Source organism: Mesobacterium pallidum (assembly GCF_019966535.1).
In the GTDB taxonomy this organism is placed as follows: domain Bacteria; phylum Pseudomonadota; class Alphaproteobacteria; order Rhodobacterales; family Rhodobacteraceae; genus Mesobacterium; species Mesobacterium pallidum.
In genome coordinates, this window is record NZ_JAIMID010000005.1 from 166,546 (window position 1) to 222,539 (window position 55,994).

The window sequence follows — 55,994 nt, forward strand, 5'->3', positions numbered from 1 at the left end:
GAGAAGGCGATCGAGAAGAACAGCACCGTGTCGAGCGCCGATCCGACCAGGGTCGAGATCAGCGGCGCGCGCCACCAGCGGCCCGAACGGACGCGGTCGAAGACGGCGACGTCGGTCAGCTGCGCCGCAAGGAAGGCGATCCCCGAGGCGACACCGATGCGCAGCGGTACGGCCGGGCCGTATTCCAGCATGATCTGCGAGCCGATGAGCGAGCAGATGACGCCGGTGACGAAACCGGCGACGACCACGCGGCGGGCAGGGCCCACGCCGTAGACGCGGTTCATCACGTCCGTCACCAGGAAGGCCAAAGGATAGGTAAAGGCGCCCCAGGTGAGGAGCCCGTCCAGGATCAGGAACTGGACCAGGATGTTCGAGGCCACCACGATGGCGGCCATGGCGATAACGCCGGGCAGGATGCGTGTCATGATATATGTGTCCGTTTTTACATGGTCGCGGCGACATGGCCCCCGGTCATCGGGAACGGGCGGCGTGTAACGCCTGCCCCCGAGTCGCGCAAGTCATTCCGTCAGGGCGTAGTCCACGACCTCGGTCCGCTGGAAGAACCGGTAATTGTCGTCCGAGATCATGGTGAGCCGGATGCGGCCCGCGTCGTCGCGCCAGACCGCCAGCCCTTCGAGGTTGTCGTGACGGCCTGTTGGGGTCTGCAGCAGCACCTCGTCGGACCAGGCCTCGCCCGTCATGTGGACGCGGCGGACGCGGCTGCTGAACCCCAGGCCGGAGAAAGCCCGTTCCAGCACGTAAAGCGCGCCATCGGGGCCGACATCTGCGCCTACGGGGACGAAGCCGTCACTGCGCAGCATCAGGTGCGGCACACCCCATGCGCCGTTCTGAAACCGGAAGACCGGGTTGTAGGCGCCGCGCGTGAGGCCCCGTTCCGGCAGGGCATAAAGCGTGCCATCCGGGCCGATGGCCAGCGCCTCGAGCCCGCCGTTGCCGGGCAGGCGCTTGAAGACATCGTGTTGCGGCAGCGGGGTCGAGCCCGTGGCGTCCAGCCGCCGCACATCCCGGGTGTTCTCGGACGAAAAGTAGAGTGTCCCGTCACCGGCAATCGCCAGCCCTTCGGAATCGAGATCCTTGCGGCCGGGGTCGAGGCGGCGCAGCCCCTCGGCCGTGACGCCGATAATCTTGCTGCCCTTGCGGGTGATCGTCCCCGTGATGATGTAGCTGCGGTCGGAAATCGCGGTAAAGCGCGTGCCATCCGCCGACAGTTCCAGCCCCGACCAGCCACCAAAGCGGTCATCCTCCATCGACCAGGTGTGGCGCGACAGGAAACTGGCGGGCCAGGGCACCTCGGCCGAGCTGGTGAGGGTCAGCGCGGCCAGGCTGGCCACGACGGCGGTCAGGCGCAGCCCCATCTTGCCTCTCCGATACGGACCCATGTCAGGACGAGGCGCGGCCGATCAATTGGACTGCAGCACGCCGGCGCATTGGCCGGGCAGGTCGGCCAGCGTCAGCTCGGGGCGCGGCGGGGTCGGCGCGGGCGGGTTCTTCGGCGGCGGCGGCGGGTTCAGGATGTTGTTCACCCAGGCCTGCGCATCGGCGCAGCCGTCCCCGGCGGGCGGCGGGTCCTGCGGCACGCAGCCGGTCGCCCCGCGCGGGCAGTTCAGCCGCACGTGGAAATGGTAGTGATGCCCGTACCAGGGCCGGATCTTGCGCAGGTAAGTCCGGTCGCCCTTTTCATCGTTGCACATCTGCACCTTGGCGCCGGGGAAGACGAAGATCCGCGCCACGCGCGGGTCGCTGGCGGCCGCCTTCAGCACCTCGTGATGTTGCGGCGTCCAGTCCGAATTCACATAGGCGCCCGAAGCCCGGCGCATCGAGATCGAGCTGATCTTTTCACGCTCGTCGCGGCTGAGGTTCAGCCGTTTCGGGGGCAGCATCCAGACGTCGGCATCAAGGCCCATCTGGTGGCTCGCGTGCCCGGTCAGCATCGGCCCGCCGCGCGGCTGGCTGATATCGCCGACATAGATCCCCTCCCACCCCGGCAGGCGCGCGACCTTGGCCGAGAGGTCCTTGAGGTAGTCGATCATCTCGGGATGACCCCAGTTGCGGTTGCGCGACAGGCGCATGGCCTGCCAGGTCGGGCCGGTCTCGGGCAGTTGCACGGCGCCGGCGACGCAGCCCTTGGCATAGCTGCCATAGGGTGCCGGCGCCTGGACAGAGGCATCGGGCATGCCGCCGAACAGCTGCTTGGCCGACTTGCTGGACAGCGCCGCCGGGACCGCGACCGCCGCCGCGCGCGGGGCATTGTGTTCGCTCCGTTCGCGCTGGCCGCAGGACACCAGCGCGGCGGCCATGGCCACGGCCCAAAGGGATCGCTTCACTACCTGTTTCATTGCCCGCTGCCTCCGATGCGTTCGCCTTGCGGTTTCACCAAGGCTAGCAGGACGAGCCCCACGAGGAAAAGGGCAATCAGCGGCGAGACGCCGATGCGCACATTGCCCGAAAGCGTGGTGAACAGCCCCACCAGCGCCGGCGCGATAAAGGCCGTCGCACGGCCCGATAGACCGTAGAGGCCGAAGTACTCGGCCGGGTTCGCGGGGTCGGTGTGGCGCACCATCAGCGACCGGCTGGCGGCCTGCATGGTGCCGCCCATCCCGCCGATGAAGACGCCGCAGACGATGAAGATCACGTCAGGCAACTGGCTGCCCTCAGCCAGCGGCACGCCGAATATCGCCGCGCGCGACAAGTTGACGATGACGATGCAGACCAGGATCAGCGTGACGACCGCCGTCATGACCACGGGCTTGGGGCCAAAGGCCCTGTCCGCCTTGCCGCCCACGTAGGAAAAGGCCGCCGCACCCAGCCCCGAGATCACGCCGAAGACGCCGATCTGCGTGACCTCCCAGTCCAGCACCAGCGTCGCGTAGATCCCGCCAAAGGCATAAAGACCGTTCAGCGCATCGCGATAAAGCATCGAGCCAAGCAGGAAGTTGATCAGGCTGCCTCGCCCCTTGATCCCCCTGAGGGTGGACCCGAGCTTGCGGAACGCGCCCGCAATGGTCGCGCGCCCCTTGTGGCCGGTGTCGCGCACCCACAGGAAGTAGGGCACCATGAAGACGATGTACCACAGCGCGACAAAGGGCCCGACGGCCCGCGTGCCCTCGCGTTGGTCCGCATCAAGCCCGAAGATCGGGTCGAGCCCGGCCAGCGTCTTGCCGCTGCCCTGCTCGGCAAAGAACACCAGCATGATCGCCAGCGCGAAAAGCCCGCCGATATAGCCGAAGGCAAAGCCCGAGCCCGAAATGTCGCCCACCGTCTTCTCGTCGCCAAGGCTGGGCAGTTGCGAGTTGATGAAGATCAGCGCGTATTCCGCCCCGATGAAGCCGACGGCAAAGACCACCAGCATGGTCCACATGTTCGACCCGTCGGGAAAGGTGAACCACAGCAGAGTCGCGCCGGTCACGTAAAGCAGGGAAAAGAACGCCATCCAGGGCCGCACCCGGCCCGTGGTATCGGCCAGGGCGCCCATGATCGGCGCGCCCAGCGCAATGGTGAGGCCGGCGAGCGCCTGCATCCAGCTCCACATGGTCTGGGCGCGGGCGTCGGCGAGGTTCTCTTCCAGTCCCGTGCCCAGGAAGTACTCGGCCGCGACCCCGGCGAAATAGGGGCCGAAGATGAAGGTCATCAGGACGGTGTGATAGGGCTGGCTGGCCCAGTCAAAGAAATACCAGCCCCAGATCCGCTTGCGCGCCGTGATCTCCGCCATGTCCTGCCCCTGTCCGGTTTACGCACAGTTAGGCCGGCGGGCCGGCGGGCCGCAAGGACTTCCTACGGATCAGGCGTCCGGCGCCGCGCCACGGCTCAGGTTTCAACCGGCGGCCAGGGGCGCAGATCCTCGGCCGCGACCCAGGCGGCGATCCAGGCGGGCACCTCGGGGCTGGGGGCGGCATGGCCCATGACCTCGGCCACCGTCTGCGGCGGCACGATCCCGTCCTTGCCGACCACGGCGGCGCGGTAGACGCAATTGTTCGCCGCCTCGCCACTGGCCAGCCACATCGTCTGCTCGAGGTAAAAGAACCGGTGATCCCAGCAGGCCAGCCGCGAAGTCATGCGCAGGCTGGCGAACGGCCGCACCCGCCGCCGGTAGCGCACCATCGCGCCCGCCATGGTCATCGACCAGCCGCCGGTGCGCAGCGCCGCCAGAAAGCCTGTCCGCTGCGCCAGCGGCACCCGGCCAAGATCGTACAGCGTCAGCGTCCGGCCGTTGTTCAGCTCGAGGAACATGTCGATGTCCCAGGGCCAGCAGCGGTGGTACGACACATGCGTGCCCTCCGGGTCCAGCGGCCCCATCCGCCGGGCGCGGGCCATCTCCTTGGTCATGCGCAGCACGGGATACATCACTCGCTCCTTTTGGCCCCGGGGTGACGCGCGGCCCGCCCCGCGTCAATCGCGACCTCGCGACACTTGTTCTTTACCCCGCGTGTGCTTAGGTGTGCCTGCGGTAAGAACAGGAGTTCCCGGACCAATGATGGCGATCTATGGCCCGCTGCGGCTGATCCTCGACGTGGCCTTCTTCATCATGCTGGTGCACATCATCATGAGCTGGCTGATCAACTTCCAGGTGCTGAACCTGCGCCAGCCGCTGGTCGGCCAGATCTGGGAGGGGCTGAACCGCCTGCTCGAGCCGATCTACACCCCGGTCCGCCGCATCCTGCCCGACACGCGTCCGCTCGACCTTGCGCCGCTGGTGGTGTTCATCATCATCATCTCGCTGCGCGACTACATCCTGCCCTCGCTCCTGCTGGGCTGACGCCCTTCCACAAGCGCCCCCGCCCCCCCTTCATTATTCCATAAATACTCCGGGGGGAGTCACCACAGGTGACGGGGGGCAGCGCCCCCCTGCCCGACCTCAGGCCCAAAGATCCGTCGACAGGTACTTGAGCCCGCTGTCACAGACGATCACCCCGACGCGCCCGCCCCGGGCCGGGCCGCGCAGCAGCTCCAGCGCCGCCGCCACGTTGGCGCCCGCGCTGAAGCCGCCGAATATCCCCTCGACCCGCGCCAGATCCCGCGCCACCTGCCGCGCCCGGTCGCCGCTGACCGACAGGTGCCCGGCCACCGGCGCACCGGTCAGTTGCGACAGCTCGGCCATGGCATAGCCGCCGCCCTGGATCGGATGCTCGGGGCGGGTGGCCTCGCGCCCGGCCAGCACCTCGGCCCCCTCGGGCTCCACCAGCCAGCCGCGCACGCCATGGGGCGCGAGGGCTTGCATGGTGCCGCCGAATGTCCCGCCCGACCCGGCGAAATCCACGAAATCGGTCAGCGTGCCGCCGCTGTCGGCCCACAGCTCCGGCCCCGTCCCGGCCGCATGGGCTGCCGCGTTGCCGGGGTGGTTGAACTGGTCGGCGCGGAAGGCGCCACGCGCGGCGGTGATCCGCTGCGCCTCGGCCTCGACCAGCGCCAGGTCCGCGCCCGAGACCTGCCCCGGCACCGCGCCCGGCGCCTGGTCCACCAGCACCACCTTGGCGCCCAGCGCTTCCATCATCCGCGCCCGCTCCACTGAATTGCCCCGGCTCATCACGGCAACGAAGGGATGGCCCAGCTGCCCGCAGACGATGGCAAGGCCGGTGCCCATGTTGCCGCTTGTCAGCTCGACCACCACCTGCCCCTCGGCCAGGGAGCCGTCGGCCTTAGCGGCCTCGATGATGCCCAGCGCCGCGCGGTCCTTCTTGGAAAAGCCGGGATTGAGGTGGTCGAGCTTGGCGAGGATGCGGCCCTCCACCCCTGCGGCAGCACAGAGCCGGTCCAGCCAGACCGAGGGCGTCGCGCCGATCACGCCCAGGATCGACCCATGCGCCCCGCTCATGTCCCGCGGGCCAGCACGATCTTGGCCCCGCCGTCGAGCGCGCGCAGCCCGTGCGGCACGTCGGCAGCCAGGCGCGCCACGTCGCCCCGGTCGGCCTGCGCGGTGATCCCGCCCGAGACGACCTCGACCGTGCCATTGATGACATAGGCCAGCAGCACCGCGCCGCCCGGCCCCGGCTCTCCGGTGTAGCTGCCGCCATTGCCCAGCCGCAGCTCGCGCAGCCCGGCGCCGAAATCGCGGATGCGCAGGCCCTGGGCGTCGAACTCGCTTTGCCCGGCGGCATCCGCGGTGACGATCTCGACCCGCCCCTCACGCGGCGGCGGGGCAAAGAGCGCGCCAAGGTCGAGGTCCAGCGCCCCGGCCAGCGCCACCAGCGTGGTGATCGTCGGGCTCGATTCGCCCCGCTCGATCTGGCTGGCCATGGAGCGCGATACGCCTGAAACCTGCGCCAGCGCCTCGAGCGTGAGGCCGCGTTCGGTCCGCGCCTCGCGGATCAGCCCGGGCAGCCGGGCAAGGATGTCATGGGCACTGTCCGTCATGACGGAACCTTGCCGCGCCGCGGCCATCGCCGTCAAATCGAAAGACGGCGGCAGCGCGGAAGATCGCGCACGCCTTTGACACCCGCAGGGATTATTCGCTGGCCAAGCGGACGGGCTTGGGGTTCACTCTGCCGCGAAACGCGAACGAGGAGTGAAACACATGAGCGACGATATCGTCATCCTGGGCGGTGCACGGACCGCGATCGGCACCTTTGGCGGCAGCCTTGCGGGCACCGCGCCCATCGACCTCGGCACCGCCGCCGCCAAGGCCGCGCTGGAACGTGCCGGGGTCGAAGGCGGCCAGGTCGGCCACGTGGTCTTTGGCCATGTCATCAACACCGAGCCGCGCGACATGTACCTCAGCCGCGTGGCGGCGATGCAGGCGGGGATTCCCGACACGACGCCCGCGATGAACGTCAACCGCCTCTGCGGATCCGGCGCGCAGGCCATCGTCAGCGCGACGCAATCGCTGATGCTGGGGGATGCCGATTTCGCGCTTGCCGGCGGTGCGGAATGCATGAGCCGGTCGCCCTATATCGTGCCCGACCAGCGCTGGGGCCAGAAGATGGGCGACATCAGGACGCTCGACATGATGCTGGGCGCGCTGACCTGCCCCTTCGGCACCGGCCACATGGGCGTGACGGCCGAGAACGTGGCGACCGAGTCGACCATCAGCCGCGAAGACCAGGACGCCTTTGCGCTGGAAAGCCAGAAGCGCGCGGGCGCGGCGATCGAGGCGGGGTATTTCGCCGAGCAGATCGTGCCGGTCGAGGTCAAGGTCAAGCGCGACATGGTGCCCTTCCAGGTCGATGAGCACCCCAAGCCCGCGACCACGGCCGAGGTGCTGGCCGGCCTGCGCCCCGCCTTTCAGAAGGACGGGACAGTCACGGCGGGCAATGCCTCGGGCATCAACGACGGGGCCGCGGCCATCGTGCTGGCCCGCGCTGGCGCGGCCGAGGCGGCAGGCCTTAGCCCAAAGTTCCGCGTCCTGGGTTATGCCCATGCCGGTGTGCGCCCCGAGGTGATGGGCTTTGGCCCGATCCCCGCGGTCGAGGCCTTGTGCAAGCGCACCGGGCTGTCGGTGGGCGATTTCGACGTGATCGAATCGAACGAGGCCTTCGCCGCCCAGGCCATCGCGGTGAACCGCGCGCTGGGTCTGGATACGGCCAGGGTGAACCCGAACGGCGGGGCCATTGCCCTCGGTCACCCGGTCGGCGCCACCGGCGCGATCATCACCGTCAAGGCGATGTACGAGCTGGAGCGGATCGGCGGAAAGAAGGCGCTGATCACCATGTGCATCGGCGGCGGACAGGGCATCGCGCTTGCCATCGAGCGGATCTGAGCGGAAAGGGCGGGAGTGAGGGGCCAGCCCCTCACGCTCCCCGGAGTTTAGTGACAAGATGAAGGGCGGATCCCTCGTGGGGCCGCCCGGCGCGCTTCATTCGGGCGTGGGACAGGTGACCTCGTCCTGGTCGGTGCCATAACGCGCGATGAACATGTCCGCAGTCCCCTGCGCGACGCGCTGGATCTCGGCCTCGGTGAAGTCGGATTGCATGCCGAAGACCATGCGCGGCCAGAGCGAGGCACGGCAGAGCTCGCCGAACTGGTCGGCGGCGAGATCGAAGTCGTCGATGTTCAACGCGCCGGCGGCATGGGCCTCCTGCATGAAGGCGCGGAGCCGTTCGCGGCCCAGCTGGGGCCCGCAGCTGTAGAACTGGCGGCCGAGTTCCGGGAAGCGGTCGGATTCGGCCACGCAGATGCGGAAGATGCGCATCGAGAAGGGCGAGACCATGAAGCGCGTGATCTGCGTCGCCGCCTGCAGCAGCATCTGCCGGATCGAGCTGCTGGGCTTGATCTCTGCCTCGGCGGCATCGGCCATGCGGATGCATTCCTGGCGCGCGACCTCGAGGAACAGGTGCTGCTTGTCGGGGAAGTACTTGTAAAGCGTGGCCTTGGACACCTCGGCCGCGCGGGCGATATCGTCGACGCTGGCGCCTTCGAAGCCGTCGGTCAGGAAGACCTGCCGCGCGCCCTTGAGCACCTGGTCGTATTTGCGCCCCTTGCGGGGGACGGGCGATCCGCCATCCATTCCGGTCTCCGACTCTGTGGAGCCTGAATATAAACCGTTCAGTTCACTTGCGGCAAGCCGCCGCGCCCGCTTGCGGCGGCTTTTCGGCTGCCGTAGTTTGGAATTGTTCTAAATTTTGGAGCTGTCATGCGTTTCCTCACCCAGCGGCGACGATTCCGCGACCTGTCCGAGCAGGAAGTCCTGGCGCTGGCCATCTCGTCCGAGGAGGACGATGCGCGGATCTACCGGTCTTATGCCGAGATGCTGCGGGCGGATTACCCGGATACGGCCAAGATCTTTGATGGCATGGCGGCCGAGGAGGACGGCCATCGCCAGCGGCTGATCGCCATGCACGAGACGCGGTTCGGCGCGGTGATCCCGCTGATCCGGCGCGAGCACGTGGCCGGGTACTATGCGCGGCGGCCGGTCTGGCTGGTCGAGAACCTCGGGATCGAGCGGATCCGCGAGGAGGCCGAGTTGATGGAGCATGACGCGGAACAGTTTTACCTGCGGGCCGCGCAACGGACGAGCGACGCGGCGACGCGCAAGTTGCTGGGGGACTTGGCCGCCGCCGAGGCCGGGCACCAGCACCGGGCAGGCAAGCTGGAGGAGGCGCATCTGGACGACGGTGCGCGAGAGGCCGAGGGGGTGACAGCCCATCGCCAATTCGTGCTGACCTGGGTGCAGCCGGGGCTGGCGGGGTTGATGGATGGCTCGGTCTCGACCCTGGCGCCGATCTTTGCCACCGCCTTTGCGACGCAGGACACCTGGACGACCTTCCTTGTCGGGATGGCGGCGAGCGTGGGGGCCGGGATCTCGATGGGCTTCACCGAGGCGGCGTCGGATGATGGCGAGCTGTCGGGGCGCGGCTCTCCGTGGAAACGGGGGGTCGCCTCGGGCGTGATGACGACGCTCGGCGGGCTGGGGCATGCGCTGCCCTACCTCATCCCGCATTTCTGGACCGCGACGGTGACGGCGATGATCGTCGTGTTCGTCGAGCTGTGGGCGATCGTCTGGATCCAGAACCGCTACATGGACACGCCGTTCCTGCGGGCCACCTTCCAGGTGGTGCTGGGCGGGGCGCTGGTCTTTGCGGCCGGGGCCTTGATCGGCGGGGGGTGATGTCGGGTTTCAGATTGCCGTGGCAATCCGACCCGGGGCGCGCCGGCTAACGCCGGCGCGGAGGGGGCCAGCCCCCGTCGCCTGCGGCGACTCCCCCGAGGTATTTTTGAAACGATGAAGGACGGGGGGACGCCAGGCGGAGAGGACGGAGGGGGCGCTGCCCCCCGGTGCCCGTGGGCACCGTCCCCCGAGGTATTTGGGAAACGATGAAGGGCTGGGTGGACTCGACTCTTGGGTGGCGCGGGACTAGATTTGGAACAAATCATGAACATGTAGCTGCTGCCCATGCCCGCCCGTCGAATCCTGTCGCTCTGGTTCCCCCGCCTTGGCGCGGAGCGGCTGATGCGGCGTGGCTTCGGCGCGGCGGATCAGCCGCTGGGCGTCGTGCAGGCGCAGGGGCAGATGCAGGTGCTGTCCTCGCTGAACGCGGCGGCCGAGGCGGAGGGGCTGTCGGTCGGCCAGCCGCTGCGGGATGCGCAGGCGATCTGCTCGGGTCTGCTGACGCGGCTGCGCAATCCGCAGGCCGAGGCGGCGTTCCTGGGCGTGTTGCGCCGTTGGGCCGGGCAGTTTTCGCCCTGGGTGGCCGAGGAGGCGCCGGCGGCGCTGCTGCTGGACATCTCGGGCTGCGCGCATCTGTTCGGCGGGGAGGCCGGGCTGCTGGAGGCGGCGGAGGCCGGGGCGGCCGACCTCGGGCTCACGCTGCGGGCCGGGATCGCGGACACGGTGGGCGCGGCCTGGGCGCTGGCGCGCTATGCCGGGCGCGCGGCGGCGTCGCATCGCAGCGGCGACGCGGTGGAGCAGGAGGCACGCGCCACCCGGTCGCGCGCGGTGAAGCGGCGGCATTGGGAACGGGGCGGGGCGGCACCGAGCCGGGTGAGCACCGCCTCGGTCGCCGAGAGGATCGCGGGGCACGGCAAGGCGCATGCGGCGCTGGCGCCGCTGCCGGTCGCGGCCTTGCGGCTGGAGCCGGCGTTGGTGGAGGAACTGGCGCGGCTGGGGCTGCGGCTGGTCGGAGACTTGGCGGGCCAGCCGCGCGCCGCGCTGGGACGGCGCTTTGGCAAGGGGCTGGTGTTGCGGCTGGACCAGGCGCTGGGGTCAGCCGCCGAGCCGCTGTCGCCCGCCCCGCCGCCGCGCGCCTTTGCCGTGCGGCTGACCCTGCCCGAACCGATCGGGCTGGCGGAGGACCTTTCGGCCGCGCTCGACCGCCTGCTGCCCCGGCTGTGCGATCACCTGAAATCGGCTGGGCTGGGCGCGCGGCTGGTCCGGCTCGAGGCGCATCGCGCCGATGGCACCAGGCAGGGGATCGAGGCCGGCCTCGCCCGCCCTGCCGCCGATCCGGACCGGCTGCGCCCGCTGGTGGCGATGAAGCTGCCCGAGATCGAGGCCGGCTTCGGCATCGACATGATCCGGCTCGAGGCGATCCGGACAGAGCCGCTGCACGACCGGCAAAGCACCGGCCACCTGGCCGCCGGACAGGCGGTGTCGGAGCGGTTGGCGAAAAGCACGGCGATGGATGACCTGGTGACGCGGGTGGGCGCGCGGATCGGGCTCGAGGCGGTCACCCGGCGCCATCCGGGCGAAAGCCACCTGCCCGAGAAATCCGCGCAGGTGCTGGGCGCCGCCTGGTCAGACCCCGCTGGCCATTGGCCACGGCCGGGGGTACCGCGTCCGCTGGTTCTCTGGCGGCCGGAACCTGTGCAGGCCCCCGAGCGACCGGACATCCCCGACCGCTTTCGCTGGCGCGGGCAGGACAAGGAGGTGACCCGCGCCGAGGGGCCGGAGCGGATCACCCGCGAATGGTGGCTGGACGACCCGGACTGGCGCACCGGCACGCGGGATTACTGGCGGGTCAGCTGCCGGGATGGCGACCGGCTGTGGCTCTATTACGGGCACGGGGCCGAGATGTCGGCGGGGTGGTTCTGTCACGGGAGCTTTTGTTGATGCGGCCAAGGTGGAAGGGGGGCCAGCCCCCCGTCGCCATGGGCGACTCCCCCCAAGGTATTTTCAAAACGATGAAGGAATGGGGTCTGCTTTCACTTTTCCGGAAATACTCATGCCGACGGTGCCACGAGCGCAACGCCCGAGAGGGGCGTCGCCTATCAACTTGCAGGATGAGAGCGCGCGGAAGCGCTCAATTGGGTCAGGGCGGTTGCGCCAGGCGGGGCATGGGGAAGATCGGAAAACGGGCGCAGGCGGGACCGCAGGACGCGTTGTTTCAAGAGAAACGCTTGATTTGTGAAAAGGATGTGCCAACATCTTGGGTATGAACTCCATCACATCCATCGGCGCGGGCAGCGCAGTCGAACAGGTGGCCTTCCAGCGACCCGAGCTGGGCGTCATCCTTGGTCTCTACGGGCGCATGGTCGCCGCGGGGGAATGGCGCGATTACGGCATCTCCTGCCTCAAGGACCGGGCCGTCTTTGCCGTGTTCCGGCGCACGGCGGAAACGCCGCTGTACCGGATCGAGAAGCACCCCAAGCTGCGCAACAAGCAAGGACAATACGTGGTCTTCGGCCCCGAGGGGCAGGTGCTGCGGCGCGGGCATGACCTCAAGACCGTGCTGCGCGTACTCGAGCGCAAGCTGATCCGGCCGGTCGATTGAGGTCTCAGGCCGGCAGTGTGCCGGCCATGATGCAGAGCAATTCGAACATGATGGACACGCCGAGGAAGGCGGTGCCGCCGCTGGCGTCGAAGGGGGGCGAGACCTCGACCAGGTCTGCGCCCGCCACGGTGACGCCTTCAAGGCCGCGCACGACCTGCAGCGCCTGGTAGGCGTTCGGGCCACCCACCTCGGGCGTGCCGGTACCCGGCGCGAAAGTCGGGTCGACGAAATCGATGTCGTAGCTGACATAGGTCGGCGTAGGACCGACGATCTCGCGCGCTTCGGCCATGACATCCTCGGGACCGCGGGCGTGGAACTCCTCGATCGGGATGATGCGGATGCCGACGCTCTCGGCAAAGTCGCGGTCCTCGCGGTCGTACATCGTGCCGCGGATGCCGATCTGGACGATGCGTTTCGGGTCCAGCAGCCCCTCTTCCACCGCGCGGCGGAAGGGGGTGCCATGGGTGTACATCTGTCCGTTGAAATAGGAATGGAAAAGGTCGGTGTGGCTGTCGAAATGCACCATGCCCAGCGGGCCGGGGCGGGCCAGCGCGCGCAGGACCGGCAGCGAGGTCAGGTGGTCTCCGCCCGCCGTGAGGGGCCGGATGCCGGCGCTGACCAGCCCGTCGTAGAAGGTCGTGATCCGGGTCATCGAATCCTGGATATCGGCCGGGTTTGGGCCGACATCGCCGAGGTCGGCGCAGGACAGCGCCTCAAAGGGGCGCAGGCCGGTCACCGGGTGCTCGGCCCGGATCATCGTCGAGGCGTCGCGCAGCTGGCGCGGCCCGTGGCGCGGGCCGGGGCGGTTGGTGGTGCCGCTGTCCCAGGGCACGCCGACGAGGCCGACATCGACCTCGGCCCAGCGGTCGTGGCCGGGCGGGACATGCGGCAGGCGCATGAAGGTAGGGATACCGGCAAAGCGTGGCAGCTCGAAACCCGAGACCGGGTGGAAGAACGGGTCGCTCATGCGGGGACTCCTGTCGGGGAAAGGCGCTTGCGGGCCAGCAACGGGCCGTCGCCCTGCGCGTCGATGCGGGCCAGCGCCTCGTGCAGCGGCTCGAAGGCGACCCGCATGTGGTAGGCATTGGCGTGGAGGATCTGCGTCGGGCTGACGACCAGCGCCACGTGGCCGCGCCAGAACAGCAGGTCTCCGCGCGCGAGGTCGGCACCCTCTGCCAGCGGATCGCCGATGCCGGCGCGTTGCAGGTCGCTGTCACCAGGCACGTTGATCCCGCAGGCGGCAAAGGCGGCCTGCACGAGGCCCGAGCAGTCGATCCCCCAGATCGAATTGCCCCCCCAGAGATAGGGCGTGCCAAGGTAGGTCTCGGCCACGCTGACCGGGTCCGTGTCGGGTTGCGAGACCGGGGCGAGATGGGTGGCGGGGATGTACAGCCCGTCCTCGGTGCGCCAGAGGCGGCCCTGCGGATCGGCCACCGCCACGGTCGCGCCATGGGGCAGCGCCAGGGGGGCCGGTGTCTTGATGTCGTTCTGCCGGAAGGCGAGGGTTTGCGGCTGGATCACGCGGTGGGTCGGCGTTTCGGGATCGCCCAGCGCGTCACGCTCCACGTAGCCCACGTAGCCGCCCCGCGTGGCCTGCCCGAAACACAGCCGCGTGCCGGTTTCCAGCACGCGGAAGGCATCGCCGTAGATCAGCTGCCGGTCAAGCCGCACACCGTCGGGCGCGCAGCGCAGGGCGGCCACGGGGGCGATGACGCGGCGCATTTCTCCCGGCACGTAGTTGCGGCCGGGGATGCGGTCCCGCCATTCCTGCGCGGCGACGCGCGGGTTGGCGGGTGTGATCCGGGGATCGAAGCTCACAGCGACAGAAGGCGCGGCAGCGCGTCCAGCAGCGCGCGGGCGCCCTGACCCGTGCCGCCCTTGGGCCGCGCGGGGGCCGAGGCGGGTTGCCAGCCGTAGATGTCGAAATGCAGGTAGTCCCCGGACGCCTCGACAAAGCGGCGCAGGAACAGCGCGGCGGTGATCGAGCCTGCGAACCCGCCCGAGGGCGCGTTGTCGAGATCGGCGATGCCCGGTTCGATCTTGGCCTCGTAGGGGTCCCAGAAGGGCATGCGCCAGACCGGATCGGCGCAGGCGCCCGCCGCATCGCTCAGCTGCGCGGCCATGAGGTCCGAGGTGGCGTAGAACGGCGCAAGGTCGGGGCCCACCGCCACGCGGGCCGCGCCGGTGAGGGTGGCCATGGAGACCACCAGGTCGGGTTCTTCCTCGTCCGCCAACGCCAGCGCATCGGCCAGTACCAGCCGCCCCTCGGCGTCGGTGTTGTTGATCTCGACCGTCAGACCCTTGCGCGAGGTCAGGATGTCGCCGGGGCGGAAGCTGTCGCCCGAGACATTGTTCTCGACCGCCGGGATCAGCACGCGCAGGCGCAGCTTGAGGCCCGTCGCCATGATCATCCGCGCCAGCCCCAGCACGGTGGCTGCGCCGCCCATGTCCTTTTTCATCAGCCCCATCGAGGCGCCGGGCTTGAGGTTCAGCCCCCCGGTGTCGAAACAGACGCCCTTGCCGACCAGCGTCAGCGATGGGCCCTCGTCGCCCCAGCGCATGTCCATCAGGCGCGGCGCGCGGGTGGCGGCGCGGCCGACCGCGTGGATCATGGGGAAGTTCTGTTGCAGCAGGTCGTCGCCCACCACCGTCTCGATCACGGCGCCGAACTCGGCCGCCAGCGCCTCGGTCGCGGCTTGCAGGCTGTCCGGCCCCATGTCCTGCGCGGGGGTGTTGATGAGATCGCGGGTGAGGCATTCGCCCGCAACGATCGCCTCGATCCGGGCGACGTCGATGCCGGCGGGGGCGACCAGCGCGGCCTTCATCGGGCCCTGCGCCTTGTAGCGGTCGAACCGGTAACTGGCGAGCAGCCAGCCCAGCGCTTCGTTCGCTGCATCCGCGTCGGGCAGACCGCTGGCGATGCGATAGGTGCCAGCGGGTAGCCTGGCGGCGGCGGCGGCCAGGGCGAACCGGTCGCGCTGGCGCGAGGCCTCGGTCCCGTAACCGGCCAGCGCCATGCCGATGCCGCCAGCCTCGCCCGGCAGGGCAAGGGCCTGGCCCAGCCCGCCGTCAAAGCCCATGTCGCGGACCCAGCCGGCAATGGCATCGGGCTGGGCGGTCAGCCAGTCGTCCAGCTGGCCCGGGGTCAGGACGTGGAGGTCGCGCGCATCGGGCGCATCATCGGCGAAACGGGGCGGCATGGGGCGTCCTTTGCGAAGACTGTTCGCAGAACAGAGTAAAGCGCCCGCAGCGGGCCGCAACCCCGGGCGAAACACCGAACCAAAAGGAAAGGACGTTCAGATCATCTGGTCCTGCAGATCCCAGACGGCGGTCAGGGACCGTTCGCCGCTGCGGATCAGGCGGGCCATGGTCGCGGCCAGCGCGACGCCATCGTTGCGCCGGGCGCAATCGGCCACGTATTCGGCGACCAGCGCAATGCCGGTCAACCCGATCTGTTCGCAGATCGTGGTCATGCCGTGGGTCGCCTCGACCAACTCGTCCAGGTTGCCCGAACGGAACAGCCGGTCGGCATGGGTCAGGCGCACGGCCAGTTCCTCGATCGCCTGGCAGATCAATTGCTCGGCCCGGGCGGCGCCCAGCTGTGAATATAAAATGGCCAATCGGTCGCGGTCGACAGACGCGGCCTCTTCGACTGACAGGAAGGCTACCTGCTCCACCGTGCTCACCCCATTGTTTTGCCCCCACAGGCTTGGCCAAAATGGCGGCGATCCCTTCTCAAATCGTAAAGATCAGGGCCCGATTTCCCTCGAAATTGTGGCGAATCGCCTATAGATGAACCTGCCCGACAGGAGAAGGACCTCGCATGCAACACGCCCGTCCCTTGCCCAAGTACCTTGTCCAGCGTTTCGCCGGATGGAAGGCAACTACATACGAAGAGAACAAGTCGTGGTATCGCCGTCTAGCGTCGGAGGGGCAGCACCCCCGCGCCATGGTGATTTCCTGCTGCGACAGCCGGGTGCATGTCACCTCGATCTTCGGGGCGGACAATGGCGAGTTCTTCATCCACCGCAACATCGCCAACCTCGTGCCCTCCTACGAGCCCGACGGCCAGCAGCACGGCACCTCGGCCGCAGTGGAATACGCGGTCACCGCGCTCAAGGTCGCCCATGTCATCGTCATGGGCCATTCCAGCTGCGGCGGCGTGAAGGGCTGTTTCGACATGTGCAGCGGCAAGGCGCCCGAGCTCGAGGAAAAGTCGAGCTTTGTCGGCCGCTGGATGGACATCCTGCGCCCCGGCTACGAGGCCGTCGCCGGCATCGAGGATGAAGAAACGCGGCTGAAGGCGCTTGAAAAGCAGGCGGTCATCGTGTCGCTGCGCAACCTGATGACCTTCCCCTTCGTCGCCGAGGCCGTCGAGGCCGGGAACCTCAGCCTGCACGGGCTGTGGAACGACATCGGCGACGGCGGCCTCGACTATTACGACGGAGAGACCAAGAGCTTCGTCTCGCTCTGACCCCGCCGGGTTTCAGGCGGCAACGACCCGGGCGACGTGGTCGGTGCCGTCTTCCTGGATGATGCTGGGAGAGCCGAGCCGTTCGACCAGGTCCCGCAGCGGCGCGCCCAGGAAGCTGCCCGTGCAGATCGCGTTGCGGGTCTGCTGGTTCACGACCAGAAGGCGGCCGTATTTCAGGTGCAGCCCGTAGTCGCGCGACGACAGCGCCGCAACCAGGTCGCGCCAGCTTTGCGCCCCGTCGAAGAGCGGCTTGAGGCTGAGCCTCAGCAGCGTGGCGGTTTCGCAATCCATGGCGTGGGTTTCGCCATCGCCGTGCCACTGGACAGCGGGGATCGCCTCGGGGTTCGTCTGCGGGAAAAGAGCCTGTTCCATGGTACCACCAACGTGCTTGAGCCTGGGATGGTTTCATGCTGCGCCCGGATCGGGGCGGAAATGGGGAAACGATCCCGGTGGATTGTGGCAACAATCGCGCGATCCGGGACAATTTGAACGACACCGGCGCAGGGGCAGCCCCGCGCCGGGTCGGATCGGGCCTCAGCCCTTCTTCAGGACTTCGCGGCCCAGCAGTTCGGCGATCTGCACCGCGTTCAGGGCGGCGCCCTTGCGCAGGTTGTCGCTGACGCACCACAGGTTCAGACCGTTGTCGATGGTCGAATCCTGGCGGATACGGCTGATGAAGGTGGCGAAATCGCCGACGCATTCGATCGGCGTGACGTAGCCGCCGTCCTCGCGCTTGTCGATCACCATGATGCCGGGCGACTCGCGCAGGATGTCGCGCGCCTCGTCCTCGTCCAGGAAATCCTCGGTCTCGATGTTCACCGCCTCGGAATGGCCGACAAAAACCGGGACGCGCACGCAGGTCGCGGTGACCTTGATCTTGGGATCGAGGATCTTCTTGGTCTCGGCGACCATCTTCCATTCTTCCTTGGTCGAGCCGTCATCGAGGAAGACGTCGATATGCGGAATCACGTTGAAGGCGATCTGCTTGGTGAACTTCTTGGGCGCGACGTCCGAGGTCGGGTTGTAGACCGCCTTTGTCTGGTCCCAGAGCTCGTCCATGCCCTCTTTGCCCGCGCCCGACACCGACTGGTAGGTCGACACGACGACGCGCTTGATCCGCGCGCGGTCATGCAGCGGCTTGAGCGCGACAACCATCTGCGCGGTCGAGCAGTTGGGGTTGGCGATGATGTTCTTCTTGGAATAGCCGTGGATCGCCTGCGGGTTGCACTCGGGCACGATCAGCGGCACGTCTGGGTCGTAGCGGTAGAGCGAGGAGTTGTCGATCACCACGCAGCCGGCGGCGGCCGCCTTGGGGGCGTAATCCTTGGTCGCGGCAGAGCCCACGGCGAACAGCGCCATGTCCCAGCCGGCAAAGTCGAAAGTGGCGAGGTCCTGGGTCTTGAGGGTCTTGTCACCGAACGAAACCTCGGTTCCCAGCGATTTTCGCGACGCCAGTGCGGCGATCTCGTCGACGGGGAACTGGCGCTCGGCCAGGATGTTCAGCATTTCGCGGCCCACGTTGCCCGTGGCGCCGACGACGACGACCTTGTAGCCCATTGTCTCGGGTCTCCTTATCCCTTTGGCAGGTCTAGTTTCAGGGTCCGACCCTGCCTGGCCGGACGCGCGGGGCTATACAGGAAGGCCCGATGTGTTGAAAGGCGAAAGATCGCGCGGGGGCGGCGCGGTCAGTCCGTCCTGTCGCGCGAAAAGAGGTAAAGCGCCAGGCCAAGGGCCAGTGCCACGGTCATCAGCCCGAACACCGGCTGGTAGCCGGCCTGCGGCCCGGACGCCGCGGCGTAGCTGTCGTAGATTCGGCCCGTCGCGACTTGGAAGAGGCCCACGCCGCCGATCCCGAAGAGGTTCATCAACGTGATCCCGCGCCCCGCCAGGTGCGGCGGGAAGAACGCCCGCCCATGGGCGACAATCATCGGGAAGGACGCGCAGAAGAAGCCAACGGCGGCAAAGGCGGCTATCGCCGCGCCCAGCGGCATCGCGGGCCAAAGCGCCAGCGTCGCGCAGGCGATCAGCCCCCCGGCGTTGCCGGCAAAGACCACCCATTTGCGCGTGCCGAGCCAGCGGTCGAGCGGGCCGTACAGGAACGTGCCCGCGATCATCGCCACGCCCATGACGAGGCTCGCGTTGCCGATCAGCACCGTATCGGCGCCGTGCATGTCGCCGAGGTAGGGCCCGATCCACAGGCCGCGCAGCCCGGCCGCCGGGGCGTAGCCCACGAACATCAGCGGAAAGACCAGCCACAGCGCGGGGATCTTCAGCAGGTCCAGCAGCGAGCCGCGCGTCGCGCTTTCGACGGGCGGCGGGTCGGTGACGACCAGCCACAGTCCGGCCGACAGCAGCACCGTCCCGCCGCTGAGCGCGCCCATCGTGGCGCGCCAGCCCCAGGCCTCGACCATCCAGGCCAGCGGGGCCGACCCCAGCAGGTTGCCCACCGAGCCGATCCCCAGCACCAGCGCCGCCAGCGTGGCAAAGGTCGCCGGCGGGTAGAGCCGCGCGAAGGTGTAGTAGGACGCCATCAGGACCGGCGAACAGCCGATCCCGATCAGGGTCATCGCGACGCTGATGTGCCAGGGCGCCGAGGCCAGCGCAAAGACCAGCGCCCCGCCGCCCGCGCCGAAGGCAAAGATCGACGCGGCCGTGCGGCGCGGCCCGATCCGGTCAAGCAGCGCGCCGACCGGGATCTGCATCGCGGCAAAGACCAGGAACCACAGCCCCGTGGCGGTGGCGAGGTCGGACGGACCCGCCCCGAGGTCGCGCGCCAGCGCGGGGCTGAGCACGGCCAGGAAGGCACGGTAAAACTGGCTTAACACATAGGCCAGCGTCAGCAGGATCAGCCCTGCACGCATGTTCCGCCCCTCCTCCCAAAGGCGCGCGGGATGGCGGGATTACTGCGTGCGCAGGTTCCGCGCCGATTCCTTGATCGCGTCGTATTGCCCCGAGGGACGGAAGCGCCAGAGGTAGTCGGGCATGACCGCCTCCATCGCGACGGGGGTGATGCCGAGATCGGCAAGGCCCTTGGCCCCGTCGGACACGACGTTGTCCTGGCGCAGGGTCACGACCTGGTCGCGGGTGATCATCCTGGGCACGATGCCAAGGCTCAGGCTGCTGGCCGTCTCGAACACGCCGCCAAGGATGTTGCCCACCCAGAACGGCAGGTTCAGCACCAGCCGGCGACGGCGGATCACGCCCAGCATGGTCTGCATCAGCTCGCGGAACGTGTTCACATCCGGCCCGCCCAGTTCGTAGATGCCGGGCTCGGCCTTGCCGGTCAGCGCCTTCTCGGCCGCCTCGGCGACGTTGTCGACATAGACCGGCTGGAACTTCGACTCGCCGCCGACCACGGGCAGGATCGGGCCCATGCGAGTCATCCCGGCGAAACGGTTGAAGAAATCGTCCTCGGGCCCGAAGATCACGCTGGGGCGCAGGATCGTGGCGGTCGGGAAGGCGTCGAGGATCGAGGCCTCGCCTTCGCCCTTGGACCGTTGGTAGGCGCTGTCGCTGTCGACATCGGCGCCAATGGCCGAGATGTGCACCATCTTGCCGACACCCAGCGCCGCGGCGATGCGCGCGATTCGGCCCGCGCCGGTCGCCTGCACGGCATCGAAGTTGTTCTTGCCCTTCAGATCGAATGTGCCCACGCAGTTCATGACGGCGTCGGCGCCTTCCATCACGGCGCGCACGCTGTCATCGTCACGGATGTTGCAGAACACGGGCTCGACCTGGCCCACGACACCGTAGGGCTTGACGAAGAGCGCCTCGTTCGGGCGCCGGACCGCGACGCGGACGCGCCATCCCTGTTTCGCCATACGGCGTGCGATGTAGCGGCCGACGAAACCGGACCCACCGTAGATCGTGACAAGCTTGGACATTGGCATCTCCGGGCATGTTTCGAGACCTCATTACGCCGCGAAGCATCGCGAAACAAGGCGATACGGCGCATTCGTGGAAGGGGCCCGAAAAAGATGAAAAAAGTGCGTTGACAGTATCGGTGGCGCGGCTTAAACGCCCCTCCACGACACCGGCCCAGGTGGCGGAATGGTAGACGCGCTGGCTTCAGGTGCCAGTGGCCGCAAGGCCGTGGAGGTTCGAGTCCTCTCCTGGGCACCATAAAAAGCCTCTAAGGTTTCGACCTTGGAGGCTTTTTTGTGTCCACGACTTCCCTTACCCACCGTTCTGTCCCCCGTGTGATGGATGACATCGCCCCACACTTGCACCCAAGGACACGATGCGGATCATCAGTCGGCTCTTTCGCTTTACATGACCCACAATCGGGACAGTAAGCCCCGATGAAAGATTGGCTGGCCGTCGTCTTGTTTCGAACCAAGGCGACGGCTTGGTTCTATTGGCCGCCGGGGCCTCGGGTTGTGGACAGCCTCTTTCAAGAGCGCCTTTTTGGCCCTCTCAATCATGTCAGCGCCTCGACCGACGTAGCCGTCCAGCTCCTCCCTAGCCACTCGTTCATCGGCCTTCTTCTGAATGTTGCAGGCAACCGAGTGATGCCGCTCATGCTCAAGAAAACTCTCGATGATCTGTATCATGGCAAAGCGTCCACCAATCTTCGCGCTCCGCCAGAGGACCTTTCACATGCCTCAAATTTTTTCTTTCAAAATACACATTTAACCACCTCGCATCGCTGTTTGCGACGCGTGTCCGTGGGAATGCGTTGGCACCTCTTCGCAGGCGCGTCGGATCATGTCGCTCAGACACCATGCGCACTTCGGTACCGCACAAGTAGGTTCACGCCCGCCAGGCTTCCTGATGCTTGCACGTCCCAGACCATAGATCGCTTCACGCGACGGCAGCTCCCTACGGCGACGGGGGCGTGACGCTATCTCTCCGAGTGGTTCGAGAGCAGTTTCCGGGCGATCGCCTTCGCTTCGTGCAGGTGGTCAGTCACCGCGGCAAGGGCGGCGTCGGGATCGTGATTGACCAGGGCCGTGCAGATAGACTGCATGTGCTCCGGGCCTGGCATGTCGCGCTGATCGCTGGTCAGCGTCAGGACCCGCAGCCGCGAGATCCGGCCGTTCAGCCGCTGCACGATCTCCCAGGCGATGTTGTGACGCGCCCCTTCGAAGATCAGCGCGTAGAATTGCGTCGCCGCCTTGAACAGCGCCCCCGGCGTTTGGTCCTGCCCTGCTCGTTTGAGATCCACCAAGGCCGTGTTCAGCCGCTGCGCCAGCTCGGGCGTCATGTTGCGCGCACAGGCCATCGCGGCGGCGGTCTCGAGCTTGAGGCGAATGTCGTAGATCTGCTGGGCGTCGTCCCAGTTCATCTCGGCCACGATCGGCCCGCGATTGGGCACATGCGACACCAGCCCCTCGGCGTCGAGGTACCGCAGCGTTTCCCGCACGACGGTGCGCGAGACGCCGAGCTGTTCGCAAAGCACCCGCTCTACAAGCCGATCCCCCGGCTTGAACACACCGTCAATGATCGCGTCCCGGATCTTTTCCAGGACGACATCCCGCAGCGTGATCGGCTGCTGCTCGATTTTGCTTAGCCCAATATTTGACATGCGAGTCTGGATATCAGGCCCCGCGCGGCTCAACAAGATTGTTTGTACGATTGTATTACGGTATTCCATCCTACAGTGAGACGATTCGACATTGATGGGAACCTTGAATGCCTGCCGAAATCCGTAAGACCCTGCTGCATGTCGAAACGACATGGATCGAAGGGGGCAAAGCCGCGCCGACCCCGCTCAAGATGATCGCGGCCATCGCCGTCATCCGTAACCCATGGGCCGGCATGGGCTTTGTCGACGACCTGCGCCCCGCCATCCTTGATGTTGCGCCCGAACTGGGCGCGCTGCTCACCGAAATGGTGCTCGAGGCGGCCGGCGGCGGCGACAAGGTGGAAGGCTACGGCAAGGCCGCCATCGTCGGCGTCAACGGCGAGATCGAACATGCCTCGGGGCTGATCCACACCCTGCGCTTCGGCAACCATTACCGCGAGGCAGTGGGGGCCAAGTCCTACCTGGCCTTCACCAACACGCGCGGGCCGGCCAACGCATCGCTGCAGATCCCGCTGATGGACAAGAACGACGGCGGGCGGCGCAGCCATTACCTGACCATCCAGCTTTCGGTCGCGGACGCGCCCGGCCCGGACGAGATCGTCGTGGCCCTTGGCGCCTCTATCGGCGGGCGTCCGCATCATCGCATCGGCGACCGCTATCAGGATCTGAAGGAACTGGGACATGACGTCGAAAACCCTGCTTCTGTCTGAGGACGGCCGGCGCCTGTCCTACCGCGAGGCGGGTCATGGCGCGCCGCTGGTCCTGATCCACGGCGTCGGCATGCAATCGGCGGCCTGGGCGCCGCAGTTGCGGGCGCTGTCGGACAGCTACCGGGTGCTGGCGCTGGACATGCCGGGGCACGGGGGCAGCAGCCCTTTGCCAGCCGAGGCGGACCTGCCGGCTTTCGTCGCCTGGCTTGACGAGGCGTTGTCGGCCCTGGCGCTCGGCCCGGTCAGCCTGGCCGGCCACTCGATGGGGGCGCTTGTCTCGGGCGGCTACGCGGTCACCCACCCCGACCGGGTGGCCCGGGTGGCGCTTTTGAACGGCGTCTTCCGGCGTGCGCCGGCGGCCCGTGCCGCCGTCGAGGCGCGCGCGACCGAGATCCGCTGCGGTACAATCGACATCGCCGCCCCGCTGGCACGCTGGTTCGGTGACGACCGCGATCACGAGGCGGCGCGCCGCGCGGTGGCGGGCTGGCTCGGCGAGGTTTCGCATACGGGCTATGCCACGGCCTACGGGGCCTTCTCGCGCGGGGACGACGTCTATGCCGACCGCTTGGGCGCGTTCCGTGGCCCGTTGCTGGCCCTGACCGGCGACCTGGACCCCAATTCCACCCCCGAGATGGCGCGGGCCATGGCCGGCGCTGCGCCGCACGGCCGCGCCGTGATCATCGAGGGCCATCGCCACATGGTGAACCTGACCGACCCGGACCGGGTCAACCGCGAGCTGCGCGCCTGGCTCGAGCTGCCGCTCGATGCCGAGTCGGTGCCCTGAACCGCATGGCCCCAGGCCGACGTGACGCAAACCCAGTGCCCGCCGCGCCGCCCACGGCGGCGCCGGGAAGGAGACCAAGGACATGCAGACCTTCCAGCACTACATCGACGGCGCGTTCCACGATGCGCCCTCAAGTTTCGAAAGCCTCGATCCCGCGACCGGCCAGCCCTGGGCGCGGATGCCCGAAGCCCGCGCCGACGAGGTGAACGCGGCCGTGGCCGCCGCCCGCCGCGCCTTTCACGGGGCCGAGTGGGCCGGGCTGACTGCCAGCCAGCGCGGCAAGCTGCTGCTGCGCCTCGCCGACCTCGTCGAACAGAACGCCCGGCTGCTGGCCGAGATCGAAACCCGCGACACCGGCAAGATCATCCGCGAGACCAGCGCGCAGATTGCCTATGTCGCGGAATATTATCGCTACTACGCGGGCCTGGCCGACAAGATCGAGGGCGCGCACCTGCCGATCGACAAGCCCGACATGGAGGTCTGGCTGCGCCGCGAGCCGGTCGGCGTCGTCGCGGCCGTCGTGCCGTGGAACTCGCAACTGTTCCTGTCTGCGGTCAAGATTGGCCCGGCGCTGGCGGCCGGCTGCACGGTGGTCCTGAAGGCGTCCGAGGACGGTCCGGCCCCGATGCTGGAATTTGCCCGGATCTTCGACCAGGCCGGCTTTCCGCCCGGCGTGCTGAACGTCATCACCGGCTTCGGCCCGGAGTGCGGCGCCGTGCTGACGCGCCATCCCGAGGTTGACCATGTCGCCTTTACCGGCGGCCCGACTGCGGGCCGGCAGATCGTGCGCAACTCGGCCGAGAACCTCGCCTCCACCTCGCTGGAGCTGGGTGGCAAATCGCCATTCATCGTCTTCGAGGACGCCGATATCGACAGCGCGGTCAATGCGCAGGTCTCGGGCATCTTCGCGGCCACGGGCCAAAGCTGTGTCGCCGGCTCGCGCCTGCTGGTGCAGAATTCCATCCGAGAGACGTTTCTCGGGCGGCTGCGGGACAAGGCCGAGCAGATCGTCATCGGCAGCCCCGCCGACATGGCGACCGAGGTCGGCCCGCTCTGCACCGCGCGGCAACGCGACACCGCCGTGCGGCTCTGCGAGCTGTCGGTCACGCAGGGCGCGCGACTGGTGACCGGTGGCCGCGCCATCGACGGCGATGGCCACTATTTCCCGCCGACCATCCTTGATTGCACGGAGGCCCCGACGGCCGCCTGCCTGACCGAGGAATTCTTTGCCCCCGTCCTGTCGGCGCAGGGCTTCGACACCGAAACCGAGGCGCTGGCGCTGGCCAATGACACCGCCTACGGGCTGGCCTCGGGGGTCTTCACCCGCGACCTGACCCGGGCGCACCGGATGATCCGCGGCATCCGCGCCGGCGTGGTCTGGGTGAACACCTACCGCGCCGTCAGCCCCATGGCCCCCTTTGGCGGGCACGGCCTGTCGGGCCATGGCCGCGAAGGCGGCCTTGCCGCCGCGCTCGACTACACGCGTATCAAGACCGTCTGGCTCCGCACCAGCGACGCGCCGATCCCGGACCCGTTCATCATGCGGTGACCCTTTCCCATACACGCAACTTCAGTGAAAAGGAGTTTACTGACAGGAAAACTCTTCCTCTGACCCAACCCGGCTGAGTCCCCAAGAAACCAACCAGCTTTCTACCCAACAGGATACACCATGAAACCGACACCCCGCCTTATCGCCCTAGCCCTTTCCGCCTGCGTTGGCCTGGCCGCCGCGGCCCAGGCCCAGGACTGCGAAACCACGATCGACGCCGCGCTGCTGACCGAAGACGGCAAGCTGACCATGGCGGTCAGCCCGACCCTGCCGCCGATGGCCTATGCCGAATCCGACGGTACCCTGAAAGGCCTGCGCATCGAACTTGGGGTCGAAGTCGCCAAGCGTCTCTGCCTCGAACCCGACTTCATCTCGACCGAATATGCCACCATGGTGCCCGGCCTGCAGGGCGGCCGCTGGGACCTGATCGACGCCGGTCTCTTCGTCACGCCCGCACGGCTCGAGATCATGTACATGATCCCCTACGAGAACCTCGCCATCTCGATCTCGACCGCCATGGGCGACGAGTCGATCAAGACCATCGAAGACCTGTCCGGCAAGCGCGTCAGCACCGACATTGGCGGCTATGCCGAGGCCAAGATGCGCCAACTCAACAAGGAGTTCGAAGAGAAGGGCCTCGAGACCATCGATATCGCGCTGTTCGACAATTACGCCACGGTCTACCAGGCACTCCGCGCCGGCCAGGTCGAGGCCGCGGTGTCGATCGACCCGGTCGCCAAGCTGTACAGCGAAAGCGGCGAATTCGCCCATGCGCTGGCCGGCCTCTACGCCACGCCCGGTTCGCTCGCCTTCGGCAGCACCGACATTGCCGAGCCGGTGACGAAGGTCATGCAGGAGATGAACGCGGACGGCTGGCTGCCCGAGCTGATGGCGCGCTACGGCGTGGGCCAGGCGGGCGACGGAAGCATCGCGCTGAAAGGCCCCGGTCTCTGATCGCCCCAGGCGACACATCAATCGGCGCCGCGACCCTCGCGGCGCCAGCTCTCTCCGGCGCGGAACGGCGCAACAAGCTCACGAGGAGACCATCGTGAAAGGTTGGAACTGGGACGGGTTCTTCGAGTACCTGACCAATACATACATTCTTGAAGGCGCAGCCGTGACGCTGGGTCTGACCATCGCGGCCATGAGCCTCGGCCTGGTCGCGGGCTGCTTCGTGGCGCTGCTGCGGATGAGTCCGTTCCGGATTCTCAACAAGATCGCCTATTTCTACACCTGGCTGATCCGGGGGACGCCGCTGCTGGTCCAGCTGATCATCATCTATACCGGCCTGCCGCAACTTGGCATCAAGTTCAGCGTGCTCGAAGCCACGCTGATCGGCCTGGTGATGAACGAGGCCGCCTACCTGTCTGAAATCATCCGGTCGGGCATCAGCTCGGTTCCGAAGGGGCAAAGCAACGCCGCCCGCGCCGTCGGCATGACCGACGTGCAGATGATGCGCTACATCGTGGCGCCACAGGCCGCGCGGATCATCATCCCGCCGCTGGGCAACTCGGTGAACGGCTGCCTCAAGACCACCTCGATCGCGTCGATCATCTCGATGGAAGAGCTGCTGCGCCGCACCCAGGTGCTAATCCAGGAAAAGTTCATGGTGCTCGAGCTCTTCGTCGTGGCCGCGCTGTACTACCTGCTGATGACGACCGCCTGGGACCTCGTCCAGCGGCGGATCGAACGGCATTTTGGCCGCGGCTACGACATCAAGGCCGACACGGCCGAACAACGCTGAGGAATGACCATGAAACCAATGATCGTGCTCGAAGATGTCGACAAGTGGTACGGCAAGTCCTTCCAGGTGCTGCAATCCTGCTCCCTGTCCGTCTCGCCCGGAGAGGTCGTGGTGGTCTGCGGCCCCTCCGGCTCGGGCAAGTCGACCCTGATCAAATGCGTCAACGGGCTTGAACCCGTGCAGGGCGGCCGCATCACCGTCAAGGACATGGAGGTGACCGGCGCCAGGGCCGACCTGCCCAAGCTGCGGTCGCATGTGGGGATGGTGTTCCAGCACTTCGACCTGTTCCCCCACATGACGGTGACCGAAAACATCTGCATCGGCCAGACCAAGGTGCTGGGCCGCAGCCGGGCAGAGGCCGAGGCCAAGGCCGCCGCCCTGCTCGAGCGGGTCGGGATGACGGCCCATGCCCGGAAATACCCGATCCAGCTGTCGGGCGGCCAGCAGCAGCGGATCGCCATCGCACGGGCGCTGGCGATGGACCCTGTCGCCCTGCTGTTCGACGAACCGACATCGGCACTTGATCCCGAGATGATCACCGAGGTGCTCGACGTCATGGTCGGGTTGGCCAAGGAGGGCATGACCATGCTCGTCGTGACCCACGAGATGGGCTTTGCCCGCAAGGTCGCGGACCGCGTGGTCTTCATGGATGGCGGCGAGGTGGTCGAGGACACCCCGACCGACGATTTCTTTGCCGCGCCGAAAAGCCAGCGTGCGGTCGAATTCCTGTCCAAGATCCTGGCGCATTGACATGCTGCGAATCCTGACACCCGGCGACATCCGCATGGCCCCCGGCATCAGCACCGAGGCGGGCAGCATCCTTGCCGCGCTCGGGGCCAGCAAGCCGCTGGTGGTGGTCGATCCCGTGGTCCACAAGCTGGGCCTTGCCGGCCCGGCGCTGGACGGGCTTGCGGCCGCTGGCCTGAGCGCCGCGATCTTCTCGGCCTTCTCGCCCAATCCCACCGACACGGAGGCACTGGCCGCGGTCGAGATGGCCCGCGCCGCGGGCGCCGATTGCGTCCTGGGCATCGGCGGCGGCAGCGCGATGGACGTTGCCAAGGTGGTGGCCCTGCTCAGCCGCCATCCGGGCAGCCTGCGCGATTACTCGGTGCCGCGGATCGTCGATCTGCCGGCCCTGCCGGTCCTGTGCATCCCCACCACGGCCGGCACGGGGTCAGAGGTGACGCGCGCCGCCGTGATCACCGATGCGGCCACCCATGAAAAGCTGCTGGTGCTCGGTTCGGCGCTGCTCCCCGCTGTGGCGCTGCTGGATGTCGAGCTGACGCTCAGTTGCCCCTACCGCGTGACTGTGGACAGCGGGCTCGACGCGTTGTCACATGCGCTGGAAGCCTTGGTGAACCGCAATGCCAGCCCCTATTCGGACGGGCTTGCGACCCAGGCCATGCGCCTGATCGGCGGCAGCCTCGAGCGGGCCGCGCGCGATCCCGGCAACCTGGCGGCGCGCAGCGACATGCTGTTCGGCGCCAGCCTGGCAGGCATGGCCGTGTCGCATACATCGACCGCGCTGATCCACGGCATGAGCCGCCCCATCGGCGCCGCCTTCCACGTCCCGCACGGCATGTCCAACGCCATGCTGATGCCGTTGGTCACCGAATGGTCCGCCGAAGCCGCGCCCGAGGCCTATGCGCGCGCGGCCAGGGCGATGGGACTGGCCGACAGCCCCGAGGCGCTGGTCGCGGCGTTGAAGGGCCTGAACAGCCGCCTCGAAGTGCCGGACCTGCGCAGCCTCGGGATCGCGGCCGAGACCTTCCGCGCGGCCATCCCGGAAATGGCGCGGCAATCGGTGGCCTCGGGCACGCCCGCGAACAACCTGCGGGTGGCTGATGAAGGCGAGGTGGCCGAGCTGTACCACAGGTTCCTCGACGAGAGCATGTCCGCCTGAGCCAATGGTCCGACGGCGCTGCGCCGTCGGGCCGATCATCGTTTCACGGGCCCAGTGCGTCGATCAGCCAGTCCCGGAACGCCTGCGCCGCGGGCGATGGGTTGCGTATCAGCAGGTGGTAGCCTTCGCGCGGCGTGATGGATCCGGGGTGGGCGCGGACCAGTTGGCCCGATTGCAGGGCATCGCGGCCCAGCAGGGCGCTGACCAGCGCGACGCCGTTGCCGTTGACCGCCAGTTGCAACGCCATGCCGTAGGAATCGACGTAAAGGCTGGGGGTCAGGTCCCGGAGCCCCTGCCCCGCGCCGAAGGCCGCCCAGCCGACCGAGGTGCCGACGGATTCGATCAGAGGCAGATCCTCCAGCCGCCCCCTGAGCGCAGGCGAGGTCAAGGCGATGAGGTCGCTGGGCTCCAGCGGTTCGGCGTCCCGGCCGGCCTGCCTGTTCGAGCCGAAACGCAACTCCACATCCGCCAGCACCGACTGGAAATCGTCCGGCCAGATGGCGCTGGCGAACCGCAGGCGGATCTCGGGGTGCGCGGCCGTGAACGCAGGCAGATGCGGGGCGATCACCCATTGCGCGACGCTGACCGAGCTTGCCACCGTCAGCAACTCGACATCCCGGCCGGCATCAAAGGACAGGCTTGCCGTTTGCAGCGTCTCGAGCGCCACGCCGACCTGCGGCAGAAGCTTGCGCCCGTGGTCCGTCAGCGCCAACCCCCGCGCCTTGCGCAGGAACAGCGGCACGCCAAGCCGCGTTTCAAGCGACTTTATCTGCTGGCTCACCGCCGATTGCGTCATGCCGATCTCGTCGGCGGCCGCGGTGAAATTCAGGTGCCGGGCCGAGGCTTCGAACGCGCGGAACCAGTTGAGCGGAGGAAGGGAACGGGACATGCGGACAATCCATAACTTTGACTAATGCCTTAGGGTCATTTTTCGTCGTTTGTCAAAGTCGACGGGGCCGCTTACCCAATAATTGCGAAAGATATGCGCCGGCCCAACCGGGGCGACTTGAGAATCAACACTTATGGCTGATGCGTTCAGATACTGGACGCCGTCCGGTTACCCACGCCGGAGACCGACGCCATTACACGACGGCGGACCCGAACCCTTTTGCTGCAGGAATGAACATGATCCGTTTGGACCCCCGCGCCCTGCGACAGGCGCTTGGCCGCTTGCCGACCGGCGTGACGGTCGTCACGACGCGTGCCGCCGATGGCGCGCCGCTTGGCTTCACCGCCAATTCGTTCAGCTCCGTGTCGCTTGATCCGCCAATGCTGCTGGTCTGCCCGGGGCGCCGCCTGTCTAGCTTCGACGCCTTCGTCATCTGCCGCCATTTTGCCGTCAGCGCGCTGGCCGGGGACCAGGAGGATCTTTCGATCCACTTCGCCACCTGTCCCGGCGACCGGTTCGCCGGTGTGGCGCATCGAACCGACCTCAACGGTGTCCCGATCCTGTCGGGCGCCGCGGCGACGTTCTCCTGCCAGACCGCGCAGGCGATCCCGGCCGGCGATCATTGCGTCCTGATCGGAAAGATCATGGACATGACCGATGGCCGGATGCCCGCTCTGGGCTTTGCCCATGGCCGCTATTTCCAAAGCAACGCTTTGCCCGGAAGGATCTGAGGCATGAAATTCTCGCTCTTTGCGCATATGGAGCGGCTGACGCCGGACCAACCCCATGATCTGCTGTACCAGGACTTCATCGACCTGTGCAAACTGGCCGATACGGGCGGCATGCACGCGATCTGGACGGGCGAACATCACGGGATGGAATTCACCATCGCGCCGAACCCCTTCCTGACCTTGATCGACCTGGCACATCACACGAAACAGGTGCGGCTGGGCACGGGCACGGTCATCGCGCCGTTCTGGCATCCGATCCGGCTGGCCGGCGAAGCGGCCGCGACCGACCTGATGACCGGCGGTCGGCTGGAACTGGGCCTCGCGCGTGGGGCCTACAGCTATGAATACGAGCGGATGATGCCGGGCATGGATGCCTGGCAGGCCGGCCAGCGCCTGCGCGAGGTAGCGCCCCTGCTGCGGCAGCTGTGGACGGGGGATTGCGCCCATTCGGGTGAGTTCTACAGCTTTCCCGCCACGACCGCCGTACCGAAGGCCGTGCAGCCCGATGGTCCGCCGATCTGGATCGCGGCGCGCGATGCCAACAGCCACGACTTCGGCGTCGCCAATGGCTTTGACATCCAGGTCACGCCGCTATGGCAGGGGATCGAAGAGATTGCCGGGCTGAAGGCCCGCTTTGATGCGGCCCGCGCCGCCCACCCGGGTCAACGATCGAGGATCATGTTGCTTCACCACACCTATGTCGGGCGGGATCAGGACGACGTGGTGCGGGCCGCGCATGAGATTTCGCGCTACTATTGTTATTTCGGGGCCTGGTTCGGGAACAAGCGCCCGGTGCACAACGGCATGATCGCGCCGCTGAGCGAGGCGGAGATTGCGGGCAACAGCACGATGTCGCCCGACAACCTCATGCGCGACCTGACCATCGGCACCAGCCGGCAGGTGATCGACCGGATCAAGCACTACGAAGACATGGGCTTTGACGAATACGCCTTCTGGATCGACACGGGCATGACCCATGCGCGAAAGCGCGAGTCCCTGTCGCGGTTCATCGACGAGGTGATGCCCGCCTTCGCCTGAGGGGCGCGGCCTGGCCCGCGCTGCCAATTGTCCCTCGCACCGCCGAAGGCGCGGCCGTGTTCCGGGCGACCAAGGGCAGAGCGCAGGATCAGGTGTTTCCGACCAAGCGACGCAAGTCGACGGATGACGCTGCCGCGACTCCGCCGTCTCTGACCGCCGTGCAAGCTCTGACGCCTTTGACCTGCGGCAGAGTCATGCGCTCGACATGACCGCCTGGTAAAGTCGCCGCGGGGAAACAAGGCAGGTGAGGGCTGTTCAGTTGGCAATGCCGCCACAGCCCCCGCGACGCATGCGGGACGGGCCGGTGGCATCGGCGCCTCGCAGAGGTCCGGGTCAGCGGGCGCAGGCCAGGCGGCCGACATGCGCGCCGCCGCCTGGCCGCAGCGGCACCTCAGTTATTCGTCATGTACTGGTCGATGTTCGCCGGCGTGACCAGTTCGAAGGGAATGTAGACCCGGCCCGGCACATCCTCGCCCCGCGCCAGTTTCAGCGCGGTGTCAAGGCCGCCCGCCCCCTGCGCCTTGGCGTTCTGGAACACCGTCGCGTCCAGGTCGCCGGACATCATCGAGGCCAAAGCGTCCTGCGTCGCATCCACGCCGACGACGACCACGTCGGCCATGTCGTAGTTCACGGCCTTCAGCGCCTGGATGGCACCGATGGCCATTTCGTCGTTGTTGGCAAAGACGACATCCACGGCCTCGCCGGTCGAAAGCCAGTTGGTCATGATGTTCTGCGCGGTATCGCGCGACCACTTGCCCTCTTCCTCGCCGGCGACCTCGATAAAGCGGCACATGTCCATGCCCAGCACGTCATGCACGTCCTTGGTGCGTTGCACGGCGGCCTGGTGGATGAAATTGCCGGCCAGGATGTACCCCTTGGCACCGTTCGACTTGCCCGCCGCGCGCAGTTGCAGGCAGGCCTCGTAGGCGCCCATCGTGCCGGATTCGATCTCGTTCGAGCCGACGAAAGCCTGGCCCGCGGGCAGCGCATCGGCATTGCCCGGCTCGATGTTGATGTAGACCAGCGGCACGCCGGCCGAGGACGCGGCGTTCGAGATCGCCTCGGCCGAGGAGGAATCGACGATGGTCAGGATGATCGCGTCGACGCCCGAGGCGATGAAGTTGTTCACCTGGTCCAGCTGCTTGCCCACGTCGTATTGCGCGTCCTCGATCTGGATGTCCACGCCATCGAGGCTGCCGGCCCGCGCCTCGAGCCCGGTACGCAGCAGGGTCTGGAAGTTGTCGTCGAAGCTGACCATGCTCACGCCGATGGTTTCGGCCAGGGCCGAGGTCGACACAAGCGCGGCAAGTCCTGCGGCCAATGTGAAAGTCTTCATGGTTTGGTCCTCCCTTGACGAGTGCCGGCCCACTCGGATGTCTCGTGCCGGAAAGGTAGCGGGCGCGTGTCCTTGGCGCCGGCGCGGATCACAGGTCGATCTCGACCCGGCCGCCCGCGACCCGCGTCGGATAGGTCCGCAGGTTCTCGCAGGCCGGGGGCGTCTCGACCTCGCCGGTGCGGCAGTCGAAGATCGACGAATGCTTGGGGCATTCGATGGTCGCCTCGACCACCATGCCGTCGCAAAGATGCACGTCCTCGTGGGTGCACAGCCCGTCGGTGCAGTAAAAGGCGTCCTCGTGGTCTCGGATCACGACGTAGGTTCGTCCCTCGTGGTCAAAGCGGATCACGTCCTCGGGCGCGATATCCTCGGTTGCACAGGCGTTTATCCAGGTCATGGGCACAGCTTTCTTGTTCGTCGAAACGACGCGGGGTCAATCGTGGGGCAGCGGGCTATTCTGCGGGGCGCGCGGCGGTTTTACGGGCGGCCAGCCGCTCCTTCTTGGCGCGGTAACGAGCCTTCATGCGTTCGTCCGCATCCTTCGAGCCGTCGTGGAAGGTGCCCAGCCACCTGTCGATCGGGATCAGCCCGTCGCCGTAGTTCACCTCGAAATACTTGTGGTGCAGGTAGTGGATATAGGCGTGGCTCTCGATCGCGGTCTCGTCCGTGATCTCGACCTTGTCGAACCCCACATGGCCGGGCACCGCGCCAAAGCCCGCAAGGTGCAGCTGGTACAGCGCAATGATCGGGTTCGACGGCAGGACCAGGTGATAGAACATGGTCGCGAAGTAGAGCGCATGTTCCACCGGATGCATCGACAGCGACGACCAGGGCGACGGGTTGACCGAGTTGTGGTGCACCGAATGGACATGCTTGTAGAGCCAGGGCGTGTGGATCAGCCGGTGGATGCAGAAGAAGTGGAATTCGTGGATCACCGGCACCAGCAGCGTCAGCACCGCCAGCCAGAGCCAGTTGTCGGCCCAGCCGAGCCAGGCCGCGTAGCCATTGGCATAGGCCCAAAGCACGATCACCTGCGTCGCGGTCCAGATCGGCACGCCCGACAGGAAGCTGCGCAGGATGTTGTCGAGGTTCTGGCTGCGGAACCAGAACACGTCCGACGGCTGCTCGGCCGGGAACTTGCCGTTGTACTTGAAGCGGTTGTCCTGCGTCCGGCGGACATAAAGCTGCAACTCGAACGCGCCGTACCAAAGGAAGACCGCGACGGCGTTGACGGCCAGCAGCCGCAGCACCCAACCCCAGGCGAACGTCTGCATCACCTCGGTCGGCGGCACGATCCAGTGCCACCAGGCCAGCGCCGACAGGAAGAACAGCATGTTGTAGGGAAAGATGTAATGCGGCAGCCAGGCCAGCAGCTTGCGCGGCTGCGGCGGCCAGACGAACAGCGGCGCGGTGCCGGCCGGCTTGGTCGGGGCCCAGTTGCCGCGCTTGTCGCGGGTGCCGAATTTCAGATCGTCCATGCTGGCCTCCTTCAAAGCGCCTGGGCGCGGGTTTTGAACGCGTCGAATGCGGCGGGGTCCATCCGCACCGCGTGGCCGGGCTGCGGGTAGCCGCCGGTTTCGACATCGCTGGCAAAGGCGCGGAAGGCCGCGACGCGCAGCGCCTGGGTCTCGGCCTCGCGCGCGGCCAGGTCCGCGTAGCGTTTCGCGTGCCTCGGGTAATGGCCGGTATGGCTGCCCAGCACATCGCAGGAAAACAGGTATTGCGTGTCGCAGGCGTCGCCGCAGCCCATGCCCATGGTGACCATGGATGTACTTCGGGTGATGTGATCGGCCAGTTCGACCGGGACCACCTCGACCTCGACACAGGCCGCGCCCGCGTTCTCCAGGTCCTTGACCTTGCGCAGGACGCTCAGCGCCTCGTCCGCCGTCTTGCCGATGGCGCGAAAGCCGGTCCAGGCGGCCAGGTTCGGCACCAGGCCCACATGGCCGGTGACCGGGATGCCCTCGCGGGCCATGGCTTCGATGAACCGGGGCGAGTGCGAGCAATAGACCGCGTCCGCGCCCCGTTCGAGGATGCGGAAACCTGCCCGCACCGCCTCGTCGGCCGAGGCGACGGACCCGTGCGGCATGCCGGCCGAGATGAAGGCGCCGGGCGCGGCCGCGCGGATCGGCCCGAGCGTGTGATCCGGCTCGCAGGACAGGACGTGGATCCCGGCCTCGGCACAGGCAGCGGCCTCGGCCGCCGAGTCCACATGCATCTGAAGCCATGTCTGCTGTCCCTTTCGGGACAGAAGCGCGTGAAGCGACAATTTGCTCGGCATGGCCCGGACCTCCCTCTTGGCAAGGACAGGGTATTCCGGCGACGACGGGAAATCCCGTCCGCCGTTGATGCGATCAGATCAAAGCGCGTCAGCGGTGAGGGTGGTGAACCGGATCGGCGGATTGTCCAGTGCTTCGGCGGTCAGCCCGATCTTGTGGAGCAGCAGGTCCGTTGCCCGCCGCGCCTGCGCCTCGGGCAACTGGTCAAAGATGACATCGGCCGTGCCACGGGCCAGGGCGCGCTCGGTCACCTCGGTCAGCTCGTGGCCGACGAAAAAGACATCGCGGCCCGAGGTCTCGAGCGCCCGCAGCACGCCCCGGTTGCCGCCGCCGCAATTGTAGAGCGCGACGATGTCGGGCCATGTGCGCAGCGCCTCGGCCACCTGCGCGGCGCTGGTATCGGCCTCGTCCCGGCCAAAGAGCACGTGGTCGAAATGCAGGCCTGCGCGCGGGTTCGCCCGGAAATACTCGGAAAACCCGGCGATCCGGTCACGGTGCACCTGGTAGACCTGGCTGTGACACAGGGCGATGACCCGGCCCTCGGCCCAGTTCAGGCGCGACACCATGCGCCCGGCCATCCGGCCCACGGCGCGGTTGTCGATGCCGACGAAATCCGACCCTGCGATGTTGCGCGTGACCACCTGCACGATGGGCAGACCGTCGCCCTGCGCCCGGGTCAGCGCCTGCCGGATGCGCGCGCTGCCCGGCGTGGCTATGACCAGCCCCGAGCGATGGCTGTTCGGGTTTTCGATCCGGCGCACGATGGCCTCCGGGTCGTCTTCGTCGAGGAAGGTCAGATGGATCTGCACCGCCGGGTCCAGCGTGGCCGAGATGCGCCGGAACGCCGCCGCGAGCCGGGCGAAGAACGACGAATCCGGCCGTACCAGGATCACCTCGATGCGGATGATGCCCTGGTGGCGGTCCGGCAGCCGGCCCGGCCAGTCCAGCTTGCGCGCGGCCAGCAGGACCTTTTCGACGGTCTCGGCGCGCACGCCGCCGCGCCCGTTGAGGACTCGTTCCACCGTCGCGGGTCCGACGGATGCCGCGCGGGCGATCTGGGTATAGGTCGGCTTGGCCATGGTCCACATAAGCCGCAGCACGCCGCCCCGGGCAAGCCCCGGCGTCGTCCGCCCGGCCGATGCGTCCGGGTGCATTGCGTCCCGGCGGCAGATGCCTAGAGTGCCGGGACCATCGGGGCGCAGACCAGGACTCCCAGCCATGACCGACATCCGCCGTCTCTACGTTCTGCTCTGCGGCTACGAGATCATTCCCAAGACGGTCTCGACCCGCGACCTGGGCGCGCGGTTCGTGCTGTCGGTGCCGATCACGGCCTATCTTCTCGACACCGCCTCGGGCTGGGTGCTGTTCGATACCGCCCTGGACGAAAGCCACCTGAACGACCCCGAGGCCAAGCGCAGGATGTTCACCGATGCGGGCTGGGATCCGGCCCCGGTGGTGCGCCCGCATCACGAACTGGGCCGGCAGCTGGCCGAGATCGGCATCGGGTTCGAAGACATCGGCACCGTGATCCTGTCGCATCTTCATGCCGATCACACCGGGCATCTCAAGCACATGCCGCAGGCGCAGGTGATCGTGCAGCGGGCCGAGCTGGAGGCAGGTCAGACCGATCCGCTGAGCTTTGCCTGTTTCGGGTCGGATTTCCGCCTGCCGGGGATCATGTGGCAACCCATCGACGGAGATGCCGAGATCCTGCCGGGCCTCACGGCGCTGTCGACGCCCGGCCATACCATTGGGCACATGTCGCTGCGGGTCGATCTGCCCGGGACCGGCCCGGTGATCCTGACCGCCGACGTGGGCGACCTGCGCGAGAATTTCGAGCATGAGATCCTGCCGGGCGCCAGCGTCGATGACACGGCCGCGCTGGCCTCGATCCGGCGGATCAACGCGCTGGTGGCGGAAACCGGCGCGTTGATGCTGATGACCCATGACCCGGACCAGATCCAGCAGATCCGGTTGGCGCCCGACTTCTACGATTAGGGCTCAGACCGCCCCGGCGGTGGTCTGGCGCCGCCAGTCGGCCAGCGCCAGCGGGCGGCCGCCCTGCACGCCCGCCATGACCACGCCGCCAAAGCGCAGATCGCCGGCGGGCAGCGTGCGGATGCGGTGGCCAAGTGCGGCGAGCGTGGTGGCCGAGGGGTGTCCCTCCTCGATCAGCAACTCGCCGTTCTCGGACCGCCAGCGCGGCGCGGCGACGGCCTGCGCGAGGTCGGTGCCGCCTTGCGCCTTGCTCAGCACTTGCAGCAGGGTCTGGATCTGCCCGTCCGCGCCGGGGGTGGCGGCGGCCCAGACGGCGCCGTCCGGCCCGGTCAGCAAGGCGGGGGCCAGCGTGTGCACCGGGTGCTTGCCCGGGGCGGCGTCGTTGGGCGCCTCGCCGAAACCTGCGCCGCGGTTGTTCAGCATGAACGACCCTTCGGGCACATGCACCGCCGCGCCGAAATCGTCGAAGACGCTGACCAGCGACGAGATCACAATCCCATCCGCATCCGCCGCCGCGACGCCCGCCGTGTGCAGGTAGGCACGCGGCCCGCCCCGGTTCGCGGCGCGAGTCGGGGCGAAATCGAGCGGCTCCTCCATAAGCGCCATGCCTTCGCCCGCGCGGGCGCGGAAGGCAAAGACCGCCTCGGTCAGCTCGACACCCGCATGGTCTGCCGCGAGGCCCGGCGCGGGCTGTGCGCGGTCCAGCGCGGCCAGCGCCATGTTCAGCAGGATGCCCTGCGTCATCGGCGGCTGGGTATGCAACGCCAGCCCGGCCCAATCGGTGCGGTTCGGCGCGGTCTCTGTGACGCGATGCGCCCCGAGGTCCGACGCGGACAGGCAGCCGCCGCAGCGGGTGACGGCGCGGGCGGTCGCCTCGGCCATCTCGCCCGCGTAGAACGCGGCAGGCCCATCGCTAGCGATGGCGCGCAGCAGCGCGGCGAGCTTTGGCAGGCGCACCTCGACCCCCACGTGCTGGTCGAAACAAGGCCAGTCTTCGGCCCCGCCCGCCGACAGCCGCGCCCGCTGCGCGGCAAGCGCCTGCGCGAGGCCGGGCGAGACGCGGAAGCCATCCTCCGCCAGCCGGATCGCCGGGGCCAGAACATCGGCCAGCGGCAGCGCGCCAAAGCGGGCATGCAGCCGGTCCCAGCCGCTGACCAGCCCCGGCACGGTGATCGCCCGCGCGCCGGTCATGTCGCTGCCGTCATGGCCCTGCGGCAACGCGCCGGTGCCGTTGATCGCCGTGACCGTCCCGTCCGGCGCATGAACCAGCGCCAGCACGTCGCCACCCAGCCCGCAGGCCTCGGGCGCGACAACGGCCAGCACCGCCTGTGCCGCAATCGCCGCATCCACGGCCGAGCCGCCCAGGTCATAGGCCCGCAGCCCGGCCGAGGCCGCCAGCGGGTGTTCGGCAGAGATCGTGCCCCGGCGGCCTTCGACCACCGGACGCACATAGGAGGAAAACGGGTCGCCCGTGTTGAACATGGTCAGACCGCCGTGTAGCCGCCGTCGACCACCAGCTGCGTGCCGGTGACGTAGCGCGCGGCGGGCGAGGCGAGGTAAAGCACCGTCCCCGCGACCTCGTTCGCCGCGCCGTGGCGGCGCATGGGGATGCCGGCCTCGATCTTGGCGCGGGTGGCGGCGGCGTCGTCCTGGTGATCCCAGAATCCGTTGTTGAAGGGCGTGTCGATCCAGCCGGGCAGCAGAGCGTTGACGCGGATGCCCTCGGGGCCCAGCTCGTCCGCCAGCGCGCGGACAAGGCCCAGGATGCCGGATTTCGTGGCGTGGTAGGCAGGCATACCCGCATGACCCCGCAGCGCGCCGGTCGAGGAGGTATAGACCACGGACGCATTGTCCGAGGCGCGCAGCAGCGGCAGCACGGCTTGCGTCAGGAACATCGGCAGGCGGAGGTTGATGGCGTCGGACCGGTCCCACATCTCGGGCGTCCAGTCTTCCAGCCGGGCGGCCAGCATGAGCCCCGCATTGACGAAGAGGCAATCGACCCCGCCCATCGCCGCCGCTGCGGCCTCGGCCACACGGGCCGGGGCCTCGGGCGTGGCGAGGTCGACCAGCAGCGTGTCCAGCTGCCCCGGCAGGTGCGCGGCGTGGCTGGCCAGCTGCTCCAGCCCCTCGGCGTTCACGTCGGCCACGAGGGCCGTGCCGCCCGTCTCAAGCGCGGCCAGCGCCACGGCGGCGCCGATGCCGGTTGCGCCACCCGCGATCAGGATACGTGTCATGGCAAACCCTTTCAGTGCAGCCGCATCGGCATCTTGTCCAGCCCGCGCAGGCCAGGGTTCAGGCGGAATTCCGGCGTGCCCGTCAGCTCGAGCCGCTCGACCTGTTCGGCCACGGCGCGGATCAGCACTTCGCCCTCGAGCCGGGCGAACATCTGCCCGACGCAGCCGTGGATGCCGACGCCATAGCCGATCTGCCCCTTGATCTTGCGTGTGATGTCGAAGGTGTCGGGGTCCTCCCACCGCTCCGGGTCGCGCCCGGCCGAGCCGAGGAAGGACATCACCTTTTCATGCTTGCCGATCTTCTGCCCCTCGATCTCGGTCTCGCACAGGGTGGTGCGGAAGATGCTCTGGGACGAGCTGTCATAGCGCGTCGCCTCTTCGAAGGCGTTGCGGGCCAGGGACGGGTCGGCGCGCAGCAGCGCATATTGGTCGGGCCGCTCGGCCAGCGCCTTGAGGCACAGGCCGATGGAATCCACCGTGGTGTCGACCCCGGCCGACAGGAAGGTGCGCACCAGCATCATCGCCTCTTCGTCGGTGATCTCGCCCCGATCGGCGGCCTCGTAGATCATCTGGCCGATGCCGCCGGGCGCCAGGCGGTCCCGCTGGCAGCGGGCGATGATCCAGTCGGACACATCGGCATGTTCGGCCATGAAGGACTTGTACCAGTCGCCCACCGGGCCAAAGGCGCCAAAGACCATGGCGCCGTAGATCAGCAGGTTGTCGCGGCCCTCGTCCTCGACCCCCACGCTGTCGGGAAAGACCTTGAGCGGAAAGCGCCGCGACAGGTCCCAGACGCCGTCGATCTCGCCCTTGGCCAGCGCCTCGGACACCATGCCGGCCGCGACCTCTTCGAAGCCCGCGCGCAGTTCGCGGAAGACGCGGGGCGACAGCACGCGGTTCATGACCGACCGGGTGCGGGTGTGCTCGGGCGGGTCGACCTCGAGGATGATCGACGGCTTGCGCCAGGGCTTTTCGACGAAGTAGTTCCCGATCCCGCCGCCCCCGGCGTTCGAGAACACCGCGTAATCCGACAGCACCTTCTGGCAGGTCGCGTAATGGTGCACGCACCAGATGTCGTGTTGTTCCAGCCAGACCACCGGGCCAAGCGCCCGCAGCTCTTCGTAGGCGGCATAGGGGTCGGCACGGAACTCGGGCGAAAACGGATCGAGGGAGGAGGTTACGCGGGTCATGGCTCTCGTCTGGTCTCAGGCGCGCAGGGAGGCGCGCAGCGTTTCGGTTGCGGCAAGGTCGATGGTCCCCAGGGTGGGGTCCGCGACGACGACGCCATAGGCTGTGCGGGCGTGGTCCGGCGTGATCAGCCCATCGGCGAGGTCCTCGGCCACCCGGGCCGGGTCGCGCGCCAGCGGATCGCCATAGCCGCCGCCCCCGGCCATGCGGTGATCGACAAGGCTCCCGGCAGACAGGGTTTCGGGCAGGGTCGCCAGCATCGGCACCGGGCGCGCCGCGCCATCCGACAGGATCTGCGTCTGCGCAGGCTGGCCCGACCCGCCGCCGAACAGGCCATGGGGCGGAAAATCGGCCTTGTCCGAGCGGATGCCAAAGTAGGTGTCATCGGCCAGCGCCCGCCAGCTGCGCCGGATCGACACGCCGCCGCGATATTCGCCGGGCCCGCCGGTGTCGGGCACGAAGCCGTAGGATTCGATGCGCAGCGGGTAGTCGGCCTCGATCATCTCGATCGGCACGTTGGCCTGGTTCGAGCCCATGTGCGGCACGCCCGATTGCCCGTCATGCCGCGAGGTCGCGCCCCAGACGCCCATGACGCATTCGGAAAAGACGAAGGGCGCCCCGCCATGCTGCCCGCCAAAGCTCGGCAGCGACGAGCCGCCGGTCGTGTCGGCGGTCACGCGGTCCGGCAGCGCCTCGGCCAGCGCGCCGAAGACGCAGTCGATGATGCGGTAGCCGGTGATCCCGCGCGCCCCGCAGGGGGCGGGATAGGTGCAGTTGACCAGCGTGCCTTCGGGCGCGGTCACGGTGATCGGCCGGGTGTAGCCGTGGCAGTTCGGCACATCCGCCGGCATGATCGAGCGCAGCGCGGCATAGACATTGGACTTGGCAAAGGACAGCGGCGCGTTGATCCCGCCCCTGACCTGGGCGCTGGTGCCCGTCCAGTCGGCGGTGATCTCGGTCTCCGCGACGGTCAGCGTCAACTCGAGCGGGATCGGCTGCGGATTAGCGCCCAGCCCGTCGATATGGTCGATGAAATGGTAGGTGCCGTCGGGGATCTCGGCAATCGCGGCGCGGCTCATCTTTTCGGCCTGATCCTGAAGCGCATCGCCATAGGCGGCCAGCTTGTCGCTGCCGTGGCGCGCCAGCAGCGCCTCGAACCCCATCCGGCCGGCGCGGGCCGCGGCCATCTGCGCGCGCAGATCGCCCAGCACCTGGTCCGGGACCCGTACGTTGGCAGCGACCACCTGCATCAGCGTGTCGTTCTCGACCCCGTTCTCGACCAGCTTGAGGAACGGCAGGCGCAGCCCCTCCTGGTGGATCTCGGTCGCACCGATGGAGTTCGAGCCGGGCACCAGCCCGCCCACATCCGCGTGATGCGCGATGGTGGTGGCCCAGGCGCACAGGCGCGCGTCCGCGTCGAAAATCGGCTCGATCACGTAGATATCGGGCAGGTGCTGGCCCTTGATCAGGTAGGGATCGTTGCCGACAAAGACATCGCCCGGCCGGATGCGACCCGCGAAATGGTCGATCAGGAACAGCATCGCGTCGTGGAAACTGCCGAGGTGCATCGGCGTGGTGACGCCCTGCGCGATGATCTCACCCCGGTCGTTGCACAGCGCGGTGGAGTAATCCATCGCGTCCCGCACGATCGACGAATGCGCCGTGCGCATCAGGATCAGCGCCATTTCGTCGGCGATGGCCTCGAAGCCGTTCTTCAGCACCTCGAGGAGGATCGGGTCGATACGCTGGGTCATGTCCGGCCCTCCTGGGCAAAGTCGATGACGATATTGTCGAACTGGTCGCGGCGCACCGTGGCCTCGGGCGGCACGACGGTGGTGCCTTCGTATTCCTCGACGATGGCGGGGCCCTGGCGGGGGCTGTCCGTCAGTTCGCCGCGCCCGATGACCGGCGTGTCGCACAGGCCATGAGCATCGCCGAACCACACCGGGCGCGTCTGGCCCGGCGCGGCCGGGCTGCGCGCGGCCAGCGTCATGCTGCCCGGCACCGGCGCGGCAATCGCGCCCCGCACCCGCAGCGTGACAATCTGCACCCGCTTGTCGTCCAGCAGGTGGCCGTAGGTGCGCAGATGCTCGGACTCGAAGGCGGCGCGGATCGCTCCCAGCCCCTCGGCCAGCGCGGTGCCGCGCGGCAGGTCCACCGCCAGCTCGAAGGCCTGGCCCGCGTAACGCAGATCCGCGCTCCAATGGTAGCTGGCCTTGGGGTCGTCCAGTTCGGCGCGCACCTCGTCTTCCATCGCGGCCAGCGCCACCTCGGCGCGTGTCAGGCTGGCGCCGTCCAGCGGCGCGAGGAAGGCACGGGACCGGCTCGCCTCGGCATCGGCCCACAGCAGGCCCACGGCGGAATAGACCCCGGCGGCGGGCGGGACGACCACGCGGGACATCTCGAGCTCGCGCGCGATCATCGCGCCATGCACCCCGCCATTGCCGCCAAAGCAGAACAAGGTGAAGTCGCGCGGATCGCGCCCGCGATAGGTCGACACGGCCTTGACCGCGCGCATCATGGTGACGTTGGCCAGCTGGTGCACGCCATACGCCGCCGCATGGACATCGGCGCCAAGATGCGGCGCGATGTCTTCGGCAAAGGCGCGGCGCGCAGCCTCGGCATCCACCGGGACCGTGCCGCCGGCAAGGCTGGTCGGGTTGAGATAACCCAGCACCACGTTGGCATCGGTCACGGTCGGCTCGGTCCCGCCCTTGCCGTAGCACAGCGGCCCCGGCACCGACCCGGCGCTGTCCGGCCCGACGCGCAGCGCGCCGGCGGCGTCGATGCGCACGATGGACCCGCCGCCCGCGCCGACCTCGGACACGTCGATCACCGGCAGTTTCAGCGCGTAGCCGCCGCCCTTGACCAGCTGCGAGGACAGGGAGATGCCGCCCCCGACCTCGTATTCGCTGGTCGAGGAGATGCGGCCGCCCTCGATCATCGCGGCCTTGGCGGTGGTGCCGCCCATGTCAAAGGTGATGATGTCGCCGTAGCCTGCCAGCGCGCCCATCCGCGCCGCGCCGACGACGCCGGCGGCCGGGCCGCTTTCGACCACGGTGGCGGGCTTGGCGATGATCGTCTCGATCTGCTGCACCCCGCCTGAAGATTGCATCATCTTGAGCGGCCCGTCCTGCCCCGCCGCCCGCAGCCGGTCCGACAGGGACCGCAGGTAGCGCGCCACGACCGGCCCGATATAGGCATTGGCCACGGTGGTCGAGGTGCGCTCGTATTCGCGGATCTCGGGCAGCACTTCGGATGAGACCGAGATGAAGGCGCCGGGCAGCCGGGCGCGCAGCCGCTCGGCCACCTGCGCTTCGTGCGCAGGGTTGACGTGGGCGTGCAGGAAGCAGACGGCCACCGCGTCCACCTCGGCGCCGGCGATGGTGTCGATCAGCGTCTCGAGTTCATCCGCGTCCAGCGGGACCAGCACGTTGCCGCGGGCATCAATCCGCTCGGTCAGCTCATAGCGGCGACGGCGCGGCACCAGGGGCGCGGGCTTTTCATAGAGCGGCTCGTAGAGGCGCGGGACACGGATGCGCCGCAGCTCGAGCACGTCGCGAAAGCCGCGCGTGGTGATCAGCGCCGTGCGCGCGCCCTTGGATTCGAGGATCGCGTTGGTGGCCACGGTCGAGGCATGCAGCACCTCGTCGAAGCGCAGCCCGCCCGCGCCCTCGGTGGCGGCCAGCTCGGCCGTCGCCTCGACGATGGCGGTGGCGTAATCCTCGGGGGTCGAGGGCACCTTGCGCGTGCTCAGCCGCCCGTCGGGCGCAAGGCAGGCGAGGTCGGTGAAGGTTCCGCCGATGTCGGCGGCGATGCGATAGCCGGTCATGCGAGGTCCTGCCGGTAGCGGGCCAGCCTGGCCTCGTCGATCTCGATCCCCAGCCCCGGTGCGTCGAGCGACAGGATATGCCCCGCCTCGACCGCCATCGGTTCGGTCAGGATGTCGTCGGTGTAGTAATGGCCGGCGATCTTGCAGGGATGCTGCCCGGCCGGCGCGCTGACCGGGTAGACGCCGGGCAACGACACTGCGGGCATGGCCAGCGAGAACTGCACGTTCGCCGCCGTGCCGATGGCGCTTTCGATCGAGCCGTTGACGTCGCAGCGGATGTTCATCGTCTCGGCGATGGCCGCCACCTTGCTCGCGCCGACAAAGCCGCCCGCCTTGGCCAGGTAGATCGAGAACCAGTCCGCCGCGCCATGCGCGACAAGGTCCATCGCGTCGACCGCGTCCCAGCAGCTTTCATCCGCGATCACCGGCAGCGCGCCGGATTGCGTCACCGCCGCCATCGACCGCATGTCGGCCACGGGCTGTTCGCAGGCGTCCGCCCCGGCGTCGCGCAGGCGGCGCATGGCGTCGATCCCGGCGCGGGCAGCGCGGTAGCCCTGGTTGGCGTCAAGCCGCAGGAACACGTCCGGCGCTTCGCTGCGGATCGCGGCGATCAGGCGCACGTCGCGGTCCACGTCCAGCCCGCCCTTGATCTGCAGCGCGGTGCAGCCGTCAGCCACGGCGCCCAGCGCCTCGTCCAGCGCCTCTGTCTCGGACATCAGCCCGACCATGTGGGCCCAGGCCACGCGGTCGCGCACCTGCCCGCCGAGGAGCCGGTGGATCGGCTGGCCCAGGGTCTTGCCCCAGGCGTCATGCAGCGCGATGTCGATGGCGACCTTGGCGTAGCTGTTGCCGATGGCGGCGCGGTCCATCGCCAGCCGCGCCTGCGTGGTCTGCGACACGTCAAGCCCAATGACCACCGGCGCCAGCACGTCGCGGATCATGGTCAGCACGGTGGCCTGCGTCTCGCCACCCCGCCGCCCGGCCGCGCCGCCCCAATCGGGCAGCGGCGTCGCTTCGCCCCAACCGACGATACCGTCCTCGGTCTCGAGCCGGACGACGACGAATCCACCGAGATTCTCGCGCAGGCCGGCCCATTTGAAGTCCCGCCGGGCCGGGAGCCGGATCGGAAAGGCGTCGAGTGCGGTGATCTTCATGGGCGGGGTCCTGTTCTTGGCAACGGGCTGACCGGTGGGCTTGTCGGCGCTGTCGTCCGGTCAGCGGTTTCTAGGGATGGTTTTGGCAAAGGATTCGGGCGTCGTCCAGAAAATGTTTTCATAAAGAACTTTTGTTCAATCTGAAAACAGGCCGAGTGCCTGCTTTTTCCGCGCTCCGGTTTGGGGCGGGGAACGGGGGCGTGGATACGGGTGTGGCTCAGGCGGGAATCGGCGGCGGCGCATCGCCCAGCAGCGGGCGATAGGTGAATCCGGGGCCGCGAGCGGCCTCGAGCTCGGTCCGGGCGCGGGCCAGCAACTCGGGCGCGGCCAGGAAATTCGCCGCCGTCGCAGCAAGCCCCTGCGCGGCCAGCACCATGCCCTTGTCGGCAATCGGCGTGGCCCCGGCGGCCACGGCCTGCCAGGTATGAGGCCGGGTGCCCGGCACCCAGGTCACCGTGCCCAGCGCGCCGCAAGGCACCAGCCAGCTCACATCGCCTACATCGGTCGAGAACGCCCCCTGCGTGCCGAAATTATACGGCCCCAGCCGGTCGATTCCGTCCAGCGGCGGCGGCGCGTCCATGCTCTGCTGCATCTCGGCGGCATAGGCGCGGTCGGCCTCGTCCCATTCGATCGCGGGCGCGAGCGCCATGTTCGCCAGCATCACCCGGCCCACCATGTCGTTGGGCAGGATCGGGTAGACGCCGCCGGTGCGCGTCACCTCGGCCCTTGTGCCGGTGCCCAGCGCCGCACCCTCGGCGGCGCGGGCGAGGCGGTCAAAGACCTCCTGCGCGACACGCGGATCGGGGTGGCGGATGCCCACATGGCTTTCCGCCAGATCGGGAATCACGTTGGGCGCCAGCCCGCCCTGCCGCATGACATAATGAATATAAGTGCCCTGCGGCACCACCTCGCGCATCAGCGCGGCCATGTGGTGAAAGGCCTCGACCCCGTGCAGGGCCGAGCGGCCCTCGTGCGGGGCCTGCGCCGCATGCGACGTGCGACCGTGGAACATCACCCGCGCCCCGATCGAGGCAAGCGAGGCGCTTTGCCAGACCCTGTTGTGGTCGTCGGGATGCCAATGCAGCGCCAGCGCCAGGTCGTCGAAGAGGCCGGCCCGCGCCATGTAGACCTTGCCCGCGCCGCCCTCTTCCGCCGGGGTGCCGTAGACCCGGACCTGCCCCGGCGTGCCGGTCTGATCCAGCCATTGGGCCAGCGCCACCCCCGCGCCGATGGCGGCGCTGCCGAACAAGTGATGACCGCAGGCATGGCCGGTGTCCTGACCGGGAATCGGGCTGCGCCGGGGCGCGGCATCCTGCGAGAAGCCAGGAAGCGCGTCCATTTCCGCCAGCAGACCGATGGCCGGGCCGCTGCCCCGCGTGGCGACGAAGGCCGTGGGCAGACCGGCCACGCCGCGCGTGACGTCGAACCCTTCGGCCTCGAGCACGGCGCACATGTCGGCCGAGGTTCGCACCTCGTGGAACGCCAGCTCGGGCGCGGCCCAGATCCGCCGGGCCAGGGCCGACATCTGCGGACCGAAATCGGCGACGGCGTCAAAGATAACCTGACGATCTGCTGACGAAAGTGGCACATGTGCAAATTCCGCGCAGGCGCCCCGGTCTGTCGTCTCTTGCATCATGATCCATCAACCTGTTGATTTTTCGCATCTTCAGCCGACCGAAACCCTCGATCCAAGGCCATCCGCCGCACTTTCACCTTATTTTCGGCCTTGCGCTTCCGCAAGGCGTGTTCCTAATGTGCACATAAGTTTTCTATACGAACAGAAGGGCCGAACAGCGTGCAAAAACTCAGGATCGGGGTTCACTATGAACCATCCAACATCGACCCGCACCTGGGGGCAGCCGAACTGGCGCTGCAAATGACCAACGGCTGTTTCGACACGCTGGTGCACAAGACGGCAGACGGCGGGTTCCTGCCCGGCCTCGCAACCGCGTGGGAGGTGTCGGAGGACCAGTGCACCTACACCTTCACCCTGCGCGATGACGTGATCTTCCACGACGGCACGCCCTTCGAGGCCGAGGCGGTGCGCGCCTCGTTCGACCGGGCGCGCGATCCGGCGAACAAGTCGCAACTGGCGGGCGGGCTGCTGGGCAGCTACGCCCGGACGCAGGTGCTGGCGCCGCACCGGGTGGCGGTGGTGCTGGAGCAGCCCTATGCGCTGCTGCTCGACGCGCTCAGCCAGGGCTGGCTGGCGCCGATGTCGCCCCGCGCCATGGCCGCGAACGGGCCGGGCTTCATGGCCCGTCCCGTGGGCACCGGGCCGTTCATCTTTGACCAATGGACCAAGGGCAAGACGCTGACCATCCGGCGGAATCCCGATTACGCCTGGGGGCCAGAGCTGGCGCAGACGCGCGGCCCCGCCCCGCTGGACGAGATCGAATTCCACTTCCTGCCCGATGACGCGGCGCGCACGGCCGCGCTGCTCGATGGCACGGTGGACATGATCCTTGCGGCCGAACCCTCGGCCTGTGCCGGTCTGCGCGCCGATGGCCGGTTCGACGTGCTGACCTGCCCGATCCGCGGCGTGCCGGTGTCGCTGATGATGAACATCAAGCGCAGCCCGACCGACAGCCTTGCCGTGCGGCAAGCGATCAGCCATGCGCTCGACGTCGATGCGCTGGTGGCCGAGGTGTTCCACGGCGAATTCAAGCGCGCCCACAGCCCGGTGTCGCAGGACACGCTGGGCTATGCGGCGGATGTCGAGGGGATGTATCCCCATGACCTCGCCCGCGCCGCCGCGCTGCTGGAGGCCGAGGGCTGGGCCGCCGGGCCGGACGGGATGCGCAGCAAGGACGGCGTGCCGCTGGCGGTGACCTTCTACGCGCTGCCGGTGAACTTCTACCCCGAGTTCGGGGCCATCGTGACCCGGCAGCTGGCCCGCGTCGGCATCAAGGTGACGGTCGAGCTCTGTTCGCCCCCCGACTGGATCGCCGCCGGGATGGCGGGGGATCACAGCCTGATCCCGCAGGGCAAATACGCAAGCTCGTCTCAGCTGCTGGGCTTTGTCTACCATTCGCGCAACAGCGGCCCCGGCGCCTATGGCTGGAGCAAGCGCGGCCCCGAGGACGCGCCCCGCATCGACGCGCTGATCGACCAGGCCGAGACCTGCCTTGCCCCCGCCGACTACGTGCCGCTCTTCGAAGAGGTGCAGCGCGAGGTCATGCGCAACGCCCTCGCCGTGCCGCTGCATTGCAACACCAACCTCGTGGTGGCGCGCAAGGGGCTGCGCGACCTGCGGTTCGACGCCATCGGGGCCTATCCGCTGTTCCACGACACCAGCTTTCATCCGACAGGAGCCTGAGCCATGGCGCATCGCGTGATCATCCGGCCCCGTGCCTATTACGACAGCGTCCGCCTGATGCGGATCTCGCAGGCGCTGCGGGCCGAGCCGGGCGTGACCGAGGCGATGGCGATGATGGCCACGCCCAACAACAAGAAGATCCTCGCCACCTCGGGCCTCCTGACGGCCGAGGCCGAGGCGGCGCGCCCGGACGACCTGGTCCTGGCACTCGCCGCGACGGATGACGCGGCGGCCGAGGCGGCGGTGGCGGTGGCCTTTGCCGCGCTGGACGAACGCGCGGGCGGCGACACCGGCGGCGCGCCCCTGCCGCGCACGCTGGATGCCGCCATGGCCGTGCGGCCCGATGCAGGGCTGGTCGTCATCTCGGTCCCCGGCGCCAATGCCCCGCGCGAGGCGCGGCGTGCGCTGGACCTGGGCCTCAACGTCCTTTTGTTCAGCGACAATGTGCCCGTGGCGGACGAACTGGCGCTCAAGCAACATGCGGCCGAGGTCGGGCGCCTTGTCATGGGCCCCGATTGCGGCACCGCGATCATCGGCGGAGCGGCGCTTGGCTTTGCCAACGTGGTGCGCCGGGGGCCCGTGGGGGTCGTCGGCGCCTCGGGCACCGGCACGCAGGAGATCACGTCGCTGCTCGACTGGCTGGGCACGGGCGTGAGCCATGCCATCGGCACCGGCGGGCGCGACCTGTCGGCGGAAGTAGGCGGGCGCACCGCGCTGGCCGCGCTGGACCTGCTGGCGGCCGATCCGGGGACCGAGGTGATCGTGCTGACCTCCAAGCCGCCCGCGGCGGAGGTTGCAGCGCGCGTGCTTGAACATTGCGCAGGGCTGGGCAAGCCGGTGGTGGTGAATTTCGTCGGCAGCGACCGCAGCGGCAGCGACGGCCGCATCACCTTTGCCCCGACGCTGGCCGGCGCGGCCGAGGCCGCCGCGCGGCTGGCGGGCGGCACCGCCCCCCTGCCCGCGCTGGACGCCGCCGCCCGCGATGCCTTCCTCGCTGCGGCCCGGGACGGGCGCGCGCCGGGGCAACGCTATTTGCGCGGGCTCTATGCCGGCGGTACCCTCGCCTACGAGGCGCTGACGCTACTGGGCGACCGGCTGGGGCCGGTGCATTCCAACCTCGCCAAGGGCGCGCTGGCGCTGACGGACCCGTTCCGCAGCACCGGCCACACGGTGATCGACCTGGGCGAGGACGCCTATACCGAGGGTCGCGCCCACCCGATGATCGACCCCTACGTGCGCAACCAGCGTATCCTGGCCGAAGCAGCCGACCCCGAAACCGCGCTGCTGCTGCTGGACGTGGTGATCGGCTACGGTGCCCATGACGATCCGGCGCGCGATCTGGCGCAGACCCTGGCGGCCGCGCAGGCAACCGCGCGCGACGGCGGGCGCAACCTGCCCGTGATCGTCACCCTCTGCGGCACGACCCGCGACCCGCAGGGCCATGCCGCACAGGCCGCCCAGCTCGAGACCGCCGGCGCCATCGTCGCCCGCAGCAATGCCGAAGCCGTGGCCCTGGCCGCCGCCGTGATGGAGACCCCAGCCCATGCCGCCTGAAAACCCGCTGCTGACCGAAGCCCCCGTCGTCATCAACCTCGGCCTCGACCTCTTCGCCGAGGCGCTGGCACAGCAATCCGTGCCCTGCGTGCAAGTGCGCTGGACGCCGCCACCGCCCACCGATGACGACCTTCTGACCCTGCTCGACGACCTGCTTTAAAGACCGGAGCCCCCATGTCTTCCCTCAAAACCCGTATCGAAGCGGCCAATGACCGCGCCTTTGACATCCTGCGCGGCGGCAAGCCCCGCCTTGTGGGCGTCGCTCCGGCGCTCGAGGTGGTGCCCGGCATGGCGCCGAACCTGATCCTGCATTCCGCCCCCGCGATCGACTGGGCCGACATGTCGGGCCCGCACCGCAACGGCATCATCGGCGCCGCGCTCTGGGAAGGGCTGGCCGCGACCCCCGAAGAAGCCGAAGCCAAGCTCGCCTCGGGCGAGATCCGCACCGCCCCCTGCCACCACCACGACACCGTGGGCGCGGGGGCCGGGATCACCTCGGCCTCGACGCCGATGCTGATCGTCGAGAACGAGTCCTACGGCACCCGCGCCTTCAGCTGCATTTCCGAAGGCGGCGGGCTGCGGCTGCTGAAATGGGGCGCCTGGAGCCCCGAGGTGCTGGAGAACCTGACCTGGCAGGCCAAGGTCTTTGCCCCGATCCTCGATGCGGCGCTGCAGGCCTCTGGGCCGATCGACCTCAAGCTGATCATCTCGCGCGCGGTCGAGATGGGCGATGAATGCCACAACCGGTCCGTCGCGGCGACGGCGCTGTTCCTGCGCCAGATCTACGGCGCGCTGGTCGCGCTGGACATGCCCAAGGAGGACGTGCGCGCGTCGATCAAGTTCCTGGTGGAAAGCGAACATTTCCTGCTGCACGGGATCATGGCGGCGGCCAAGTCCATGCTGATGGCGGCCGAGGGGATCGAGTATTGCACGCTGGTCACGGCCATGGCGCGCAATGGCGTCAATTTCGGCATCAAGGTCTCGGGGCTGGGGGACCGTTGGTTCACCGCGCCCGCCAACCCGGTACGGGGGCTGTTCTTCCGCGCCGAATGGTCCGACGCGGATGCCGCGCCCGACCTGGGCGACAGCTCGATCACCGAAACCGTGGGGCTTGGCGGCTTTATCCAGCCCTGCGCGCCGACGGTGACGCAATACGTGCAGGGCTCGGTCGCGCAGGCCATCGCCAACACCCGCGACATGGCCGAGATCTGCCACGGCTCCAACCCCGATGTGCGCATCCCGGCGATGGATTTCGCGCCCGGCCCGCTGGGCATCGACATCCGCAAGGTGGTCAAGACCGGCATTACGCCGCTGCTCGACACAGCGATCACGCACCGTGACGGCGGGCTGATCGGCGCGGGCGAGGTCAACGCGCCGATGGGCTGCTTTGCCGATGCGCTCAAGGCGTTCGGAGAGAAATATGCCGGCTGACACGATCAAGGCGCGGATCGCGGCGGCCAATGCCGCGGCGCTGGCGCGGCTCACCGCGTCGCAGCCGGTCTGGACCGATGTGCGCCCCGCGCTCGAGGTGCTGCCGGGCATGACGCGCGAGACCGTGCTGCATGCCGGCCCGCCCATCGCCTGGGCCGACATGTGCGGCCCGCAGAAGATGGGCGTGGTGCAGGCCGTGCTGCACGAAGGGCTGGCCGAAACCGAGGCCGAGGCCGAGGCCCGCATCCTCGCCGGCGAGATCACCGTCGCGCCATGCCATGAATACGACGCCACGGGCGGGATGGCCGGGATCACCTCGGCCTCGAGCCCGATGGCGGTGGTGCATGACGCGGTGCATGGCGTCACGGGCTATTCGCAGCTGTTCCAGGGACCGGCGGCGGGTCTTCAGGACCGCGCGCTTTACCATGCCGAGGCGCGCAAGCGCTGGCGCTGGCTCGAAGAGGTCGCGGGCCCCGTGCTGGGCGCGGCCGTGCGCAGCGGTCCGGGCATTCCGGTCAAGCCGCTGATGGCGCGCAGCCTCGAGATGGGCGACGAATGCCACAACCGCAACGCCGCCGCCACGGCGCTGCTGCTAAACGCGCTGATCCTGCCGCTTTGCGACACCTGCGACGACCCGGACCGGCTGGCCGCCGTGCTGCGCTATTTCCACGAGAACGAACAGGTCGCGCTGGTGCTGTCCATGGCGGCGGCCAAGGCGATGACGCTGGCGATCTCGGGCCTGCCCGATTGCAGCCTGGTCACGACCATGTGCCGCAACGGTGTCGACTTCGGCATCCGCGTCTCGGCGTTGGGGGATCGCTGGTTCACCGCGCCTGCCAATCGCATCGAGGGCCTGTACTTCTCTTCGGAATGGACCGACCAAGATGCAGTGCCCGATATCGGAGACAGTGCGATCATGGAGACCATCGGCCTTGGCGGCCATGCGCAGGCCGCCGCCCCGGCCCTGCAACATTTCGTCGGCGGCAGTTTCGACCGCGCCAGTGCGGTCGTGCGCCAGATGGCGCAGATCACCGAAGGACCGATCGACGGCTTTCGCATCGCGCCGATGGATTTCGCCGGCATTCCCGCCGGCATCGACATCCGCAAGGTGGTGCAGACCGGCATCGCGCCGGTGATCGACACCGCCATCGCCCACCGCCAGGGCGGCGTGATCGGCGCCGGGCAGACCACCGCCCCGCGCGAGTGTTTCTCCGGGGCGCTGCGCGCCTTCGGGGCGGCATTGGCAAAGGGATGACGCGCATGGAGCCGCTGCTGAGCGTCCGCAACCTCGACGTGGCATTCGACACCGCCACGGGGCCGGTGCGCGCCGTGCGCGGGCTGTCGTTCGACGTCGGCCGGGGCGAGATCGTGGCGCTGGTCGGCGAATCCGGCTCGGGCAAGTCGAACGCCGTGCTGGGGGTGCTCGACCTCGTGCGCGCACCGGGGCGGCGCACCTGCGACAGTATCCTGTTCGACGGGCAGGAACTGGTCGGAATGCCCGCGCGACAGATGCGGCGCATCCGGGGCGGGCGGATCGGCATGATCTTCCAGGACCCGATGACCGCGCTCAACCCGCTGATCCCCGTGGGGCGGCAACTGATTGACCTCGCGCGCGACCACCTCGGCCTCGACCGGGCCGCCGCGCGGACCCGTGCGCTGAGCATCCTGGCCCGCGTCGGCATCACCGCGCCCGAAGAGCGGATGAAAAGCTATCCGCACCAGATGTCCGGCGGCATCCGCCAGCGGGTCATGATCGCCATGGCGCTGATCTGCGAGCCCGACCTGCTGATCGCGGACGAACCGACCACCGCGCTTGACGTCACGATCCAGGCCCAGATCATCGAGCTGGTCAAGGAATTGCAGGCCGAGTTCGGGCTGTCGATCATCTGGATCACCCATGACCTGGGCGTGGTCGCCACCCTGGCCGATCGCGTGATCGTCATGTACGGCGGCCGCGAGATCGAGACGGGCAGCGCCGATGATGTGTTCAACCGCACCGGCCACCCCTATACGCAGGCGCTTCTGGACTCGATGCCGCGCATCGACGCGCCCGAAGAGGCCGAGCTGCGCGCCCTGCCCTCGGGCCGGCTGACCAGCGACGACAGCGGCGGCTGCGCCTTCAGCGAACGCTGCCCGCGGGTCTTTGACCGCTGCCGGGTCGAGGCGCCGCCCTTCGCGACCCTGGCCCCGGCCCACCAGGCGCGCTGCTGGCTGCCGGTCGACACCCTCGCCTCGGAAGACGTTCCCGGAGCCTCGCAATGACGACACAGACCCAGGACAGCCTGATCGAGGTGCGCGACCTCGAGGTGCATTTCAACGTGGGCAGCGGCACGCTGGGCTCGGGCAATGCCCGGCGGCTGCGCGCCGTGGACGGCGTGACCTTCGACATCCTGCGCGGCGAGACGCTGGGGCTGGTGGGCGAGAGCGGCTGCGGCAAATCCACCGTCGGCCGGGCCCTGCTGCGCCTGACCGACCCGACGGCGGGCCGGGTGCTGTTCGATGGGCAGGACATGGGCCGCCTTGGCCGCACCGCGCTGCGCAAGATGCGGCGGCACATGCAGATGGTCTACCAGGACCCCTATGCCTCGCTCAATCCGCGCATGACCATCGGCGACATCGTGGGCGAGCCGCTGACCGTCCACGGCATCGCAAAGGGCGCAGAGCGGGAGCGGCGCGTGGCCGACCTGCTCGAGCTTGTGGGCCTCGATGCCAGCGCCATGACCCGCTATCCGCACGAGTTCTCGGGCGGGCAGCGCCAGCGCGTCGGCATCGCCCGTGCCCTCGCGGTCGAGCCGGATTTCTTCGTGCTCGACGAATCCATCTCGGCGCTCGACGTGTCGATCCAGGCGCAGATCATCAACCTTCTCAAGCGGTTGCAGCGCGAACGGGAGCTGACGTACCTCTTCATCTCGCACGACATGGCCGTGGTGCGGCACATGTCGGACCGGGTCGCGGTGATGTACCTGGGCGCGATCGTGGAACTCGCGGACAGCCGCCGCATCTACGAGGCGCCGCGCCATCCCTATACCAAGGCGCTGCTCAAGGCCGTGCCCGTGCCGCGTGTCGAAGGTGGCAAGAAAGCCACCATCGAAGGCATCAAGGGAGAACTGTCCAGCCCGCTCGAGAAGGCCACCGGCTGCCGGTTCCGCAGCCGCTGCCCGCTGGCCGAGGCGCGCTGCCACACCGAGGTGCCGCTGCTGCGCGCCGTGGAAAAGGGGCACCTGACGGCCTGCCACCTGGCATGACCGTCCAGGGCCCCCGCCCCGGTCCGCACGGCCTAGATCAGCGCGCGGGAAATGTCCTTGGCGGCTTGGCTCATCTCGGGGAAGACGGTCGACATGACGTCTTCCATCGTCTTGACGCCGACGTAGGTATAGGTCGCGAAACAGCCCTGCACCGCGCCTTCCTTGTCAAAGACCGGCACGGCCAGCGACCGGATGCCGGTCTGCATTTCCTGGTCGACGATGGCATAGCCCTGCTCGGCGATGCGCCCCAGTTCGGCTTTCAGCGCCTCCATGGTCTTGAGGCTTCGTTCGTTCTGCGGCGTCAGCGTCATGCCCGCCAGCACCGCATCGCGCACCTCGGGGTCCGACATCGCCAGGATGCAGCGCCCGGACGAGGAGAACGTCAGACCAAAGCGCCGACCCACCGACAGCGCCGGCGAATCGAAGGCATCGGTATTCGCCGCCGCCAGGTGGATCACATGCTGATGGTCCCGGATCGCCAGCGCCACCGGGTAGCCGGTCTTGTCGCGGATGCGGTTCAGGTAGAACTGCGCCTTCTCGTTCAGCGGGATCGAGGCAAGGTAGGAATAGCCCAGGTCCATCACCTTGGGCATCAGCCGGAACAGCCGGCCGGTCTGCTCGACGAACCCCAGCTCGGCCAGGGTCAGCAGGTAGCGGCGGGCGCCGGCCCGGTCCATGCCGGTCTTCTCGGCCACCTGGGTCAGCGTCATCTCGGGGTCGATCCGGTCGAAGGCCTGGATGATGTTCAACCCATGGACCAGAGAGCCGACCAGGGTCTTCGGCTTCTTGTCGCTTTCGGCGTCGTCGAGTGTTGCGGCCTTGGTCAATATCGGTCCCCCGGTTTTCTGAAATCGTGTGGTCGCGGCGCGACCATCCGTACCATAACAACCCAATCAAGAAAAACTAGTGTGCAT

The 55,994-nt window shown here is 68.2% G+C and carries 54 protein-coding genes and 1 tRNA gene (1 of these 55 running past the window's edge); 24 read left to right on the forward strand and 31 right to left on the reverse strand.

All coding sequences use genetic code 11. The features are described 5' to 3' along the window. From MF270_RS09680 to MF270_RS09700, 5 genes are all read right to left on the reverse strand, one after another. Window positions 1-425: the 5' portion of a queuosine precursor transporter gene (locus MF270_RS09680; protein WP_238365676.1), read on the reverse strand. The gene continues 205 nt to the left of window position 1, outside the view; 425 of the gene's 630 nt are visible here — the first part of the coding sequence; it begins with the start codon at window positions 423-425; its stop codon lies off the left edge, out of view. Between the two features lie 93 nt (window positions 426-518). After that, window positions 519-1,376, reverse strand: coding sequence for an esterase-like activity of phytase family protein (locus MF270_RS09685; protein WP_238365677.1), 858 nt, complete (start codon window positions 1,374-1,376; stop codon window positions 519-521). A gap of 45 nt (window positions 1,377-1,421) precedes the next feature. Further along, complete coding sequence (gene mepA, locus MF270_RS09690) at window positions 1,422-2,345, reverse strand: penicillin-insensitive murein endopeptidase (protein WP_418887876.1); 924 nt, start codon at window positions 2,343-2,345, stop codon at window positions 1,422-1,424. Window positions 2,346-2,353: 8 nt separating this feature from the next. After that, on the reverse strand, window positions 2,354-3,730 hold the full coding sequence (locus MF270_RS09695) for an MFS transporter (protein WP_238365678.1): 1,377 nt from the start codon (window positions 3,728-3,730) through the stop codon (window positions 2,354-2,356). A 95-nt stretch (window positions 3,731-3,825) separates the two neighbouring features. Continuing rightward, a complete protein-coding gene (locus MF270_RS09700) occupies window positions 3,826-4,362 on the reverse strand; it encodes an acyl-CoA thioesterase (protein ID WP_238365679.1) in 537 nt (178 codons plus the stop codon). 127 nt (window positions 4,363-4,489) lie between these two features. Between MF270_RS09700 and MF270_RS09705 the strand changes: the two genes are divergently transcribed. Beyond that, window positions 4,490-4,774: a YggT family protein gene (locus MF270_RS09705; RefSeq protein WP_238365680.1), complete on the forward strand. Its 285-nt coding sequence runs from the start codon at window positions 4,490-4,492 to the stop codon at window positions 4,772-4,774. A gap of 99 nt (window positions 4,775-4,873) precedes the next feature. Here MF270_RS09705 and MF270_RS09710 read toward each other — a convergent pair whose 3' ends face one another. Continuing rightward, window positions 4,874-5,830, reverse strand: a complete 957-nt coding sequence (locus MF270_RS09710; protein WP_238365681.1) for a PLP-dependent cysteine synthase family protein — start codon at window positions 5,828-5,830, stop codon at window positions 4,874-4,876. Continuing rightward, a complete protein-coding gene (locus MF270_RS09715) occupies window positions 5,827-6,369 on the reverse strand; it encodes a helix-turn-helix domain-containing protein (RefSeq protein ID WP_238365682.1) in 543 nt (180 codons plus the stop codon). Before MF270_RS09715 ends, MF270_RS09710 begins: the two co-directional genes overlap by 4 nt. Before the next feature lie 160 nt (window positions 6,370-6,529). Here MF270_RS09715 and MF270_RS09720 point away from each other — a divergent pair, with 160 nt between their 5' ends. Next, window positions 6,530-7,711, forward strand: a complete 1,182-nt coding sequence (locus MF270_RS09720; RefSeq protein ID WP_238365683.1) for an acetyl-CoA C-acyltransferase family protein — start codon at window positions 6,530-6,532, stop codon at window positions 7,709-7,711. Between the two features lie 96 nt (window positions 7,712-7,807). On the opposite strand, the gene MF270_RS09725 is transcribed toward MF270_RS09720, so the two are convergent. Then, a complete protein-coding gene (locus tag MF270_RS09725) occupies window positions 7,808-8,458 on the reverse strand; it encodes a TetR/AcrR family transcriptional regulator (RefSeq protein WP_238365684.1) in 651 nt (216 codons plus the stop codon). Between the two features lie 126 nt (window positions 8,459-8,584). Here MF270_RS09725 and mbfA point away from each other — a divergent pair, with 126 nt between their 5' ends. The 3 genes from mbfA to MF270_RS09740 all read left to right on the forward strand — a co-directional run bounded on the left by mbfA (window position 8,585) and on the right by MF270_RS09740 (window position 12,161). Beyond that, on the forward strand, window positions 8,585-9,559 hold the full coding sequence (gene mbfA / locus MF270_RS09730) for an iron exporter MbfA (RefSeq protein ID WP_238365685.1): 975 nt from the start codon (window positions 8,585-8,587) through the stop codon (window positions 9,557-9,559). Window positions 9,560-9,844: 285 nt separating this feature from the next. Further along, window positions 9,845-11,500 carry a DNA polymerase Y family protein gene (locus tag MF270_RS09735; protein WP_238365686.1) on the forward strand — a complete coding sequence of 552 codons (1,656 nt, stop codon included), beginning with the start codon at window positions 9,845-9,847 and terminating at the stop codon, window positions 11,498-11,500. A 322-nt stretch (window positions 11,501-11,822) separates the two neighbouring features. Then, on the forward strand, window positions 11,823-12,161 hold the full coding sequence (locus MF270_RS09740; protein WP_238365687.1) for a DUF2794 domain-containing protein: 339 nt from the start codon (window positions 11,823-11,825) through the stop codon (window positions 12,159-12,161). A 4-nt stretch (window positions 12,162-12,165) separates the two neighbouring features. Here MF270_RS09740 and speB read toward each other — a convergent pair whose 3' ends face one another. The 4 genes from speB to MF270_RS09760 all read right to left on the reverse strand — a co-directional run bounded on the left by speB (window position 12,166) and on the right by MF270_RS09760 (window position 15,847). Further along, window positions 12,166-13,128 (reverse strand): agmatinase, encoded by a 963-nt coding sequence (speB, locus tag MF270_RS09745; RefSeq protein WP_238365688.1) that lies wholly within the window; start codon window positions 13,126-13,128, stop codon window positions 12,166-12,168. Beyond that, window positions 13,125-13,979 (reverse strand): C40 family peptidase, encoded by an 855-nt coding sequence (locus MF270_RS09750; protein ID WP_238365689.1) that lies wholly within the window; start codon window positions 13,977-13,979, stop codon window positions 13,125-13,127. Before MF270_RS09750 ends, speB begins: the two co-directional genes overlap by 4 nt. Further along, entirely contained in the window at window positions 13,976-15,361 is a 1,386-nt protein-coding gene (locus MF270_RS09755) for a leucyl aminopeptidase family protein (protein ID WP_238365690.1), read from the reverse strand. The genes MF270_RS09750 and MF270_RS09755 overlap by 4 nt, the downstream gene beginning before the upstream one ends. 96 nt (window positions 15,362-15,457) lie before the next feature. Continuing rightward, entirely contained in the window at window positions 15,458-15,847 is a 390-nt protein-coding gene (locus tag MF270_RS09760; RefSeq protein ID WP_238365691.1) for a hypothetical protein, read from the reverse strand. A 137-nt stretch (window positions 15,848-15,984) separates the two neighbouring features. Between MF270_RS09760 and MF270_RS09765 the strand changes: the two genes are divergently transcribed. Next, a complete protein-coding gene (locus MF270_RS09765; RefSeq protein ID WP_238365692.1) occupies window positions 15,985-16,635 on the forward strand; it encodes a carbonic anhydrase in 651 nt (216 codons plus the stop codon). 12 nt (window positions 16,636-16,647) lie between these two features. Here the strand turns inward: MF270_RS09765 and MF270_RS09770 are convergent, their stop codons facing one another. The 4 genes from MF270_RS09770 to MF270_RS09785 form a co-directional block, all read right to left on the reverse strand. Then, the gene (locus MF270_RS09770) at window positions 16,648-17,007 is read right to left on the reverse strand and encodes a hypothetical protein (protein WP_238365693.1); all 360 of its coding nucleotides are present in this window, start codon (window positions 17,005-17,007) and stop codon (window positions 16,648-16,650) included. A 162-nt stretch (window positions 17,008-17,169) separates the two neighbouring features. After that, window positions 17,170-18,192: an aspartate-semialdehyde dehydrogenase gene (locus MF270_RS09775; protein ID WP_238365694.1), complete on the reverse strand. Its 1,023-nt coding sequence runs from the start codon at window positions 18,190-18,192 to the stop codon at window positions 17,170-17,172. A gap of 128 nt (window positions 18,193-18,320) precedes the next feature. After that, on the reverse strand, window positions 18,321-19,496 hold the full coding sequence (locus MF270_RS09780) for an MFS transporter (RefSeq protein WP_238365695.1): 1,176 nt from the start codon (window positions 19,494-19,496) through the stop codon (window positions 18,321-18,323). A gap of 39 nt (window positions 19,497-19,535) precedes the next feature. Further along, window positions 19,536-20,519, reverse strand: coding sequence for a complex I NDUFA9 subunit family protein (locus tag MF270_RS09785; protein ID WP_238365696.1), 984 nt, complete (start codon window positions 20,517-20,519; stop codon window positions 19,536-19,538). Window positions 20,520-20,671: 152 nt separating this feature from the next. Here MF270_RS09785 and MF270_RS09790 point away from each other — a divergent pair. Further along, window positions 20,672-20,757 (forward strand) — tRNA-Leu (locus MF270_RS09790). Between the two features lie 721 nt (window positions 20,758-21,478). Here MF270_RS09790 and MF270_RS09795 read toward each other — a convergent pair. Then, window positions 21,479-22,162, reverse strand: coding sequence for a GntR family transcriptional regulator (locus tag MF270_RS09795; RefSeq protein ID WP_238365784.1), 684 nt, complete (start codon window positions 22,160-22,162; stop codon window positions 21,479-21,481). 107 nt (window positions 22,163-22,269) lie between these two features. Here MF270_RS09795 and MF270_RS09800 point away from each other — a divergent pair, with 107 nt between their 5' ends. The 7 genes from MF270_RS09800 to MF270_RS09830 all read left to right on the forward strand — a co-directional run bounded on the left by MF270_RS09800 (window position 22,270) and on the right by MF270_RS09830 (window position 28,852). Then, window positions 22,270-22,872, forward strand: coding sequence for an amino acid synthesis family protein (locus tag MF270_RS09800; RefSeq protein ID WP_238365697.1), 603 nt, complete (start codon window positions 22,270-22,272; stop codon window positions 22,870-22,872). Beyond that, on the forward strand, window positions 22,844-23,656 hold the full coding sequence (locus MF270_RS09805; RefSeq protein WP_238365698.1) for an alpha/beta fold hydrolase: 813 nt from the start codon (window positions 22,844-22,846) through the stop codon (window positions 23,654-23,656). Before MF270_RS09800 ends, MF270_RS09805 begins: the two co-directional genes overlap by 29 nt. 82 nt (window positions 23,657-23,738) lie before the next feature. Then, entirely contained in the window at window positions 23,739-25,205 is a 1,467-nt protein-coding gene (locus MF270_RS09810) for an aldehyde dehydrogenase (RefSeq protein WP_238365699.1), read from the forward strand. A 120-nt stretch (window positions 25,206-25,325) separates the two neighbouring features. Then, window positions 25,326-26,159: a transporter substrate-binding domain-containing protein gene (locus tag MF270_RS09815; protein ID WP_238365700.1), complete on the forward strand. Its 834-nt coding sequence runs from the start codon at window positions 25,326-25,328 to the stop codon at window positions 26,157-26,159. Between the two features lie 94 nt (window positions 26,160-26,253). Continuing rightward, entirely contained in the window at window positions 26,254-26,949 is a 696-nt protein-coding gene (locus MF270_RS09820) for an amino acid ABC transporter permease (RefSeq protein WP_238365701.1), read from the forward strand. An 18-nt stretch (window positions 26,950-26,967) separates the two neighbouring features. Beyond that, a complete protein-coding gene (locus tag MF270_RS09825) occupies window positions 26,968-27,699 on the forward strand; it encodes an amino acid ABC transporter ATP-binding protein (protein ID WP_238365785.1) in 732 nt (243 codons plus the stop codon). A 1-nt stretch (window position 27,700) separates the two neighbouring features. Continuing rightward, window positions 27,701-28,852 (forward strand): iron-containing alcohol dehydrogenase, encoded by a 1,152-nt coding sequence (locus MF270_RS09830; protein WP_238365702.1) that lies wholly within the window; start codon window positions 27,701-27,703, stop codon window positions 28,850-28,852. Window positions 28,853-28,895: 43 nt separating this feature from the next. Here the strand turns inward: MF270_RS09830 and MF270_RS09835 are convergent, their stop codons facing one another. Continuing rightward, on the reverse strand, window positions 28,896-29,741 hold the full coding sequence (locus MF270_RS09835) for a LysR family transcriptional regulator (RefSeq protein ID WP_238365703.1): 846 nt from the start codon (window positions 29,739-29,741) through the stop codon (window positions 28,896-28,898). A 236-nt stretch (window positions 29,742-29,977) separates the two neighbouring features. Here MF270_RS09835 and MF270_RS09840 point away from each other — a divergent pair, with 236 nt between their 5' ends. Both MF270_RS09840 and MF270_RS09845 read left to right on the forward strand, forming a co-directional pair. Beyond that, window positions 29,978-30,472 carry a flavin reductase family protein gene (locus MF270_RS09840; protein ID WP_238365704.1) on the forward strand — a complete coding sequence of 165 codons (495 nt, stop codon included), beginning with the start codon at window positions 29,978-29,980 and terminating at the stop codon, window positions 30,470-30,472. A 3-nt stretch (window positions 30,473-30,475) separates the two neighbouring features. Beyond that, entirely contained in the window at window positions 30,476-31,510 is a 1,035-nt protein-coding gene (locus MF270_RS09845) for an LLM class flavin-dependent oxidoreductase (RefSeq protein ID WP_238365705.1), read from the forward strand. Window positions 31,511-31,901: 391 nt separating this feature from the next. On the opposite strand, the gene MF270_RS09850 is transcribed toward MF270_RS09845, so the two are convergent. The 5 genes from MF270_RS09850 to MF270_RS09870 form a co-directional block, all read right to left on the reverse strand. Next, window positions 31,902-32,846 (reverse strand): substrate-binding domain-containing protein, encoded by a 945-nt coding sequence (locus MF270_RS09850; RefSeq protein ID WP_238365706.1) that lies wholly within the window; start codon window positions 32,844-32,846, stop codon window positions 31,902-31,904. Between the two features lie 88 nt (window positions 32,847-32,934). After that, window positions 32,935-33,243, reverse strand: a complete 309-nt coding sequence (locus MF270_RS09855) for a MocE family 2Fe-2S type ferredoxin (protein ID WP_238365707.1) — start codon at window positions 33,241-33,243, stop codon at window positions 32,935-32,937. 55 nt (window positions 33,244-33,298) lie between these two features. Further along, window positions 33,299-34,324: a sterol desaturase family protein gene (locus tag MF270_RS09860; protein ID WP_238365708.1), complete on the reverse strand. Its 1,026-nt coding sequence runs from the start codon at window positions 34,322-34,324 to the stop codon at window positions 33,299-33,301. Between the two features lie 11 nt (window positions 34,325-34,335). Beyond that, entirely contained in the window at window positions 34,336-35,127 is a 792-nt protein-coding gene (locus MF270_RS09865; RefSeq protein WP_238365709.1) for a 3-methyl-2-oxobutanoate hydroxymethyltransferase, read from the reverse strand. Window positions 35,128-35,205: 78 nt separating this feature from the next. Beyond that, entirely contained in the window at window positions 35,206-36,204 is a 999-nt protein-coding gene (locus tag MF270_RS09870; protein WP_238365710.1) for a LacI family DNA-binding transcriptional regulator, read from the reverse strand. A gap of 139 nt (window positions 36,205-36,343) precedes the next feature. Here MF270_RS09870 and MF270_RS09875 point away from each other — a divergent pair, with 139 nt between their 5' ends. Continuing rightward, window positions 36,344-37,123 carry an N-acyl homoserine lactonase family protein gene (locus MF270_RS09875; RefSeq protein WP_238365711.1) on the forward strand — a complete coding sequence of 260 codons (780 nt, stop codon included), beginning with the start codon at window positions 36,344-36,346 and terminating at the stop codon, window positions 37,121-37,123. A 3-nt stretch (window positions 37,124-37,126) separates the two neighbouring features. On the opposite strand, the gene MF270_RS09880 is transcribed toward MF270_RS09875, so the two are convergent. From MF270_RS09880 to MF270_RS09910, 7 genes are all read right to left on the reverse strand, one after another. Beyond that, complete coding sequence (locus MF270_RS09880) at window positions 37,127-38,605, reverse strand: gamma-glutamyltransferase (RefSeq protein ID WP_238365712.1); 1,479 nt, start codon at window positions 38,603-38,605, stop codon at window positions 37,127-37,129. Between the two features lie 2 nt (window positions 38,606-38,607). After that, window positions 38,608-39,357, reverse strand: coding sequence for an SDR family NAD(P)-dependent oxidoreductase (locus MF270_RS09885; RefSeq protein ID WP_238365713.1), 750 nt, complete (start codon window positions 39,355-39,357; stop codon window positions 38,608-38,610). A gap of 11 nt (window positions 39,358-39,368) precedes the next feature. Next, a complete protein-coding gene (locus tag MF270_RS09890; RefSeq protein WP_238365714.1) occupies window positions 39,369-40,547 on the reverse strand; it encodes a cytochrome P450 in 1,179 nt (392 codons plus the stop codon). A gap of 15 nt (window positions 40,548-40,562) precedes the next feature. Next, window positions 40,563-42,299, reverse strand: a complete 1,737-nt coding sequence (locus MF270_RS09895; RefSeq protein WP_238365715.1) for a hydantoinase B/oxoprolinase family protein — start codon at window positions 42,297-42,299, stop codon at window positions 40,563-40,565. Continuing rightward, window positions 42,296-44,377, reverse strand: a complete 2,082-nt coding sequence (locus MF270_RS09900; protein ID WP_238365716.1) for a hydantoinase/oxoprolinase family protein — start codon at window positions 44,375-44,377, stop codon at window positions 42,296-42,298. The genes MF270_RS09895 and MF270_RS09900 overlap by 4 nt, the downstream gene beginning before the upstream one ends. Next, window positions 44,374-45,531: a mandelate racemase/muconate lactonizing enzyme family protein gene (locus MF270_RS09905; RefSeq protein ID WP_238365717.1), complete on the reverse strand. Its 1,158-nt coding sequence runs from the start codon at window positions 45,529-45,531 to the stop codon at window positions 44,374-44,376. Before MF270_RS09905 ends, MF270_RS09900 begins: the two co-directional genes overlap by 4 nt. A gap of 217 nt (window positions 45,532-45,748) precedes the next feature. Further along, window positions 45,749-47,119 (reverse strand): amidohydrolase, encoded by a 1,371-nt coding sequence (locus MF270_RS09910; protein WP_238365718.1) that lies wholly within the window; start codon window positions 47,117-47,119, stop codon window positions 45,749-45,751. 207 nt (window positions 47,120-47,326) lie between these two features. Here MF270_RS09910 and MF270_RS09915 point away from each other — a divergent pair, with 207 nt between their 5' ends. From MF270_RS09915 to MF270_RS09945, 7 genes are read left to right on the forward strand one after another with little or no spacing between them, the layout of a single operon-like run. Beyond that, the gene (locus MF270_RS09915) at window positions 47,327-48,850 is read left to right on the forward strand and encodes an ABC transporter substrate-binding protein (RefSeq protein WP_238365719.1); all 1,524 of its coding nucleotides are present in this window, start codon (window positions 47,327-47,329) and stop codon (window positions 48,848-48,850) included. A 3-nt stretch (window positions 48,851-48,853) separates the two neighbouring features. Beyond that, the gene (gene fdrA, locus MF270_RS09920; protein ID WP_238365720.1) at window positions 48,854-50,404 is read left to right on the forward strand and encodes an acyl-CoA synthetase FdrA; all 1,551 of its coding nucleotides are present in this window, start codon (window positions 48,854-48,856) and stop codon (window positions 50,402-50,404) included. Next, complete coding sequence (locus MF270_RS09925; RefSeq protein ID WP_238365721.1) at window positions 50,394-50,564, forward strand: hypothetical protein; 171 nt, start codon at window positions 50,394-50,396, stop codon at window positions 50,562-50,564. The genes fdrA and MF270_RS09925 overlap by 11 nt, the downstream gene beginning before the upstream one ends. A 14-nt stretch (window positions 50,565-50,578) precedes the next feature. Then, window positions 50,579-51,835, forward strand: coding sequence for a YlbE family protein (locus tag MF270_RS09930; RefSeq protein WP_238365722.1), 1,257 nt, complete (start codon window positions 50,579-50,581; stop codon window positions 51,833-51,835). Continuing rightward, the gene (locus tag MF270_RS09935) at window positions 51,825-53,090 is read left to right on the forward strand and encodes a YlbE family protein (RefSeq protein ID WP_238365723.1); all 1,266 of its coding nucleotides are present in this window, start codon (window positions 51,825-51,827) and stop codon (window positions 53,088-53,090) included. Before MF270_RS09930 ends, MF270_RS09935 begins: the two co-directional genes overlap by 11 nt. Window positions 53,091-53,095: 5 nt before the next feature. Continuing rightward, window positions 53,096-54,097: an ABC transporter ATP-binding protein gene (locus MF270_RS09940; protein WP_238365724.1), complete on the forward strand. Its 1,002-nt coding sequence runs from the start codon at window positions 53,096-53,098 to the stop codon at window positions 54,095-54,097. Beyond that, window positions 54,094-55,080, forward strand: coding sequence for an ABC transporter ATP-binding protein (locus MF270_RS09945; RefSeq protein WP_238365725.1), 987 nt, complete (start codon window positions 54,094-54,096; stop codon window positions 55,078-55,080). The genes MF270_RS09940 and MF270_RS09945 overlap by 4 nt, the downstream gene beginning before the upstream one ends. Before the next feature lie 32 nt (window positions 55,081-55,112). Here MF270_RS09945 and MF270_RS09950 read toward each other — a convergent pair whose 3' ends face one another. Continuing rightward, window positions 55,113-55,907, reverse strand: a complete 795-nt coding sequence (locus MF270_RS09950; RefSeq protein ID WP_238365726.1) for an IclR family transcriptional regulator domain-containing protein — start codon at window positions 55,905-55,907, stop codon at window positions 55,113-55,115. Window positions 55,908-55,994: the final 87 nt, after the last annotated feature.

Coding starts and splice junctions, on each gene's coding strand:
- MF270_RS09685 (WP_238365677.1), bottom strand. CDS start 1,376: ATGGGGCTGCGCCTGACCGCCGTCGTGGCCAGCCTGGCCGCGCTGACC.
- MF270_RS09695 (WP_238365678.1), bottom strand. CDS start 3,730: ATGGCGGAGATCACGGCGCGCAAGCGGATCTGGGGCTGGTATTTCTTT.
- MF270_RS09700 (WP_238365679.1), bottom strand. CDS start 4,362: ATGTATCCCGTGCTGCGCATGACCAAGGAGATGGCCCGCGCCCGGCGG.
- MF270_RS09705 (WP_238365680.1), top strand. CDS start 4,490: ATGATGGCGATCTATGGCCCGCTGCGGCTGATCCTCGACGTGGCCTTC.
- MF270_RS09710 (WP_238365681.1), bottom strand. CDS start 5,830: ATGAGCGGGGCGCATGGGTCGATCCTGGGCGTGATCGGCGCGACGCCC.
- MF270_RS09715 (WP_238365682.1), bottom strand. CDS start 6,369: ATGACGGACAGTGCCCATGACATCCTTGCCCGGCTGCCCGGGCTGATC.
- MF270_RS09720 (WP_238365683.1), top strand. CDS start 6,530: ATGAGCGACGATATCGTCATCCTGGGCGGTGCACGGACCGCGATCGGC.
- MF270_RS09725 (WP_238365684.1), bottom strand. CDS start 8,458: ATGGATGGCGGATCGCCCGTCCCCCGCAAGGGGCGCAAATACGACCAG.
- mbfA (WP_238365685.1), top strand. CDS start 8,585: ATGCGTTTCCTCACCCAGCGGCGACGATTCCGCGACCTGTCCGAGCAG.
- MF270_RS09735 (WP_238365686.1), top strand. CDS start 9,845: ATGCCCGCCCGTCGAATCCTGTCGCTCTGGTTCCCCCGCCTTGGCGCG.
- MF270_RS09740 (WP_238365687.1), top strand. CDS start 11,823: ATGAACTCCATCACATCCATCGGCGCGGGCAGCGCAGTCGAACAGGTG.
- speB (WP_238365688.1), bottom strand. CDS start 13,128: ATGAGCGACCCGTTCTTCCACCCGGTCTCGGGTTTCGAGCTGCCACGC.
- MF270_RS09755 (WP_238365690.1), bottom strand. CDS start 15,361: ATGCCGCCCCGTTTCGCCGATGATGCGCCCGATGCGCGCGACCTCCAC.
- MF270_RS09765 (WP_238365692.1), top strand. CDS start 15,985: ATGCAACACGCCCGTCCCTTGCCCAAGTACCTTGTCCAGCGTTTCGCC.
- MF270_RS09770 (WP_238365693.1), bottom strand. CDS start 17,007: ATGGAACAGGCTCTTTTCCCGCAGACGAACCCCGAGGCGATCCCCGCT.
- MF270_RS09775 (WP_238365694.1), bottom strand. CDS start 18,192: ATGGGCTACAAGGTCGTCGTCGTCGGCGCCACGGGCAACGTGGGCCGC.
- MF270_RS09780 (WP_238365695.1), bottom strand. CDS start 19,496: ATGCGTGCAGGGCTGATCCTGCTGACGCTGGCCTATGTGTTAAGCCAG.
- MF270_RS09785 (WP_238365696.1), bottom strand. CDS start 20,519: ATGTCCAAGCTTGTCACGATCTACGGTGGGTCCGGTTTCGTCGGCCGC.
- MF270_RS09795 (WP_238365784.1), bottom strand. CDS start 22,162: ATGTCAAATATTGGGCTAAGCAAAATCGAGCAGCAGCCGATCACGCTG.
- MF270_RS09800 (WP_238365697.1), top strand. CDS start 22,270: ATGCCTGCCGAAATCCGTAAGACCCTGCTGCATGTCGAAACGACATGG.
- MF270_RS09805 (WP_238365698.1), top strand. CDS start 22,844: ATGACGTCGAAAACCCTGCTTCTGTCTGAGGACGGCCGGCGCCTGTCC.
- MF270_RS09810 (WP_238365699.1), top strand. CDS start 23,739: ATGCAGACCTTCCAGCACTACATCGACGGCGCGTTCCACGATGCGCCC.
- MF270_RS09815 (WP_238365700.1), top strand. CDS start 25,326: ATGAAACCGACACCCCGCCTTATCGCCCTAGCCCTTTCCGCCTGCGTT.
- MF270_RS09825 (WP_238365785.1), top strand. CDS start 26,968: ATGATCGTGCTCGAAGATGTCGACAAGTGGTACGGCAAGTCCTTCCAG.
- MF270_RS09830 (WP_238365702.1), top strand. CDS start 27,701: ATGCTGCGAATCCTGACACCCGGCGACATCCGCATGGCCCCCGGCATC.
- MF270_RS09835 (WP_238365703.1), bottom strand. CDS start 29,741: ATGTCCCGTTCCCTTCCTCCGCTCAACTGGTTCCGCGCGTTCGAAGCC.
- MF270_RS09840 (WP_238365704.1), top strand. CDS start 29,978: ATGATCCGTTTGGACCCCCGCGCCCTGCGACAGGCGCTTGGCCGCTTG.
- MF270_RS09845 (WP_238365705.1), top strand. CDS start 30,476: ATGAAATTCTCGCTCTTTGCGCATATGGAGCGGCTGACGCCGGACCAA.
- MF270_RS09850 (WP_238365706.1), bottom strand. CDS start 32,846: ATGAAGACTTTCACATTGGCCGCAGGACTTGCCGCGCTTGTGTCGACC.
- MF270_RS09855 (WP_238365707.1), bottom strand. CDS start 33,243: ATGACCTGGATAAACGCCTGTGCAACCGAGGATATCGCGCCCGAGGAC.
- MF270_RS09860 (WP_238365708.1), bottom strand. CDS start 34,324: ATGGACGATCTGAAATTCGGCACCCGCGACAAGCGCGGCAACTGGGCC.
- MF270_RS09865 (WP_238365709.1), bottom strand. CDS start 35,127: ATGCCGAGCAAATTGTCGCTTCACGCGCTTCTGTCCCGAAAGGGACAG.
- MF270_RS09870 (WP_238365710.1), bottom strand. CDS start 36,204: ATGGCCAAGCCGACCTATACCCAGATCGCCCGCGCGGCATCCGTCGGA.
- MF270_RS09875 (WP_238365711.1), top strand. CDS start 36,344: ATGACCGACATCCGCCGTCTCTACGTTCTGCTCTGCGGCTACGAGATC.
- MF270_RS09880 (WP_238365712.1), bottom strand. CDS start 38,605: ATGTTCAACACGGGCGACCCGTTTTCCTCCTATGTGCGTCCGGTGGTC.
- MF270_RS09885 (WP_238365713.1), bottom strand. CDS start 39,357: ATGACACGTATCCTGATCGCGGGTGGCGCAACCGGCATCGGCGCCGCC.
- MF270_RS09890 (WP_238365714.1), bottom strand. CDS start 40,547: ATGACCCGCGTAACCTCCTCCCTCGATCCGTTTTCGCCCGAGTTCCGT.
- MF270_RS09895 (WP_238365715.1), bottom strand. CDS start 42,299: ATGACCCAGCGTATCGACCCGATCCTCCTCGAGGTGCTGAAGAACGGC.
- MF270_RS09900 (WP_238365716.1), bottom strand. CDS start 44,377: ATGACCGGCTATCGCATCGCCGCCGACATCGGCGGAACCTTCACCGAC.
- MF270_RS09905 (WP_238365717.1), bottom strand. CDS start 45,531: ATGAAGATCACCGCACTCGACGCCTTTCCGATCCGGCTCCCGGCCCGG.
- fdrA (WP_238365720.1), top strand. CDS start 48,854: ATGGCGCATCGCGTGATCATCCGGCCCCGTGCCTATTACGACAGCGTC.
- MF270_RS09925 (WP_238365721.1), top strand. CDS start 50,394: ATGCCGCCTGAAAACCCGCTGCTGACCGAAGCCCCCGTCGTCATCAAC.
- MF270_RS09930 (WP_238365722.1), top strand. CDS start 50,579: ATGTCTTCCCTCAAAACCCGTATCGAAGCGGCCAATGACCGCGCCTTT.
- MF270_RS09935 (WP_238365723.1), top strand. CDS start 51,825: ATGCCGGCTGACACGATCAAGGCGCGGATCGCGGCGGCCAATGCCGCG.
- MF270_RS09940 (WP_238365724.1), top strand. CDS start 53,096: ATGGAGCCGCTGCTGAGCGTCCGCAACCTCGACGTGGCATTCGACACC.
- MF270_RS09945 (WP_238365725.1), top strand. CDS start 54,094: ATGACGACACAGACCCAGGACAGCCTGATCGAGGTGCGCGACCTCGAG.